The organism is Vogesella urethralis (genome assembly GCF_007644045.2).
In the GTDB taxonomy this organism is placed as follows: Bacteria; Pseudomonadota; Gammaproteobacteria; order Burkholderiales; family Chromobacteriaceae; genus Vogesella; species Vogesella urethralis.
This window is the reverse complement of sequence record NZ_VMDW02000068.1, coordinates 1-55,787: the sequence shown is the minus strand read 5'-3', so window position 1 is coordinate 55,787 and position 55,787 is coordinate 1. Positions and strand designations below refer to the sequence as shown.

The 55,787-nt window shown below is 62.5% G+C and carries 57 protein-coding genes (1 of these 57 running past the window's edge); 20 read left to right on the top strand and 37 right to left on the bottom strand.

Features of this window, described 5'->3' with window-relative positions; all coding sequences use genetic code 11:
* From FLQ03_RS06335 to FLQ03_RS06315, 5 genes are all read right to left on the bottom strand, one after another.
* Positions 1-410, bottom strand: partial view of a bifunctional riboflavin kinase/FAD synthetase gene (locus FLQ03_RS06335; RefSeq protein ID WP_144372531.1) — the start only. Its footprint begins 526 nt before the window's first position; the window shows 410 of its 936 coding nt (coding positions 1-410); the start codon lies at positions 408-410; the stop codon falls past the left edge of the window.
* A gap of 120 nt (positions 411-530) precedes the next feature.
* Positions 531-1,193: an OmpA family protein gene (locus FLQ03_RS06330; RefSeq protein ID WP_144372530.1), complete on the bottom strand. Its 663-nt coding sequence runs from the start codon at positions 1,191-1,193 to the stop codon at positions 531-533.
* A gap of 234 nt (positions 1,194-1,427) precedes the next feature.
* Entirely contained in the window at positions 1,428-1,928 is a 501-nt protein-coding gene (locus FLQ03_RS06325) for a DUF934 domain-containing protein (protein WP_144372529.1), read from the bottom strand.
* Positions 1,912-3,567 carry a nitrite/sulfite reductase gene (locus FLQ03_RS06320; RefSeq protein ID WP_144372528.1) on the bottom strand — a complete coding sequence of 552 codons (1,656 nt, stop codon included), beginning with the start codon at positions 3,565-3,567 and terminating at the stop codon, positions 1,912-1,914. Before FLQ03_RS06320 ends, FLQ03_RS06325 begins: the two co-directional genes overlap by 17 nt.
* A 52-nt stretch (positions 3,568-3,619) precedes the next feature.
* Positions 3,620-4,324, bottom strand: a complete 705-nt coding sequence (locus FLQ03_RS06315; protein WP_144372527.1) for a phosphoadenylyl-sulfate reductase — start codon at positions 4,322-4,324, stop codon at positions 3,620-3,622.
* Positions 4,325-4,435: 111 nt separating this feature from the next.
* On the opposite strand from FLQ03_RS06315, the gene cysB reads away from it, so the two are divergent.
* The gene (gene cysB / locus FLQ03_RS06310; protein WP_144372526.1) at positions 4,436-5,374 is read left to right on the top strand and encodes an HTH-type transcriptional regulator CysB; all 939 of its coding nucleotides are present in this window, start codon (positions 4,436-4,438) and stop codon (positions 5,372-5,374) included.
* A 92-nt stretch (positions 5,375-5,466) separates the two neighbouring features.
* On the opposite strand, the gene fabG is transcribed toward cysB, so the two are convergent.
* The gene (gene fabG, locus FLQ03_RS06305) at positions 5,467-6,207 is read right to left on the bottom strand and encodes a 3-oxoacyl-ACP reductase FabG (RefSeq protein ID WP_144372525.1); all 741 of its coding nucleotides are present in this window, start codon (positions 6,205-6,207) and stop codon (positions 5,467-5,469) included.
* Between the two features lie 318 nt (positions 6,208-6,525).
* Positions 6,526-8,157 carry an ABC-F family ATPase gene (locus tag FLQ03_RS06300; protein WP_144372524.1) on the bottom strand — a complete coding sequence of 544 codons (1,632 nt, stop codon included), beginning with the start codon at positions 8,155-8,157 and terminating at the stop codon, positions 6,526-6,528.
* Between the two features lie 170 nt (positions 8,158-8,327).
* Between FLQ03_RS06300 and dapA the strand changes: the two genes are divergently transcribed.
* On the top strand, positions 8,328-9,203 hold the full coding sequence (gene dapA, locus FLQ03_RS06295; protein WP_144372523.1) for a 4-hydroxy-tetrahydrodipicolinate synthase: 876 nt from the start codon (positions 8,328-8,330) through the stop codon (positions 9,201-9,203).
* Positions 9,204-9,218: 15 nt separating this feature from the next.
* On the top strand, positions 9,219-10,325 hold the full coding sequence (gene bamC, locus FLQ03_RS06290) for an outer membrane protein assembly factor BamC (RefSeq protein ID WP_144372522.1): 1,107 nt from the start codon (positions 9,219-9,221) through the stop codon (positions 10,323-10,325).
* A gap of 83 nt (positions 10,326-10,408) precedes the next feature.
* On the opposite strand, the gene hemN is transcribed toward bamC, so the two are convergent.
* Positions 10,409-11,815 carry an oxygen-independent coproporphyrinogen III oxidase gene (gene hemN / locus FLQ03_RS06285; protein ID WP_144372521.1) on the bottom strand — a complete coding sequence of 469 codons (1,407 nt, stop codon included), beginning with the start codon at positions 11,813-11,815 and terminating at the stop codon, positions 10,409-10,411.
* A gap of 109 nt (positions 11,816-11,924) precedes the next feature.
* Here hemN and fnr point away from each other — a divergent pair, with 109 nt between their 5' ends.
* The gene (gene fnr / locus FLQ03_RS06280; protein ID WP_144372520.1) at positions 11,925-12,665 is read left to right on the top strand and encodes a fumarate/nitrate reduction transcriptional regulator Fnr; all 741 of its coding nucleotides are present in this window, start codon (positions 11,925-11,927) and stop codon (positions 12,663-12,665) included.
* Between the two features lie 55 nt (positions 12,666-12,720).
* On the opposite strand, the gene FLQ03_RS06275 is transcribed toward fnr, so the two are convergent.
* From FLQ03_RS06275 to FLQ03_RS06265, 3 genes are read right to left on the bottom strand one after another with little or no spacing between them, the layout of a single operon-like run.
* Positions 12,721-13,176 (bottom strand): flavodoxin family protein, encoded by a 456-nt coding sequence (locus FLQ03_RS06275; RefSeq protein ID WP_144372519.1) that lies wholly within the window; start codon positions 13,174-13,176, stop codon positions 12,721-12,723.
* Entirely contained in the window at positions 13,173-14,072 is a 900-nt protein-coding gene (locus FLQ03_RS06270; protein WP_240802212.1) for a DUF1853 family protein, read from the bottom strand. Before FLQ03_RS06270 ends, FLQ03_RS06275 begins: the two co-directional genes overlap by 4 nt.
* A 4-nt stretch (positions 14,073-14,076) precedes the next feature.
* Positions 14,077-14,847: an RNA methyltransferase gene (locus tag FLQ03_RS06265; RefSeq protein ID WP_144372518.1), complete on the bottom strand. Its 771-nt coding sequence runs from the start codon at positions 14,845-14,847 to the stop codon at positions 14,077-14,079.
* Positions 14,848-14,988: 141 nt separating this feature from the next.
* On the opposite strand from FLQ03_RS06265, the gene FLQ03_RS06260 reads away from it, so the two are divergent.
* Both FLQ03_RS06260 and FLQ03_RS06255 read left to right on the top strand, forming a co-directional pair.
* On the top strand, positions 14,989-15,783 hold the full coding sequence (locus tag FLQ03_RS06260; RefSeq protein WP_144372517.1) for an inositol monophosphatase family protein: 795 nt from the start codon (positions 14,989-14,991) through the stop codon (positions 15,781-15,783).
* 104 nt (positions 15,784-15,887) lie between these two features.
* On the top strand, positions 15,888-16,106 hold the full coding sequence (locus FLQ03_RS06255; RefSeq protein ID WP_144372516.1) for a TIGR02450 family Trp-rich protein: 219 nt from the start codon (positions 15,888-15,890) through the stop codon (positions 16,104-16,106).
* Here FLQ03_RS06255 and FLQ03_RS06250 read toward each other — a convergent pair.
* From FLQ03_RS06250 to FLQ03_RS06240, 3 genes are all read right to left on the bottom strand, one after another.
* Complete coding sequence (locus FLQ03_RS06250; protein ID WP_144372515.1) at positions 16,101-17,156, bottom strand: HD-GYP domain-containing protein; 1,056 nt, start codon at positions 17,154-17,156, stop codon at positions 16,101-16,103. The genes FLQ03_RS06255 and FLQ03_RS06250 overlap by 6 nt on opposite strands.
* Positions 17,157-17,171: 15 nt before the next feature.
* Positions 17,172-17,393 (bottom strand): hypothetical protein, encoded by a 222-nt coding sequence (locus FLQ03_RS06245; protein ID WP_144372514.1) that lies wholly within the window; start codon positions 17,391-17,393, stop codon positions 17,172-17,174.
* Between the two features lie 134 nt (positions 17,394-17,527).
* A complete protein-coding gene (locus tag FLQ03_RS06240) occupies positions 17,528-18,559 on the bottom strand; it encodes a CDP-6-deoxy-delta-3,4-glucoseen reductase (protein WP_144372513.1) in 1,032 nt (343 codons plus the stop codon).
* A 33-nt stretch (positions 18,560-18,592) separates the two neighbouring features.
* Here FLQ03_RS06240 and FLQ03_RS06235 point away from each other — a divergent pair, with 33 nt between their 5' ends.
* Complete coding sequence (locus FLQ03_RS06235) at positions 18,593-19,465, top strand: SDR family oxidoreductase (RefSeq protein WP_144372512.1); 873 nt, start codon at positions 18,593-18,595, stop codon at positions 19,463-19,465.
* 71 nt (positions 19,466-19,536) lie between these two features.
* Positions 19,537-20,217 carry a tRNA (guanosine(46)-N7)-methyltransferase TrmB gene (gene trmB, locus FLQ03_RS06230; RefSeq protein WP_144372511.1) on the top strand — a complete coding sequence of 227 codons (681 nt, stop codon included), beginning with the start codon at positions 19,537-19,539 and terminating at the stop codon, positions 20,215-20,217.
* A gap of 76 nt (positions 20,218-20,293) precedes the next feature.
* On the opposite strand, the gene FLQ03_RS06225 is transcribed toward trmB, so the two are convergent.
* Positions 20,294-21,034: a substrate-binding periplasmic protein gene (locus FLQ03_RS06225; protein ID WP_170252324.1), complete on the bottom strand. Its 741-nt coding sequence runs from the start codon at positions 21,032-21,034 to the stop codon at positions 20,294-20,296.
* A gap of 119 nt (positions 21,035-21,153) precedes the next feature.
* On the bottom strand, positions 21,154-21,639 hold the full coding sequence (locus FLQ03_RS06220) for a glutathione peroxidase (RefSeq protein WP_144372509.1): 486 nt from the start codon (positions 21,637-21,639) through the stop codon (positions 21,154-21,156).
* Between the two features lie 53 nt (positions 21,640-21,692).
* Between FLQ03_RS06220 and FLQ03_RS06215 the strand changes: the two genes are divergently transcribed.
* Positions 21,693-22,169, top strand: coding sequence for a DUF1841 family protein (locus FLQ03_RS06215; RefSeq protein ID WP_144372508.1), 477 nt, complete (start codon positions 21,693-21,695; stop codon positions 22,167-22,169).
* 78 nt (positions 22,170-22,247) lie between these two features.
* Here FLQ03_RS06215 and FLQ03_RS06210 read toward each other — a convergent pair whose 3' ends face one another.
* From FLQ03_RS06210 to FLQ03_RS06160, 11 genes are all read right to left on the bottom strand, one after another.
* Positions 22,248-23,162 (bottom strand): MerR family transcriptional regulator, encoded by a 915-nt coding sequence (locus FLQ03_RS06210; protein ID WP_144372507.1) that lies wholly within the window; start codon positions 23,160-23,162, stop codon positions 22,248-22,250.
* 45 nt (positions 23,163-23,207) lie between these two features.
* A complete protein-coding gene (locus FLQ03_RS06205) occupies positions 23,208-23,621 on the bottom strand; it encodes a nuclear transport factor 2 family protein (protein WP_144372506.1) in 414 nt (137 codons plus the stop codon).
* The gene (locus FLQ03_RS06200; protein ID WP_144372505.1) at positions 23,618-24,391 is read right to left on the bottom strand and encodes an SDR family NAD(P)-dependent oxidoreductase; all 774 of its coding nucleotides are present in this window, start codon (positions 24,389-24,391) and stop codon (positions 23,618-23,620) included. The genes FLQ03_RS06205 and FLQ03_RS06200 overlap by 4 nt, the downstream gene beginning before the upstream one ends.
* Positions 24,388-24,933: a DUF3833 domain-containing protein gene (locus FLQ03_RS06195; protein ID WP_144372504.1), complete on the bottom strand. Its 546-nt coding sequence runs from the start codon at positions 24,931-24,933 to the stop codon at positions 24,388-24,390. The genes FLQ03_RS06200 and FLQ03_RS06195 overlap by 4 nt, the downstream gene beginning before the upstream one ends.
* Positions 24,930-26,174, bottom strand: a complete 1,245-nt coding sequence (locus FLQ03_RS06190) for an MFS transporter (protein WP_144372503.1) — start codon at positions 26,172-26,174, stop codon at positions 24,930-24,932. The genes FLQ03_RS06195 and FLQ03_RS06190 overlap by 4 nt, the downstream gene beginning before the upstream one ends.
* Positions 26,171-26,683, bottom strand: a complete 513-nt coding sequence (locus FLQ03_RS06185) for a chalcone isomerase family protein (protein WP_170252322.1) — start codon at positions 26,681-26,683, stop codon at positions 26,171-26,173. The genes FLQ03_RS06190 and FLQ03_RS06185 overlap by 4 nt, the downstream gene beginning before the upstream one ends.
* Positions 26,676-27,896, bottom strand: a complete 1,221-nt coding sequence (locus FLQ03_RS06180; protein ID WP_144372501.1) for an SAM-dependent methyltransferase — start codon at positions 27,894-27,896, stop codon at positions 26,676-26,678. The genes FLQ03_RS06185 and FLQ03_RS06180 overlap by 8 nt, the downstream gene beginning before the upstream one ends.
* Entirely contained in the window at positions 27,896-28,654 is a 759-nt protein-coding gene (locus FLQ03_RS06175) for a DUF1365 domain-containing protein (protein WP_170252321.1), read from the bottom strand. Before FLQ03_RS06175 ends, FLQ03_RS06180 begins: the two co-directional genes overlap by 1 nt.
* Positions 28,651-29,961, bottom strand: coding sequence for an NAD(P)/FAD-dependent oxidoreductase (locus FLQ03_RS06170; RefSeq protein ID WP_144372499.1), 1,311 nt, complete (start codon positions 29,959-29,961; stop codon positions 28,651-28,653). Before FLQ03_RS06170 ends, FLQ03_RS06175 begins: the two co-directional genes overlap by 4 nt.
* Before the next feature lie 156 nt (positions 29,962-30,117).
* Positions 30,118-31,074 carry a D-2-hydroxyacid dehydrogenase gene (locus FLQ03_RS06165; protein WP_144372498.1) on the bottom strand — a complete coding sequence of 319 codons (957 nt, stop codon included), beginning with the start codon at positions 31,072-31,074 and terminating at the stop codon, positions 30,118-30,120.
* 10 nt (positions 31,075-31,084) lie between these two features.
* On the bottom strand, positions 31,085-31,861 hold the full coding sequence (locus FLQ03_RS06160; RefSeq protein WP_144372497.1) for a DUF2189 domain-containing protein: 777 nt from the start codon (positions 31,859-31,861) through the stop codon (positions 31,085-31,087).
* A 152-nt stretch (positions 31,862-32,013) separates the two neighbouring features.
* On the opposite strand from FLQ03_RS06160, the gene FLQ03_RS06155 reads away from it, so the two are divergent.
* Positions 32,014-32,340: an FKBP-type peptidyl-prolyl cis-trans isomerase gene (locus FLQ03_RS06155; RefSeq protein ID WP_144372496.1), complete on the top strand. Its 327-nt coding sequence runs from the start codon at positions 32,014-32,016 to the stop codon at positions 32,338-32,340.
* A gap of 66 nt (positions 32,341-32,406) precedes the next feature.
* On the opposite strand, the gene FLQ03_RS06150 is transcribed toward FLQ03_RS06155, so the two are convergent.
* The 3 genes from FLQ03_RS06150 to FLQ03_RS06140 all read right to left on the bottom strand — a co-directional run bounded on the left by FLQ03_RS06150 (position 32,407) and on the right by FLQ03_RS06140 (position 34,856).
* On the bottom strand, positions 32,407-33,024 hold the full coding sequence (locus FLQ03_RS06150; protein ID WP_144372495.1) for a DedA family protein: 618 nt from the start codon (positions 33,022-33,024) through the stop codon (positions 32,407-32,409).
* A 42-nt stretch (positions 33,025-33,066) separates the two neighbouring features.
* Positions 33,067-33,378 (bottom strand): hypothetical protein, encoded by a 312-nt coding sequence (locus FLQ03_RS19255; protein ID WP_206210878.1) that lies wholly within the window; start codon positions 33,376-33,378, stop codon positions 33,067-33,069.
* A gap of 356 nt (positions 33,379-33,734) precedes the next feature.
* Entirely contained in the window at positions 33,735-34,856 is a 1,122-nt protein-coding gene (locus FLQ03_RS06140; RefSeq protein ID WP_144372494.1) for a ribosomal protein uL16 3-hydroxylase, read from the bottom strand.
* A gap of 140 nt (positions 34,857-34,996) precedes the next feature.
* Here FLQ03_RS06140 and FLQ03_RS06135 point away from each other — a divergent pair, with 140 nt between their 5' ends.
* Complete coding sequence (locus FLQ03_RS06135; RefSeq protein ID WP_144372493.1) at positions 34,997-35,476, top strand: FKBP-type peptidyl-prolyl cis-trans isomerase; 480 nt, start codon at positions 34,997-34,999, stop codon at positions 35,474-35,476.
* A 64-nt stretch (positions 35,477-35,540) separates the two neighbouring features.
* Here the strand turns inward: FLQ03_RS06135 and FLQ03_RS06130 are convergent, their stop codons facing one another.
* Genes FLQ03_RS06130 through mgtE form a run of 3 tightly spaced genes read right to left on the bottom strand, consistent with a single transcriptional unit; the run spans position 35,541 to position 38,518 of the window.
* The gene (locus tag FLQ03_RS06130; protein ID WP_144372492.1) at positions 35,541-36,260 is read right to left on the bottom strand and encodes a phosphatase PAP2 family protein; all 720 of its coding nucleotides are present in this window, start codon (positions 36,258-36,260) and stop codon (positions 35,541-35,543) included.
* Entirely contained in the window at positions 36,257-37,072 is an 816-nt protein-coding gene (gene prmC, locus FLQ03_RS06125) for a peptide chain release factor N(5)-glutamine methyltransferase (RefSeq protein WP_144372491.1), read from the bottom strand. The genes FLQ03_RS06130 and prmC overlap by 4 nt, the downstream gene beginning before the upstream one ends.
* Positions 37,073-37,075: 3 nt before the next feature.
* Positions 37,076-38,518, bottom strand: a complete 1,443-nt coding sequence (gene mgtE / locus FLQ03_RS06120; RefSeq protein WP_144372490.1) for a magnesium transporter — start codon at positions 38,516-38,518, stop codon at positions 37,076-37,078.
* A gap of 280 nt (positions 38,519-38,798) precedes the next feature.
* Between mgtE and FLQ03_RS06115 the strand changes: the two genes are divergently transcribed.
* A complete protein-coding gene (locus tag FLQ03_RS06115; protein WP_144372489.1) occupies positions 38,799-41,660 on the top strand; it encodes a methyl-accepting chemotaxis protein in 2,862 nt (953 codons plus the stop codon).
* Positions 41,657-43,165 (top strand): chemotaxis protein CheW, encoded by a 1,509-nt coding sequence (locus tag FLQ03_RS06110; RefSeq protein ID WP_144372488.1) that lies wholly within the window; start codon positions 41,657-41,659, stop codon positions 43,163-43,165. The genes FLQ03_RS06115 and FLQ03_RS06110 overlap by 4 nt, the downstream gene beginning before the upstream one ends.
* Here the strand turns inward: FLQ03_RS06110 and mtgA are convergent.
* The 3 genes from mtgA to FLQ03_RS06095 all read right to left on the bottom strand — a co-directional run bounded on the left by mtgA (position 43,162) and on the right by FLQ03_RS06095 (position 45,225).
* Positions 43,162-43,845: a monofunctional biosynthetic peptidoglycan transglycosylase gene (gene mtgA, locus FLQ03_RS06105; protein ID WP_144372586.1), complete on the bottom strand. Its 684-nt coding sequence runs from the start codon at positions 43,843-43,845 to the stop codon at positions 43,162-43,164. The genes FLQ03_RS06110 and mtgA overlap by 4 nt on opposite strands.
* Positions 43,846-43,848: 3 nt before the next feature.
* Positions 43,849-44,670, bottom strand: a complete 822-nt coding sequence (gene aroE / locus FLQ03_RS06100; protein ID WP_144372487.1) for a shikimate dehydrogenase — start codon at positions 44,668-44,670, stop codon at positions 43,849-43,851.
* A 105-nt stretch (positions 44,671-44,775) separates the two neighbouring features.
* Positions 44,776-45,225 carry a rhodanese-like domain-containing protein gene (locus FLQ03_RS06095; RefSeq protein ID WP_144372486.1) on the bottom strand — a complete coding sequence of 150 codons (450 nt, stop codon included), beginning with the start codon at positions 45,223-45,225 and terminating at the stop codon, positions 44,776-44,778.
* Positions 45,226-45,555: 330 nt separating this feature from the next.
* On the opposite strand from FLQ03_RS06095, the gene glnA reads away from it, so the two are divergent.
* From glnA to FLQ03_RS06070, 5 genes are all read left to right on the top strand, one after another.
* Positions 45,556-46,974, top strand: coding sequence for a type I glutamate--ammonia ligase (glnA, locus tag FLQ03_RS06090; RefSeq protein WP_144372485.1), 1,419 nt, complete (start codon positions 45,556-45,558; stop codon positions 46,972-46,974).
* 148 nt (positions 46,975-47,122) lie between these two features.
* On the top strand, positions 47,123-47,596 hold the full coding sequence (locus FLQ03_RS06085) for a DUF4124 domain-containing protein (protein ID WP_170252320.1): 474 nt from the start codon (positions 47,123-47,125) through the stop codon (positions 47,594-47,596).
* Between the two features lie 212 nt (positions 47,597-47,808).
* Complete coding sequence (gene glnL, locus FLQ03_RS06080) at positions 47,809-48,813, top strand: nitrogen regulation protein NR(II) (protein WP_240802211.1); 1,005 nt, start codon at positions 47,809-47,811, stop codon at positions 48,811-48,813.
* Between the two features lie 17 nt (positions 48,814-48,830).
* On the top strand, positions 48,831-50,303 hold the full coding sequence (ntrC, locus tag FLQ03_RS06075) for a nitrogen regulation protein NR(I) (protein ID WP_144372482.1): 1,473 nt from the start codon (positions 48,831-48,833) through the stop codon (positions 50,301-50,303).
* A complete protein-coding gene (locus tag FLQ03_RS06070; protein WP_240802210.1) occupies positions 50,300-50,818 on the top strand; it encodes a GNAT family N-acetyltransferase in 519 nt (172 codons plus the stop codon). The genes ntrC and FLQ03_RS06070 overlap by 4 nt, the downstream gene beginning before the upstream one ends.
* A 97-nt stretch (positions 50,819-50,915) precedes the next feature.
* Here FLQ03_RS06070 and FLQ03_RS06065 read toward each other — a convergent pair whose 3' ends face one another.
* On the bottom strand, positions 50,916-51,839 hold the full coding sequence (locus FLQ03_RS06065) for a LysR family transcriptional regulator (RefSeq protein ID WP_206210881.1): 924 nt from the start codon (positions 51,837-51,839) through the stop codon (positions 50,916-50,918).
* 101 nt (positions 51,840-51,940) lie between these two features.
* On the opposite strand from FLQ03_RS06065, the gene metE reads away from it, so the two are divergent.
* Together metE and FLQ03_RS06055 are read left to right on the top strand one after the other, a co-directional pair.
* Complete coding sequence (metE, locus tag FLQ03_RS06060) at positions 51,941-54,220, top strand: 5-methyltetrahydropteroyltriglutamate--homocysteine S-methyltransferase (RefSeq protein ID WP_144372480.1); 2,280 nt, start codon at positions 51,941-51,943, stop codon at positions 54,218-54,220.
* Positions 54,221-54,307: 87 nt separating this feature from the next.
* The gene (locus FLQ03_RS06055; protein WP_144372479.1) at positions 54,308-55,318 is read left to right on the top strand and encodes an AI-2E family transporter; all 1,011 of its coding nucleotides are present in this window, start codon (positions 54,308-54,310) and stop codon (positions 55,316-55,318) included.
* The last annotated feature ends 469 nt before the right edge of the window (positions 55,319-55,787 follow it).

Genomic DNA, 55,787 nt, shown 5'->3' with positions numbered 1-55,787 from the left:
GCAAAATCGCCTTTGCGGTCTGCGCCAAACTGGAAATCATCGCCGATCAGCAGGTAGCGGGTTTGCAGCTCCTGCAGCAGTACCTGGTCGATAAACTGGCCGGCTGCCATACGCGAAAACGCATGGTTAAAGCGGTAGATGAACACGTAGTCCACCTGCTCGCGCTCGGCCAGAAACAACAATTTGTCGCGCAGCACGGACAACCGGGCTGGCGGGGTACCGCGGGCAAAGAACTCGCGTGGATGCGGTTCAAAAGTCAGTAACGCGCTGGGCAGGCCGCGCGCAGCCGCTTCTTCCCGCAGGCGGGCCAGCATGCGCTGGTGCCCGAGATGGACTCCGTCAAAATTACCGATGGTTAGCGCACACGGCGGCAAGGCAAAGCGGCGGGGGTTCCCCAAAAACGCACGCATGGGCGGCTCGATGATCGATCAAAACATCCGATTTTAACCACCCTACCCCAACATTGCCAGCCATCGGGAAAAACAAAAAAGCCCCGGCAAAACCGGGGCTTTTGCAGAAGATGCAGCAGATTACTGCTGAACTTCCTTGGCGGTTTCCACGTTCACGTCGAAGCGACGGTCGCCAGCCAGGCAAGCGATCAGGTCAGCACGCTTCTTGAATTTCTTGGCGGTGCATTCTGCGGTCAGTTTGGCTTCGGATTCGCCTTTGCCAACAGCAGTCACTTTGTCGGCCGGAATGCCGGCAGCAACGAAGTAGTCTTTAACGGCGTTAGCACGTTTTTCGGACAGGGCCTGGTTGTACTTCTCGGAACCCAGGTAGTCGGTATGGCCTTCAACAGAAACCGACTTCAGCAGTTTATCGGCTTTCAGGCTGGAAACCAGTGCTTCCAGTTGCTGGTTGCCAGCAACGATCTGGGCGCTATTGAAACCGAACAGGCCTTCAGCGGACAGGCTAACGGTCTTGATAACGGTTTGCACTTTCGGTGCTACCACTACCGGAGCCGGTTTCGGCGCCGGTGCAACAACTACCGGCTTGGCCGGTTCACGGTCACCACACTCGACCAGGCCATCACGAGCCTTGTCGTAAGTGGTCGGCAGTTTCCAGCATTCGCCGTAGGCGTTTTTCACAACCGGGGAGCCGTCAGCCTGGGTGTAGCCCTGGTTAGCGGCAAAAGCGGTGCTGGTCAGCATCAGGGTAGCCAGCAGAGCGCTCAGCTTGATCGATTTTTTCATTCTTACTTCCTCTTTGTTGAAACGCGTTCAGCCATGATTTAAACAGACTGTGACAGCCCGCTTAACGCAGCACTACAGAACGTATGACGAAAATTATGGCAACAATCGGTAGATCATTTTCCGTGACTATAGGTAAGCCGCTTGCCGTATGTCAACGCCAAGCGCGCAAAGTTCACACAAAAACACAACACCTTTCAGCCATATTTTATCGAAACCTATAAGGCAAAGTTGCGATCAAACAACAGATGCAACACGTCGTTTCAATAAAGGAACAGGTTGCAACACGGTGGCCTGATACTGCTCGCTGAAGTCATCCAGGCCGGCCAGCGCCTGCGCCGCATCACGATCGGCACGTACGGCAAAGGCATCAAAACCGACTTGTGCCATGTACGACAGCTGATCGCGCAGCACATCGCCAACGGCCCGCAGCTCGCCTTCAAAGCCCAGCCGCTCGCGTAACAGGCGGGCGATGCTGTAGCCGCGGCCATCTGCAAAACCCGGAAACTCTACAGCGATCAGCGTCAGCGTTGACAACTTGTCGCCCAGTGCAGCGGGGTCCTGATCCGGTGCCAGCCACACCGCAGTGCGGCCGCTGCGCGCCGATGGGTTGCTTTCAAGATAGACCGCCAGCGGCAAAATGACATCTTCCTGAGCAGAAAATGCTTCCTCTGCATCGCGCACCAGGCGCCAGTTATCGTCGCTGACGACGGCGCGATTTTTAATGAGATTTTGCATACACGCGCTCCTTGAACGGCTCGATGCCGATACGGCGTACGGTTTCGATGAAGCGCTCTCCTTCTTGGCGCTGCTCGACGTACAGGGTCATGATCTTTTCAAACGCAGCGGGCACATCCGCCTGCGCGAACGACGGGCCGATCACCTTGCCGATGGCAGTGTAGTTGCCCTGGCTACCGCCCAGGGTGATCTGGTACCACTCCTGGCCGTTCTTATCGACGCCCAGAATGCCGATATTGCCGATGTGATGGTGACCACAGGCATTCATGCAGCCGGAAAAATTGCAGTCGATGTCGCCCAGATCGAACAGGTAATCAAGGTCGTCAAATTTGCGTTGGATGGCCTCGGCCACCGGGATGGAGCGTGCGTTGGCCAGGTCACAGAAGTCACCGCCGGGACAGCAGATGATGTCGGTCAGCAGGCCGATGTTCGGCGTGGCAAAGCCGTGCTCGCTCGCCAGTTGCCACACGGTGTACAGGTCGCTTTCCTTGACGTCCGGCAGAATCAGGTTCTGCTCGTGCGCAGAACGGATCTCGCCAAAACCGAAGCGGTCGGCCATGTCGGCCACCACGTCCATCTGGTCGGCGGTGATATCGCCCGGCGGCACGCCGGTTTTCTTCAGCGACAGCACCACCGAGCGGTAACCAGCACGTTTGTGAGCGCGGGTATTGCGCTCTACCCAGCGGGCAAAGGCGGGTTCGGCCAGTTTGTCGGTGAACTCGGCAGGGTTGGCCGCCAGTGTTTCATAGGCCGGGTCGGTAAAGAAGCTGGCATAGTAAGCCACATCGGCGTCTGTCAGCGTGGACGGGCCGTCTTTCAGATGCAGCCACTCGTCTTCCACCTTGGCAGCAAAGCCTTCCACGGTCATCGCTTGTACCAGGATCTTGATGCGGGCCTTGTACTTGTTGTCACGACGGCCGTAGCGGTTGTACACGCGCAGCACGGCGTCCAGGTAGGTGAGCAGATGCTGCGGCGGCAGGAACTCGCGCACCACTTTGCCGACAATCGGGGTACGGCCGAGGCCACCACCCACCAACACGCGGAAGCCGACTTCACCGGCGTCGTTGCGTACTACGTGCAGGCCGATGTCGTGCACCTGGGTGGCGGCACGGTCGTCGGCGCTACCGGACACGGCGATCTTGAACTTGCGCGGCAGGTAGGCGAACTCAGGGTGCAGCGTGCTCCACTGGCGGATGATCTCGCAGTAGGCGCGGCCATCGATCAGCTCGTCGGCAGCCACACCGGCAAAGGCGTCGGTGGTGGTATTGCGCACACAATTACCAGAGGTCTGGATGGCATGCATTTCCACGTCGGCCAGCTCGGCCAGGATGTCCGGCACGCGGCCCAGTTCCGGCCAGTTGAACTGGATATTCTGGCGCGTGGTGAAGTGGCCGTAGCCACGGTCGTACGTGCGGGCAATGTGGGCCAGCTTGCGCATCTGGCTGCTGGACAGGTGGCCGTAGGGAATGGCGACGCGCAACATGGGCGCGTGACGCTGGATATACAGGCCGTTCATCAGGCGTAGCGGGCGGAATTCTTCTTCCGACAACTCGCCGGCCAGATAACGCTGGGTCTGGCTGCGGAACTGCTCTACCCGCTCGCGCACCAGGCGGAAATCGACTTCATCGTACTTGTACATGCAAAGCTCTCTCGGTGGGGGTTGGCCGCATACCGCGGCCAACGTATGCCTGTCAGGCCGGGCGCTTGAGCGGGCTGGCTTTTACGTGCAAACCACACTCTTTGGATTCGGGGTTTTCCCACCACCAGCGGCCGGCGCGAACGTCTTCACCGATGGCGATGGGGCGGGTACAGGGAGCACAGCCGATGGACGGCACGTGCTTGTCGTGCAGGGCGTTGTACGGCACGTTGTGCTCGCGAATGAAGGCCCAGATGTCTTTTTCGGTCCACTCGATCAGCGGGTTGTATTTCATCAGGCCGTTGTCTGCGTCGTGCTCGCGGTCACCCAGGTCTTGCCGTGTCGGCGACTGCTGACGGCGCAAGCCGGTAATCCAGGCATCCAGACCGGACAGTGCCCGCTTGAGCGGCTCGATCTTGCGGATGTGACAACAGGACTTGCGCAGCTCGACACTGTTGTAGAAGGCGTTGATACCGTTGGCGTTGACGTAAGCTTCCAGCGCGCTGGCGTCCGGGTAGTAAACGCGGATCGGGTAGGCCGGGTAGGCTTCACCCACCTTCTGCATCAGCTCGTAGGTTTCCACCGGCAGACGGCCGGTATCGAGGCTGAAGATACGGATGGGCAGGGACAGTTTGGCAATCAGGTGGGTCAGCACCATATCTTCGGCGCCAAAGCTGTTAGCCAGGGCCACGCTGCCGTGCGTGCGGGCAATTTCCTGCAGCAGGGCTTCGGTCTGGGCAAGCTTGTCGGCAAGGCTCATCGGGTGCCTCCTGGGCATACGGACAGAGTGTGCCATGGTAGCCAAAGGCTTTAAATCGGAAAAGAATATTGTGTTAGTATTTAATTACTTTCGGTTTTAAAGGGACGCGCGATGAAATTGCAGCAATTACGCTATCTGGTGGAAGTGGCCAAGCAGGGGCTGAACGTGTCGGAAGCCGCCGAAAAACTGCACACCTCCCAACCCGGCATTTCCAAGCAGATCCGTCTGCTGGAGGACGAGCTGGGCATCCAGGTATTCATCCGCAACGGCAAACGCGTGGTCGCCGTATCCGAGCCGGGCAAAGAGGTGCTGCGCATCTCGGAACGCATCCTGCGCGAAGCACAAAACCTGAAGCGCGTCGGCGACGAGTTTTCCAAGGAAGCCGAAGGCGCGCTGACCATCGCCACCACGCACACCCAGGCCCGCTACGCGCTGCCATCCGTGATCGCCGAATTCGTGCGCCGCTATCCCAAGGTACGCCTGTCGATCAAGCAGGGCAGCCCGACCCAGATCTGCGACATGGTGGTATCGGGCGAAGCCGACCTGGCCATCGCCACCGAAGGCATTGCGCTGTACAAGGAACTGGCAATGCTGCCCTGCTACGAGTGGAACCGCAGCATCGTGGCGCCTGCCGGCCACCCGCTGCTGGCGCTGGGCCGCCCGCTGACACTCGAAGACATCGCCAGCTACCCGATCATTACTTACGATTTTGCCTTTGCCGGGCGCTCGCGCATCAACCAGGCCTTCACCGACGCGGGAAAAGCGCCGAACGTGGTGCTGACCGCCATCGATACCGACGTCATCAAGACCTACGTCAAGCTGGGCCTGGGCGTCGGCATCATCGCCAGCATGGCGTTTGAGCCGGAGCGTGATATCGGCTTGCAAGCGCTGGACGCCAGCCACCTGTTCGAGCCGTCCACCACCAAGATCGGCATCCGCAAGGATGCTTACCTGCGCGGCTACGCTTACACCTTCATCGAACTGTTTGCGCCGCACCTGCACCGCAAGGAAGTCGACAGCGCACTGCATCACGGCGACGACGAGGAATAAAGCACGCCGTGTCGGGCGCGCCTTACCGGCAAGCGCCCATGAAAAAACCCGCCACCAGGCGGGTTTTTTTGCAGCTAGCCTTGCGGCCAACCTTACAGCGTCAGACCACCCGTCACTTCGATGGCAGCACCGTTAATGTAGCTGGCTTCGTCGGAGGCCAGCCAAGCGTACACGTTGGCGATCTCTTCCGGCTGCGCCATGCGCTTCATCGGTACCTTGTCTTCCATGGCCTGGATCACTTTTTCCGGCATGGATTTCAGGATCGGGGTAGCCACAAAGCCCGGACATACCGCGTTGGCACGAATGCCCTTCTTGCCCAGTTCCTTGGCCCAGGTTTTCACAAAGCCGATCACGCCGAACTTGGACGCAGCGTAGTTAGTCTGGCCAAAGTTGCCGTACACACCCACTACCGACGACGCGTTCAGGATCACGCCGGCGCCTTGCTCGATCATGGTGTCCACTACTGCTTTGGTGCAGTTGTAAACGCCCTTCAGGTTGATGTCGATCACCTTGTCGAACTGGTCTTCGGTCATCTTGATCAGCTGGGCATCCATCACGATACCGGCGTTGTTAACCAGCACGTCAATGCGACCGAACTGGGTTTTCAGCGCGCCAACCATGTCGGCGATCTGGGCCTTGTCGGTCACGTCAACCTTGTAGCCTACTGCTTCGCCGCCGGCAGCTTTCAGCTCTTCCACCACGGCGTTGACGGCGTCCAGATTGATGTCGCACACGGCAACGATGGCGCCTTCCTTGATGAATTTCTCGGCAGTGGCCTTACCGATGCCGCTGGCACCGCCGGTAATGATGGAGACTTTCCCTTTCAAGCGCATAATTCTTCCTTTGCATTCAGTTGCAGGCGACCCGATTGTCGACCGGACTTCCTCCACCATCGACCTTCCTTGGGCCGAGTCCCTGTTTTTATTGTCTGTCTTCTCATGTTATGTGTGGCGCGTCGCTGCCGGTTTTGCAGCGCACAACCATCTTGCGCTGCAATATAGCGCATGGCTACGCGGACGGTAAAGCAAACGCTCTACCAAGTTCCGTAAACGGCAAGCCAGCTGTGGCGCCTTTATCGCAGCGCAAAAAAAAGGCAGCTGACGCTGCCTTTTTGCTGCCCCTGCACATGCCGTGCAGATGATGCAATATGATTACTCCAGACCTTTGCTGGCCAGGTAGTCTTCGTAGTTGCCGGTGTAGTAGTCGTAGCCGCCGTTGCCATCCAGTTCCAGGATATGGGTGGCCAGCGAGCTGACGAACTGACGGTCATGCGAAACAAAGATCAGGGTGCCCTTGTACTTTTCCAGCGCCATGTTTAGGGCTTCGATGGATTCCATGTCCATGTGGTTAGTCGGTTCATCCATGATCATCACGTTCGGCTTCTGCAGCAGCAGCTTGCCGTACAGCATGCGGCCTTTCTCGCCACCGGACAGTACGCGTACGGCTTTGTCCACGTCGTTGCTGCCAAACAGCAGACGGCCCAGCGTACCGCGAATCACTTGCTCGTCGTCGCCTTCCTGGCCCCACTCGCGCATCCATTCGGTCAGCGTACGGTCGGAATCGAACTCGGCTTCGTGATCCTGCGCGAAGTAGCCGATCTGAGCCTTTTCTGCCCACTTGATCATGCCGGCATCGGCGGCAATGCCTTCGGCCAGCGACGCCTCGAAAGCGCCGGCCAGCAGTTTCACCAGCGTGGACTTACCGGCACCGTTCGGGCCGATGATGGCCAGGCGTGCGCCGGCTTCCAGAATGAAGCTCAGGTCTTTCAGCAGTACCTTCTTGTCGTAAGCCTTGCACAGTGCATCCACTTCCACTGCCTGACGGTGCAGCTTGAACTTGTCGTCCATCTCGAAACGGATGAACGGGCTCTGGCGGCTGGACGGCTTCACTTCCACCATGTCTGCCTTCAGCTTGTCCACTTGCTTCAGACGGCTGGTGGCCTGACGTGCCTTGGATTTGTTGGCCGAGAAGCGGGCCACGAATTCCTGCAGTTCCTGGATACGTTCCTTGGCCTTGCTGTTGGACGCCAGCTGGCGCTCGCGGGCCTGGGTGGACGCGATCATGTAATCGTCGTAGTTACCCGGGTAGATGCGGATGGTGTTGTAGTCCAGGTCGGCCATGTGGGTGCACACCGAGTTCAGGAAGTGTCGGTCATGCGAAATGATGATCATGGTGGAGTTGCGCTCGTTCAGCACGTGCTCCAGCCAACGGATGGTGTTGATGTCCAGGTTGTTGGTCGGTTCGTCCAGCAGCAGGATGTCCGGGTTGGAGAACAGTGCCTGGGCCAGCAGCACGCGCAGTTTCCAGCCAGGCGCCACTTCGCTCATCGGGCCGAAATGCTGCTCGACCGGAATGCCGACACCCATCAGCAGCTCGCCAGCGCGGGCTTCGGCGGTGTAGCCGTCGTACTCGGCAAACTTGGCCTCCAGTTCGGCGGCATGCATGTAGTCGTCTTCGGTCGCTTCCGGGTTGGCGTAGATGGCATCACGCTCGCTCATCGCTGCCCACATTTCGATATGACCTTGCAGTACCACGTCGATAACGCGCTGGTCTTCGTAGGCAAACTGGTCCTGACGCAGTTTACCCAGACGCAGGCCGCTTTCGATGGCGACTTCACCGCTGCTCTGCTCCAGGTCGCCGCCCAGGATCTTCATGAAAGTGGATTTGCCGGAGCCGTTGGCACCGATCAGGCCATAGCGGTTACCTTCGCCGAATTTGACCGAAACTTTCTCGAAAAGCGGCTTGGCGCCGAACTGCATGGTAATGTTGCTTGTCGTAATCACGCGGATAATTCCTCTGCCAGTCTCTGAATGTGAACCGGAAAACCGTGCATTTTAGCACAAAATCCCTTGCAATCAGCGTGTTGCGGCCAACGTGCATTGCTTGCGCCGCAATAGCGGAATTCCGCTACAATCAGTCATCCCATTCAATCCACTTCATATAGGCAGAAGCTATGCTTACCGGCAGCCTTGTTGCTCTGGTCACCCCGATGTTCGAGGACGGCCAGGTCGATTTCGAATCGCTCAAACGTCTCGTAGATTTCCACATCGATAACGGTACCGACGGCATTGTGGCCGTGGGCACAACCGGCGAATCCGCCACGCTGGGCGTGGAAGAACACATCAAAGTAGTCGAGGCCGTGGCCAAGCATGCCGCCGGCCGCGTGACCGTGGTAGCCGGTACCGGCGCCAACTCCACCGCCGAAGCCATCGAACTGGCACGCTTGGCCAAATCTGCCGGCGCCAGCCAAACCCTGTCCGTGGTGCCGTACTACAACAAGCCCACCCAGGAAGGCATCTACCAGCACTTCCGTACCATCGCCGAAGCGGTGGATATTCCGGTGATCCTGTACAACGTGCCGGGCCGTACCGTCGCCGACATGAGCAACGACACCGCGCTGCGCCTGGCCCAGATCGACAACATCGTTGGCCTGAAAGACGCCACCGGCGATATCGGCCGCGCTTGCGACCTGGTGCTGCGCGCACCGGCAGACTTTGCACTGTACTCCGGCGACGACGCCACCGGCATGGCTTTCATGCTGTGCGGCGGCCATGGCGTGATTTCTGTCACCGCCAACGTGGCGCCCAAGCTGATGAGCCAGCTGTGTGTAGCGGCGCGCGGTGGTGATACCGCAGCCGCCCGCGCCATCAACGACCAGCTGCAAGGCCTGCACAAGCAGCTGTTCTGCGAGCCAAACCCGATTCCAGCCAAATGGGCGCTGCACCGCCTGGGCCTGATGCCGGCCGGCCTGCGCCTGCCGCTGACCCCGCTGAGCCAGGGTGCCATCGCCACGGTGGAAGCCGCCATGAAACAGGCCAACGTCCTGTAAACCATGAAGCCCGCAATGAACAAAACCCTGATTTCCGGCCTGCTGTGCGCAGGCCTGCTGAGCGCTTGTGCCAGCAGCTCTTCCGACCTCAAATACGAGTTCAAGTCGGATACGCCCAAAACCAAGACCTCGCTGGAAGTACCGCCGGACCTGTCGGCGCCCACACAGCAGGACCGCTACCCCATTCCGCAGGTCAGCACCAAGACCACGCCAGGCGCCACTGCACCAGCTGCGACCAACACCACGACGGTTGCCAAAGGTGCCACGGTAGAACGCGCAGGCACCCAACGCTGGCTGAGCGTACCAGGCAAGAGCCCGGCCGAGGTATGGCCGCTGCTGAAAGCCTTCTGGCAAGACAATGGCTTTGTTATCCAGAACGAAAACCCGGATATCGGTTACATGGAAACCGACTGGGCGGAAAACCGTGCCAAGCTGGGCAGTACCGTGGTACGCGGCCTGCTGGAAACCGTCGGTTTGGGTAGCGTGATGTCCACACCTGAACGGGACCGCTTCCGCATCCGTATCGAGAAAACCGAAACCGGCACCGATGTGTTCTTCAGCCACCAGGGCATGTACGAGATTTACATCAACGAAGCCAAGGAAGATACCCGCTGGCAGCCGCGCCCGACCGATCCGGAAATGGAAGCCGTCTTCCTGAGCCGCTTCTTGGTCCGTCTGGGCGTCGATGAAGCTGACGCCAGCAAAGCGGTTGCTCAGTCGCAAGCAGCCACCGAGGTACGCGCTCGTCTGGACAATGGTGCCATTGTGCTGAACGACGGTTTCGACCGCGCTTGGCGCCGTGTCGGCCTGGCACTGGAACACAACGGCCTGGCCATTACCGACCGCGACCGTACCCTGGGCGCTTACTTTGTGCAGCCGGCAACGGACGAAGTCCAGAAAGCCAACGCTGACAAGAAAGACAGTAGTAGCGTCATGTCCAAGCTAGCGTTCTGGAAAGGCAAAGAGCAACCGGCCACCCCGGTCAGCAGCAACCTGCGTGTACAGCTGACCCGTGTGGGCGACAGCCAGGTACGCGTGGAAGTGCGCACCGCCGACAACCAGCCCGCTACCGACAAAGGCCTGCAGACCCTGCTGCAGCAAATGGTCAACGAGCTGAAGTAAGTTTCCGGCCCGCTTGCCGGGCCTGACAAAACAAAGCCCGCTGTCGCAAGACAGCGGGCTTTTCTTATGCGGCCAACCCTGGCTCAGATGGTTTTCGAATACCGCGCCGTGGTGCTGCGCTCGCGCAGGTGGCGGTCGAACACCATGGCGATATTGCGGATCAGGAAACGGCCTTTCGGCGCCACCATCAGGAAGTCGCCATCGAAGGTCAACAGCCCTTCTTGCTGGAAAGCACGAATCTTCGGTAACTCGTCGGCAAAGTAGTCGGCAAAATTGATGGCGAAGGTCTGCTCGATGGCCTCTACCGACAGCGAGAAACGGCACATCAGCGCCTGGATCACGCTGCGGCGCAGGATGTCATCCTGGGTCAGCGTCATGCCACGCAGTACCGGCAGGTGGCCGGCATCCAGCGCTGCATAGTAGGCGTCCAGTTCTTTCTCGTTCTGCGTGTAACAGGGGCCGATCTTGCCGATGGACGACACACCCAGGCCGATCATGTCGCAATCGGCGTGCGTGGAGTAACCCTGGAAGTTACGCTGCAGCCGGCCTTGCTGCAGCGCACGGGTCAGCTCGTCGTCCGGCTTGGCAAAATGGTCCATGCCGATGAACACATAGCCGGCTTCGGCCAGTTGCTGTACCGAGTTCTGCAGGATGTCCAGTTTGGTGGCGGCCGACGGCAGCTCGTCCTCATTGATGCGGCGTTGCGGCATGAACACCGACGGCAAGTGCGCGTAGTTGTACAGCGCAATCCGGTCTGGCGACATCGCAATCACCCGGCTGACGGTGTTTTCCAGCGAGTGCGCCGTCTGCTTGGGCAGGCCGTAGATCAGGTCCACGCTGATGGACTTGAAACCCGCTTCGCGCGCCGCGTCCATCACCACCCGGGTTTCCTCTTCACTCTGGATGCGGTTCACCGCCTGCTGTACAGCCGGGTCGAAGTCCTGGATACCGATGCTCATGCGGTTGAAGCCCAGCCGCGCCAGGTGCAGTACGGTGTCGCGGCCAACCTTGCGCGGGTCGATCTCGATCGAGAACTCGCCCTCCGGCAGCAGTTCGAAATGCTGGCGGATGATACCCATTACCCGGTCAAGCTGCGCGTCGGACAAGAACGTAGGCGTACCGCCGCCAAAATGCAGCTGGATAACCTTCTCGCGACCACCCAGCTTCTGCGCCACCAGGCGGATTTCCTTTTCCAGATAGTCCAGGTAGGCATCGGCGCGGCTTTTGTCTTTGGTAATGATCTTGTTACAGCCGCAGTAGTAGCAGATGGTGTTGCAGAATGGCACATGCACGTACAACGAGATCGGGCGATGGTTGGCACCGATGGCGCGCTGTTCCAGCCAGTGTTCGTATTCGCCAACACCGAAACCGCCGTGAAAGCGGTCTGCCGTCGGGTAGGACGTGTAGCGCGGGCCGGAGCCTTCCAGCCTTTCGATGAGTTCTCTATCGAATACACACTGCGTCGGCGTGAAATTTATGGTGGGTGTCATAATTAATCTGGTTGGAAAACCGGTGGTGGGCTGGTAAATTTGCGGCATTGACACTTTTTTGGCTTTGACGCGCATCAAGCGAGGCCACTTGCTTGGCGAAAACCACGCTATGACCGACCACAATCACTCTTTGCACACACTCAAGGTGTCGTGCTCCAACTGCAGCCTGCGCGAGCTGTGCCTGCCGGTAGGCTTGAACCGCGATGAGATGGCGCAACTGGACGCCGTGATCCGTCAAAGCCGCCGCCTGAAACGCGGCGAATACCTGTTCCGCTCCGGCGAGGGGTTCCGTTCGCTATATGCGGTACGCACCGGCTATTTCAAGACCTGTGTTTCCAGCCAGGACGGCCGCGAACAGGTTACCGGCTTCCACATGTCCGGCGAGCTGATGGGCCTGGACGGCATCTCGTCCAACCTGCACGGCTGCGATGCCATCGCGCTGGAAGACAGCGAAGTGTGCGAACTGCCGTTCAACCGCATGGAGACCCTGGGCCGCGACATCCCCAGCCTGCAGCACCACTTCTTCCGCCTGATGAGCCGCGAGATCGTGCGCGACCAGTCGGTGATGCTGCTGCTGGGCAATATGAAAGCCGAAGAGCGCCTGGCGGCCTTCCTGCTGAACCTGTCGCAACGCCTGTCGGCGCGCGGCTTTGCCGCCAACGACTTCATTCTGCGCATGAGCCGCGAAGAAATCGGCAGCTTCCTGGGCCTGAAGCTGGAAACCGTCAGCCGCACGCTGTCCAAGTTCCAGCAGCAAGGCTGGCTAGCCGTGGACCACAAGCACATCCAGCTGCTGAAGCCGGAAGAGCTGAAGCAACTGGTGGCAGGCTGCTCGCAAGCCCAGCACTAAGCCCGCCAGTCTGCCAAGACCACGCCCCGCCTAGCGCGGGGCGTTTTGCTGGGTGTTACAACACACCAATGGCCAGCGCTGCGGCCAAGGTAGCGCCCAGTTCGGCGGCAGCGGCCAGATCCTCAGCGCCGGGTTGGCCGCGCACACACAAGGTGGGCAGTGCCTGACGCCAGCCGTAGCCGGTGGCAATACGGCTGATGGCACGCTCGGCGCCGCCACCATCGTTACCGGCACTGATCAGCAAGGCCCAAGGCAGGCCCTCGGTGCGACCTTGCGCGGGGTAATAGGTGCGATCGAGAAAATCCTTCAGCGCACCCGACATGTAGCCAAAGTTTTCCGGCGTGGCGAGCAATAGCGCCTGGCAGCCCAGCAAGTCGTCGATGCCGGCCTGCAGCGCCGGCAGCATGCGTACCGTCACGCCGTCTTCGGCACGGGCAGCGTTGGCCGCCGCCTCGGCCAGCGCCAGCGTATTGCCGCTCTGGCTACTCCACACCAGCAGCAAGGTCTTCATGGCCCCAGCCTCGCCAGCAACGGTGTCAGCAGCGTGGGTTGCGGCCAACTATCGGGCACCACGAAGCCGCGCGCCACCTCGTACCAGTCGCCGTCGGCGCCCGCTTGCAGCTCGGCCAGCAGCCACGGCGTGTCACTGCCGGCCAGGCTGGCACGCATGGCCGTTTCGTCCAGCGTCATGTCGACCTCGCAACGGGCCGGCGCCAGCCATTGCAGCCGCGGCAAGGCCCGCCAGCGGCTACCGGGCTGCGCGGGCCAGGTGTCGCCCTGCCGGCGCCACCAACCACGGCAGGCGGCCTCGGAAAGCGCAGCATCGAGTGGAGCGGGATGATCGGGAAAGAACAGCCAGCCGGTGAGCAGACTATAGGCCGGCGCCTCGTCAAACCCCGGTGGCAGCACGGCGGCAGGGTGACGCGATAGCGCCAGCTGCTGGCCCAGTTTGCGGTATTTCAGCCACCAGGCGTCGCGCAGGCCAGGCCCCACCAGCGCGTGGGGCGGCGCGGCCAACTGCAGGTAGAACTTGCTGGCGGTTTCCAGGTGGCAAGGTTGGCCGTTGATACGCAGCAGGAAATCGAACTCGCCGACGGTACGGCCATCAACGCGCACCGGCAGGTTGGCCGCCACCAGTTCGATATGCGGCGCCAGCCGGCACCAGAACGCCAGCAACGCCTCGGCGTACAAGCCCAGCCGGCGGGTGGGATGCGCCGCCAGCCAGGCCAGCAGCGGCGCCGGGTTGGCGTCCAGTGCCTGTAGCTGCGGCCAACCCGCCGGCCCCAGCAGGCTACCTGCCGGCAGCGCTGCCCCGCTATGCCACGGCGGTGGCGCGGTCAGCAAATAGGCCAGGTCGCGCACCGGCTGCTGGCGCAGGGTCAGACACGCCGCCAGCGCCGGTGACACGGTGTTACTCCTGTTCCGGCCGACGCAGCGGTTTGCCGTCGGCGGCACGTTGCACCTGCTTGAAGAAGCCGCGCAGGATGTCGATTTCCTCGCGCAGCACGCCGGCGCGGTTGAACAGGGCGCGCATGCGGCGCATCAGACGCTCACTGTTGCGACGCTCGAAGTAGCCGATCTGTGCCATGGTCTGGTCGAGGTGGCCGCACATGCCTTCCACCTCCGCCATGGTGGCGGCCTCGCCTTCCGGCTTCAGGTAATTGACGTCGAAGCCGGTGTGGCTGAACAGCTCGTAGGTCATCACCTGAACCGCCATCGCCAGGTTCAGCGAGAAGTAATCGGGGTTGCCCGGCACCGTGATCAGGCGGTTGCACAGTTCCACTTCCTCGATCGACAGGCCGAAGGTCTCGTTGCCGAACACCAGCGCCACCTGCTCGCCGTCGCGTGCCCGGGCAATCAGCTCCGGCGCGGTCTCGCGCGGGGTGGACAGCGGGGTGGTGAGTTCGCGGCGGCGGCTGGTCAGCGCGCAGGCCACGGTAACGTCGGCCAGCGCTTCCACCAGCGTCGGCACCACGGTAGCGTGCTGCAGCACATCTACCGCGCCGGAGGCCAACACGTTGGCCTCTTCGCTGGGAAACACTTTCGGTTCAACCAGATACAGGCGGGTGAGGCCCATGGTTTTCATCGCCCGCGCCGCCGAGCCGATGTTGCCCGGGTGATTGGGCCGCGCCAGCACGACGCGAATGTTCTTTAAAAAATCAGGTACTTGGGGTTTATTCATCGGGTAATTTTGAGTAGAATCGCGGGCTATTCAAAAACACTGCGGCCAACGCGGTGTTTTTCGTTCCTTAACCCAGACAGTTTACGACCAGCGCGCAACCCGCAAGGGCGGCGCTTGTCGTCATGATTTTAGAGGCCGTCAATGCATCCAATGCTCAATGTCGCGGTAAAAGCCGCTCGCCGTGCAGCCAACGTTATCCAGCGTGCATCGCTGAACCTGGATACCGTGCGTGTTGAAAAGAAAAAACACAACGACTTCGTGACCGAGGTCGACAAGGCTGCCGAACAAGCCATCATTGAGGTCATCCTGGATGCTTATCCGAAACACGCTATCTTAGCAGAAGAGACCGGCGGCCGCGGTCTGGGTAGCTCCGAGTACGAGTGGATCATCGACCCGCTGGATGGCACCACCAACTTCATCCACGGCCATCCGCAGTACTGCATTTCCATCGCGCTGGCACACCGCGGCCAGATCCAGCAAGCCGTAGTCTACGACCCGAACCGTAACGACATGTTCACCGCCAGCCGTGGCGTGGGCGCGTTCCTGAACGACCGCCGCATCCGTGCGTCCAAGCGCGTCAACATGAATGAATGCTTGATCGCTACCGGCTTCCCGGTAGTTGACCAGAGCATGCTGGATACCCACCTGGCCATCCTGAAAGACGTGATCGGCAAAACCGCCGGCGCCCGTCGCGAAGGCTCCGCCGCGCTGGACCTGTGCAACGTGGCCTGCGGTCGCGTAGACGGTTTCTTCGAATTCAACCTGAAGCCGTGGGACATCGCCGCCGGCAGCCTGATCGTGCAAGAAGCCGGTGGTATCGTCACCGACATGCACGGCGAGCAAACTTGGTTTGAAAGCGGCGACATCGTGGCCGCGCCGCCGAAAGTCCTGGGCCAGCTGCTGCCGCTGATCGCCCCGCACGTGAAGAGCGCCTAAGTCGCCCTTCCCCGCTAACGCCCCCGCGCTGCTTGCAGCCGGGGGCGTTGTCGTTACGGGAACCGCTGCGCCACTGTTTTATCGAAAGCAGCAAGGAGATGCCCATGCCGGTCAATCACAAAAAACTGCACGGCAGCAAATGGACTGCCGTAACCCCGCGCGAGCGCGAGAAGCACTTTCTGGTGGTGAAGGTGGAATACGACGCCGACGACGCGCAGAAACCGCTACGCGTCACGCTGGAAGCCGTGTTGTCGCGCCGCCACTTCACACTACCCTGGCGCGAGCTCGGCGATACCGACGAATGGCAGCCTGGCTGGCTATAGGCCCGCAGGCACGGTCTTGCTGGTAAGGCCGAGGAACAACACCACCAAGGGTTCGAACAGTTCGGATTCGGCGGCGGCCAACTTCAGCCGCTGCCGGGTCAGGTCGCGCGATAAATGGCGCGACAACCAGTTGGTTTCGTTGATCACCCACGTCAGCTCCTGCCACAGCGGCTCATTGCCCTCGCCTTCCAGCGCGTGCTTGGTCAGCATATCCAGCCCCACGCTGTTGAACGCCCGCTGGATAGTGTTAAGCCGCATGGCCAGATGGCCGAACAGTTGCCAGCCGGCCTCCCCCATCGTCTGCGCCTCGATGTGCTGCATCACCTCGTGTACGCGCGCAAAACGCAACAACAGCTGGTGCAGTGACGACTGCAGCGCGTCCACCGGCTGCAACAAGCCACTTTCGCGCGGCAGGCGCGCCGCCCGCAGCTGCGCCGGCACCCGCACTGCCGCCGAAAACTGGCCCGGCAGCAACTTCAGCGCCACTTGCAGCTGGCCGACCGGCTGGCGGGCGTGCTCGAAAATGCCGGCCGCCATTTCGGCCAGCGCCAGTACCTCGGCATTATGGCCCACCGCCTCGCCGCGCAACTGGCGCGGGTAGCCGCTGCCGTCCACCCGTTCGTGGTGCTGCAGGATCAGGTTGGCCACCTCCGGCGGCACGGCGCGCAGCTCGCTGGCCCAGACGTAACCGATCAGCGGGTGGGCATCGAACTGGCGCCAGGCATCAGCCGACAACGGCCCGCCCTGCTGCCAGATGGCAGGGTCCAGGTACAGATAGCCCACATCGTGCAGCAGGCCGGCCAGCAATAGCTGCTGGGCATCGCGTGGCGAGGGAGCCAGGCTCCACGCCAGCGCCGCCACGCGCAGGCTGTGGCGAAAGACGTCAGGGAAACGGTTGCCGATCAGTTGCAGCGCCTGCGCGGCCAACGGCGGCAGCGACAGCACGGCAAGCTCGCGTTGCAGCGTGCGTTGGCCCTGCTCCAGCCAGGCTGCCAGCAAAGGATCGTCGGCCAGCAATTGCTGCATGCCCTCGCGCAGGCGGGCCAGCAAGCTGGACGTATCAACCTACAGCTGGGTTTCCAGCGGCTGACGCAGGCGATGGTTGGCCAGCAGCTCGCTGCTGCGGCTATCCAGACGGGCGCCACGCGCCAGCAATTTGGTGCCGTTGGCCGCCAGGATGTCCTGGCTGGCCTGCACCGCGACCTGGCCTTCTGCCGCTTGCAGGTTGGCCAGAAAATGCTGATTGACGCTTTCCAGCGTCAGCAATGACTCCGACTCGCGATGCATGTCATTCGCTCAGTTTTTCGCAATTATTCAATAAAGCAAACTTTTAGACAGTCGCCCAGCGAAATGTCGATTCCATGACAAAGCCCCGGTGGGCACAGGGCCGACCGGGGCTGGAAAACCGCAAGACTACATACTTACTTGCTGGCGCTGCCCATGTCTTTGGACAGGAAGAAGGCGTCGGAGAAGAACTCGTCTGCCGGCAAGCCGCGCTCGTTGGTAAAGCTGTTATGGGCGGCTTCCACCATCACCGGTGCGCCGCAGGCGTAGACCTGGTAGCCGGCCAGGCTGGCGAAGTCGTCCAGCACCGCCTGGTGCACAAAGCCGGTACGGCCTGGCCAGTTGTGTTCCGGCAGCGCGTCGGACACCACCGGGATGAAGGTGATGTTGGCGTGCTGTGCCTGCCACTGGCCGGCCATCTCGGCCATGTACAAGTCGGCCGGAGTACGGGCGCCCCAGTAGAACACGATGGGGCGGGTAATGCCCTGGTGAATGGCGTGCTCGATGATGCCCTTGATCGGGGCAAAGCCGGTACCGCTGGCCACCATGATGATGGGTTTGTCGGAATCTTCGCGCAGGAAGAACGAGCCCAGCGGGCCCTTGAAGCGCATGATTTCCTTCTCCTTCATGGTGTTGAACACGTAGTCGGAGAACGAACCGCCCGGCTGATGGCGGATGTGCAGCTCGATGAACGCATCGTCGTGCGGCGCGTTGGCGATGGAGAAGCTGCGCTTCTTGCCGTCCTTCATCAGGATATCGATGTACTGGCCGGCCTTGAACTGCAGGCGTTCCGACACCGGCAGTTTCAGCTTCAGTACCGCCACATCGTGGATTTTCTCGATTTTTTCCACGCGGCACGGCAGCGTCTTGATCTGGATGTCGCCCACCCCGGCCACTTCGCGCGCCTCGATGGTGATGTCACCCTTGGGTTTGGCACAGCAGAACAGCGCCATGCCCTGGGCGCGCTCGCTGGCGGACAGCGCCTTGTCCTGCGCACCACCGTGCTCTACCTCGCCCTCGACCACTTTGCCCTTGCAGGCGCCACAGGCACCGTCGCGGCAACCGTAAGGCAGGCCTACAGACTGGCGCAGGGCCGCTTCCAGAATGGTTTCATGGGCTTCCACGGCGAAAGCATGGCCGCTCGGCAGCACCTTTACCTGACACGTCATCTTCTTCCCTTAAACTTCGATAGAATGGCCAGCATGCCTACCTTGCTGATACTGGGCAGCGGCGATATCGCCCGGCGCGCCCTTCCCGAGCTTACCCGCCAGTGGCGGGTGATTACCGTCATCCGCCGGCCGGAACAGGCCGCCGCACTGCGGGCGCTGGGCGCCCTGCCGCTGCTGGCCGATCTGGACGACAAACGCAGCCTGTCGCGTCTGGCCGGCCTGGCCGACGCCGTGCTGTATACCGCCCCGCCGCCGGAACGCGGCGTGATCGACCCCAGAATGCGCAAGGTCTTGTCGCAACTGGCAAAAACGGGGAGTCTACCACAGCGTTTCGTCTATATCAGCACCAGCGGCGTGTACGGCAATGCCGATGGCAAGTGGCTGCACGAGACCGCGCCGCTGCGGCCAACGTCAGACCGCGCCCGCCGCCGCGTGGACGCCGAACGCTGCCTGCGCGCCTTTGCCGTGGCGCACGGCACCACGCTTACCATCCTGCGCGCCCCCGGCATCTACGCCGCCGAGCGCCTGCCGCTAACCCGCCTGCAGCAAGGGCTGCCGCTGATCGACGCACACGAGGACAGCTACAGCAACCACATCCACGCCGACGACCTGGCGCGCCTGTGCGTAGCCGCCCTGCGCCGCCGCCACGGCGTGCGCGTCTACAACGCCTGCGACAGCCAGCCGCAACCGGTGGGCGAGTGGTACGACCAGCTAGCCGACACACTGGGCTACCCGCGGGCACCACGCCTGCCACGGGCCCAGGTGCAGCAGCAGGTGTCGCCAGGGCTGTGGTCGTTCCTGGCCGACTCGCGCCGCCTCAGCAATGCCCGCCTGTTGCGCGAGCTGCCGGGCTGCCTGCGCTACCCGACCACCGCCCACTTGTTGCGCGAGCTGAAGCCGGCCTGACGCTGCGGCGCTATGCCGGCGCCGCAAGTTTCGGTAACATCGCGATCTTTTTGCAGTTTTTGAGTTTGCACATGGAAAACCCAGGCTTCAAGCGCGCCATCCGCAGCTTCGTGCTGCGCCAGGGCCACCTTACCGCGTCCCAGCAGCGCGCCATCGACAAAGGCATGCCGAAATGGGGCATCGAATACCGCCCCGAACCGCTGGACCTGAACCAGGCTTTTGGCCGTGATGCGCCCAAGATCCTGGAGATCGGCTTCGGCATGGGCGGCGCTACCGCCGAGATTGCGGCCAACCTGCCGCAAAACGACTACCTAGGCGTGGAAGTACACAGCCCGGGCGTGGGCAACCTATTCAAGCTGATCGAAGAAAAGCAGCTGACCAACCTGCGCCTGCTGCGCCACGACGCGGTGGAAGTCATCGACAACATGCTGGCAGACGGCAGCCTGGACGGCGTGCACATCTTCTTCCCCGACCCGTGGCACAAGAAACGCCACAACAAGCGCCGCCTGATCCAGGCGCCGCTGATCGAAAAGCTGGTGAAGAAACTGAAGCCGGGCGGCTACCTGCACGCCGCTACCGACTGGGAAGACTACGCCATCCAGATTCTGGAAGTGTTCAACGGCAACGCCAAGCTGCAGAACACCGCCGCGGACTACGCGCCGCGCCCGGCCTACCGCCCGCTGACCAAGTTCGAAGCCCGCGGCATCCGCCTGGGCCACGGCGTGTGGGACATCGTGTTCACTCGCAAGTAAACACCCGTCACTGCCTGCGTGCAGCACCGCCAAAGCACCCCGCCTGCCCTGCACGCGGGGTGTTTGTTTAGGGCGGCTACGGTACTGTGCTGCGGTAGCGGGCCACGATGCGGGCCGTGGCGCCGTTGCGCTGCAGCCGGTTGATGGCGTCGGCGAGCACGCGGGCTTGCGGATCGGCATACCCCGGCGACGCCGCCAGGTAAATGGCCATCGGTTCCCCCACGCCCGGGCCGCTGCGCAAGCGGCTGACGTCGCCGCCCGCCTCGCGGTAGATGGCCATGGCGGCAATATCGGCCGCTACCCAAGCGTCCACCCGGCCGGCGGCCAGCATGCGCGCATTGGTATCTTCCGAGGTGTTGGCCTCTAGCCGGGTAAAGCCCTGCTGGCGCAGCAGCGCTTCGGCCGGATTGCTGCGCAGCACGGCAATGCGCAGCTTGCGTGCCTCGCCCAGCGTAGCCGGCGGCGGCTTGCCGGCGCTGAACAGCACAAAGCGGTAATCGCACAGTTTGGCGAGCCAGGTGTACTGTGCCTCGCGTTCCGGGGTTCGGGTCAGCGGAATGATCAGCCGGTCGCGGCCGGTACGGGTTTCGGCTTGTGCGCGCAGCCAGGGCAGAAAGCGGAACTGCAAGCCGACACCGCTGGCGGCAGCGGCCTCGCGCAGGATGTCCAGCGCAATGCCGCGATCGCCGGTCATGGTCTGGTAGCTGAACGGTGGGATGTCGGCTGCGTCCACCAGTAAAGGCGTACTTTGTGCGACGGCGGTACTGAGCAGGCCGCTGCCGGCCATTACCAGCCAGCAGCGCAGTTTGACAGACATCCGCATACCACTTTACCCCGTCAGCTCACCGCTGCCTGCGCACTGGCATGGTGCATGTTTCGATAAAGTGAGTATGCCAGAAGAAAATACCTCGCGGAAATAGGTACTTACTTAATCCCTCAGCCACGCGACCCCAGCAAGGCCTGGATATCCGGCAGCAGCTCGTGTGGCTCGGCCGCCGGCTCGTAGCGCTTCACTAGCCGGCCTTTGCGATCGATCAAGAACTTGGTGAAGTTCCACTTCACCGGGTGCGGGTGGCCGCTTTCCACCCCGGTCAACCACTGCCACAGCAGGCTGGCGCCGGGGCCGTTGACGTCGCCCTTGGCAAATAGCGGGAAGTCCACGCCAAAGCGTGTCTGGCAAAAGGTCACGATGTCGTCCGCGCTACCCGGCTCCTGGCCGCCAAACTGGTTGCAGGGGAAGGCCAATACGGTGAAGCCCTGCCCGGCCAGCTCGGCCTGCAGCTGCTGCAGGCCGGCGTACTGGCGGGTATAGCCGCATTCGCTGGCGGTATTGACGATCAGTACCACCTGGCCCAGATACTGGTCCAGAGGCTGCAGGCGGCCGTCTGCCAGGTTGGCCGCAAAGCTGGCGAGCGTGGTCATGGTGGCAGTGTCTCCGTATAATGCTGATTTCCCGAACAAATCAGTCAACAATCATGTTTGCACCCAGCCGGCAGGACGCCCGCCGCTTCTTCTTCGATACCTGGAAAAAACAGCAGGCCGGCGTTGCGCTGAGCGACCTGGAAAAACTGCTGGCCAGCGTGATCGCGGCCCATCCCGAATACCATGCCATCCTCGACCGCCCCGAGCAGTACGGCGAGCGCGAGTGGCTGCCGGAGCAAGGCGAAACCAACCCCTTCATGCACATGAGCATGCACCTGGCGGTGGAAGAACAACTGTCCATCGACCAGCCGTTCGGCATTCGTGCGCTGTACCAGCAACTGCTGGCCAAAACCGGTAACGAGCACGACGCCCAGCACGAGGTGATCGACTGCCTGGGCGAAATGATCTGGCAAGCCCAGCGCTACGGCGGCGGGCCGGACGTCAACGTGTACCTTTCCTGTATCCGCGGCAAGCTGGGGCTGGACCCGGAGCACGAGCGCCGCCTGAACCTGAAAGACATGGACGACTAAGCAACGTTCAATCGATAAAAAAAGGGGCCGCTACACCGGTCCCTTTTTTATGGTCGAGTCATCCCGCTTTTGCAAACCTCATACCGTGGCGCGCTGCTGGCGCCAGCGGTTGACCATATCGTCCAGCTGGGCCAGCTGCTGCAAATGGCGTACCTGCGGCGGCAGTTGCTTCAGGCCACGGCAACCACCGCCGCCGACCCACAACTCCACCTGCGGCGGCAGGCTGGCGGCCAACTGTTCGATCACCGCGTGCGGGTTGTCTTCGTACGACGCCGAGAACGATAGCACCACGATGTCCACACGGTGCTTGTCGGCGGCAAAGGCAATGTCCTGCAACGGCATCTGCGCGCCGAACGCGATGGCTTCGCAGCCGGCCAGGCGCAAGACCGACTCGGCCATCAGCAGCCCCAGTATGTGCATTTCGCCCGGCGGCGTGGTCAGCATCACGCGCGGCGTCATGGCACCGCCGGGGATGGCAGACAGCGTTTCGCGCATCACGCGGCTGACCGCCTCGGAATACAGGTGCTCCTCGGCCACCTGCACTTCGCCGCGTATCCAGGCCTCACCCACCAGCTGGTTGGCCTCCGGCAGGAATTCCACGGCAAAGCGGCGCAAGCCCAGCTCCAGCATGCGGTGGCGCAAATAGGCACGGGTGGCCTGCGCGTCCTGGCTGTGCAGCGCCGCCACCAGCCCCTGACACAAATCGGTCGGTTCACGCTGCGGCGTGTGCTCGGTAGACAGCGCCTGCAGCTGGGCGTCGCTCATCGCCATAAGCTTGCCGGGGCGAAAGCCCATGTCCAGCAGACGGCGGATCAGCTTCAGCCGCGCCAAGTCTGCCTGTGAATACAGGCGGTCGCCGGCGGCGTCGCGCGCCGGCTGCGGAAAGCCGTAGCGGCGCTCCCACATGCGCAGCAGGTCTTTGGGGATGCCGGTTTCGCGTTCCACAGCGGCAATCGGCAGGCCATTGGCGGCGTTTTCGGGCAGTTCGTTCATGATTTGTACAGGGCCGCAGGCAACAACACATTAACAGGGCGGCTATTATGCCATGCGCCGTTTCAGACAGCGCAGTACCCCGCCCAACAGCGGCAGCTTCTCGTACAAGCCTTCCGCCGCATCCCAGTAATCGCGATGGTCGATAATGCGGCCATCGCTGCCCAGCACGAACAAGGTGCCGCCGTGGATGCACTGCGGCTTGCCCATCATGGCAAAAGTGAAATCCCAGGTGACAAACGCCTTGTCGCCGTCGCTGATCACCTCGCCAATCACGAAGCGCGGCTCGGCCAGGCTGCGGAACATGCGGGCGTACAGCGCCTTGATCTGGCTACGGCCCTTGATGGCGTTGAACGGGTCGCGAAAACTGGCGCCGTCGGCGTAAACGCCGTCGATATCGTCCAGCGTGGCCGGCGACAGCGTAGTGAACCAATCAAGATGGCGGGCAAGTGCAGGGTTCATAGTCCGGTTACCTTGTGTGCAAGCCAGAAATACAGCCGGTAAGGCAGGTGGGCGGCCAACTTCAGCGCCAGCGTGAAGCGCCGCGGAAAGTGAATATCGAAACGGCCACGGGCCAGGCCGTGCAGGATGGCGTCGGCTGCCTGCTGCGGCGTCAGCAGCGCCGGCATGGCAAACTCGTTCTGCGCGGTGAGGCGGGTGGCTACAAAGCCGGGGTTCACCAGATAGACGCCAATGCCGTGACGGTGCAAGTCCAGGTACAGCGTCTGGGCAAAGTGATTGACCGCCGCCTTGGTAGCGCCATAAACCAGCCCGTTGCTCATGCCGGACCAACCCGCCACGCTGGCCACCAGCACCAGGCCACCACCCTGCTGCGCCATCAGTTGCGGCACACAGGCAGCAGCGGCGTACATCGGCGCCAACAGGTTGATGTCCACCATGCGGCGCGCCGTCTCGGGCGTCAGCTCCCAGGCACGCAGCGGGGTGTAATCGCCAGCCATCACGATCACCAGATCGATGCCGCCCCACTCAGCCAGCAGCGCGTCGCGTACGCGCGCCCAGTCGTCGGGCTGTGTGGCGTCCATTACGTGTACCGGCATGTCGGGCCGCTGCTGCGCCACCGCCTGCAACGCGGCCTCGGTACGGCCGGACAGCGCCACCCGGGCGCCCTGCTGCTGCAGCGTCTCGGCCAGCGCCGCACCGATGCCGTGACCGGCGCCCACCAGCCATACACGCTGACCGGGCCAGTGCTGCAGACGCGGGTTCAGGCTCACGGTGCCTCCCCCTTGCGGAAGAACAGCGTCACTTCGCCCAGCTTCACGCCCCATTTGCTCATCACCGAGCGGTTGAGCAGCGTGCGCTCGTCCAGCTGGTACATCCAGTCGTCGAAGCGTACTTCGTAGACCTCCCCGTCTACCGGCAGGCGCAAGGTGTAATCCCAGAACAGCGCAAAGCCTTCGGTGCGGCCGCTGGCTTCGCCCACCACATCATCGGCGGTACCGGTGTAACGGCCGTCCGGCTGCTTCTTCAGCGTCCACACCCGGCGCTGTTTCTCGCCGTCGTCGTAGGTGAAGTGCTCGTCCAGCACGCCGGTATCGCCCTGCCAGCTAGCCGTCATCTGCACAGTAAAGCGGCGTACCACCTTGCCGCTACGGTCCTGAAACACGCCTTGCGCCGTCACCGGCCCGTTGAAGTAGGTTTGCAGATCCAGCGCCGGCTTGGTACCACGGTAATCGTCCAGCGACGCCGTACTGCACCCTGCCAGCGCCACGCTGGCGCACAGCAGCAGCGCCTTTAGCCAATGCCTTGCCATCATTCGGTTCCTTCTATGGCGGGCTGACGGTGGCCCAGCCACCACCCAGCCCAAAGCTTGAACAAAGCCGGCAAGCCGGCGTACAGCCACAACAGTGCCGGGCTGGCTTGCCCGGGGGTATAGCCGGCCCACTGCGCCAGCGGCAGCGTGATGCCGGCGGCCAAAGCCAGCGCCAATTTGTTCAGCATCGACACGGTGCCGAACACCGCACCGCCGTCGCGGCCAACCCTGTCACCCAGCGCATCGGCCACCAGGGCGCTGGCAAAGGCCAGATCGGCACCCAGCGCGGCGCCAGTCAGCACGCACACCAACACAAAGCCGGCGCTATCGCCCGCCCCCAGCCACGCCACCGGCGCAAACCCCGCCAACGCCAGCGCCATGCCGGCCTGCCAGGCCCGCACCTTGCCGATGCGATCGGCCAGGGCCACCCAACCCGGCAGCGACACGCCTGCGGCGACGAAGTAGGCCAACAAGAACACCCCGGTCTGCGCGGGTGCCTGCAGCACGTCGGCTACGTAAAAATTGAGCAGCGTGGCGGGGATCGCCATCGCCACCGCATTCAGCAGCAACACCACACCGGCACGGCGCAGTGTCGGCTGCTGCCACCAGCGCGGCCCGTCCGTTCCGGCCAGCGCAACGGGGTTGGCCGCAACCGGCAGCGCAGGGGGTGGCGCCAAGGCGGCGGCCAACAAGCCCAGCCCTGCCAGCGGCAACAACACCCAGACAAAGCGTTGTAGCGCCGCGGCTTCGCCTTCACTGGCCGCCCACCACGCCGGCAAGGCGGCGGCCAACATCACACCGGCCAGTCCCCAGCCTTCACGCCAGGCCGCCACCCTTGCCCGCCCGGGCGGCGTCGGCCATAGCGCGGCGCCGTAGCGCAGCAAAGCGATGGTGAGCCAGCCATGCGCCACGTACACCAGCAGCAAGGACGCCGCCATCTGCACTGCCAGCGGCCACTGCGGCAGCGGCGCCACCAGCCAGGCAAAACCGGCGCAGCCGGCCACCACGGCCAGCAGATGGCCGCCGCGCTGCGCCGCCGGCGACAGCCGGTCTTGCCACAGCCCCAGCAGCGGGTCGAGCGCGGTATCCAGCAGCCGCGTCACAAACAGCAAGGCGCCCAACAGCCCCAGCGCCATGCCGTAATCGCGGGCGTACAAGGCCGGGGTATGCAGGTACACCGGTAGCGCCAGCATCGCCAGCGGCATGCCGGCAAAACCGGCCAGCGCCAGTTGCTGCGGGCTCATGACGCGCTTTTCAGCAACTGCTCGCGCAAGGCCGGCGCCCGTGACGCCGGGTCCAGCCAGATGCGGAAGAAGGTGCGGCCAAATAGCGGGTCGTCCAGCGTGCGGGTGGGCTTGTCGTTGTGCCAGAAGCGCACGCGGTTACCGTCAAACGCCCCCACGATTTCATCGCCCTGCTTCACGTCGGGAAACGCCGCTTGCATGGTGCTGCGCCAGGCGTCGCGCCGGTTATCGGGCATGCCGTAGCGCTGCATTTCTTCCAGGCTGACGTCCACGATCTTGGCCGAAGGGATATCGCGCGCATAACGCAGCGACAGCGCAAACGGCCGGTTCCAGTCAAACGGCTGGCCTTGCTGGGTGTAGAGCGTGGCGTCGTACAGCCGGAAACCGAACCAGCGCAGACTCCCCTCCCCCAACGGGCGCAAGCCGCCAAGCTCGGCAGGCAGGGCCATGGTTACCTCCGCAATCATCAGGCCGGCGATGGCAGCGCCGGTGGCCAACCATCTAGACACGGCGCTCGATCTCCAGCTGGCACACATCGGTACGCCCGGCGTCGAAACCGGCGATGCAGTAGTAGAAGTAGAACTGCCACACGCGCACGAACGCCTCGTCAAAGCCCTGGGCGCGCACGCGCAGCTGCACGGCGTCAAAGTCGGCCAGCCAGCGGCGCAGGGTTTCGGCGTAGTCGGCGCCGAAGGTGTAGCGGTCGTTCAGCGTCAGGCCAGCGGCGGCGATCTGGCGGTCCAGTTCGCCCGGTGACGGCAGCATGCCGCCGGGGAAGATGAACTGCTGGATGAAGTCGGTGCTGCTGCGATAGCGCTCGAACCAGGCGTCGCCGATGGTGATCACCTGCACCATCGCCTTGCCACCGGGCTTCAGCCGTTGCTTGAGGGTGGCGAAATAGCTGGGCCACCAGCGCTCGCCCACCGCCTCCAGCATCTCGATGGAAACGATGTGGTCGTACTGGCCGTCCACGTCGCGGTAGTCCTGCAGCCGCAGGTCGGCCTGCGCCGCCAGCCCGGCGGCGGCCAACCTTTGCTGCGCCCAGGCCAGCTGCTCGGTAGACAGCGTCAGGCCGGTAACGTGTACGCCACGGGTGCGGATGGCGTACTCGGCAAAGCCGCCCCAGCCACAGCCGATTTCCAGGATGCGCTGCCCCGGTTGCGGGTTCAGCCGCTGCAGGATGCGCTCGTACTTGGCCCACTGCGCGGCTTCCAGGCTTTGCTGGCGGTTGCCGTCAAACACGGCAGCCGAGTAGCTCATGCTCGGGTCCAGCCACAGCTTGTAGAAGTCGTTGCCCAGGTCGTAATGGGCGTGGATATTGCGGCGACTGCCCTTGCGGGTATTGGCGCGGCCCAAGTGGCGCAGCAGGTAGCCGATCTTGCCCAGCCAGCTGCCGTGAATGGCCTGCTCGACGGCCGGTTCGTTCTGCAGCGCCAGCCGCATCAGCGCCACCCAGTCGGGCGAGCTGGCCTGGCCGTCGCGCCAGGCCTCGGCCAGGCCAATGTCACCGGCCAGTGCAATACGGCGCAGTGCGCGCCAATCGTGGATATGCAGCGCGGCGTCGGGGCCGGCGTGACGGCCGCTGAACAGGCGCTGGCTGCCATCCGGCGCCACCAGCAGCAGCTGGCCGTACAGCAAGCGTTCCAGGCCTGCCAGCAGCGGACGGGCGTACCACGGTGCGCGCAGCGGCTGCTTGTTGAGGGAAGGGTTCAAGGTGGTCATCACACACTCCGGCGATCGGGTTGCGGCGCGACGGGCACGCCTTGTTTGCCATGAAACGGGACGCCCTTGCGCCACAGGCGCAGGGCTTGCCAATGGATTCGCGCCCACACCGCAAAGGTGAGCGAGGCGCAGGCCAGCACCAGGCGCCAGGTGGCGCCGGCGCCGGCCGGCTGCGGCCAACCTTGCTGGGTGGCCACGAAATCGGTAGCGCCAGCCTGACGGCCGTAGGCAATGCGCACGGCAAAGCGGCCATCGGCGCCACGCTGGAAGCGGAAGCGGTACTCGCCTTCCACCTGGAAAAACGGCGACACGTGCAGTGCCTTGGGCGCAATGAAGCTGTCGCGGGCGGCAATCGGCGCCCAATCCTGGTGGTGCACGCAGTAGTCGTGGTGGTCGCCAAAGGTGTTACTCACTTCCACCCACACCGCGCGCAGGCGCTCGGCGGCATCCAGCACCAGGTAAAAACTGACCGGGTTAAAGGCATAGCCCAGTACGCCCGGCAGCGTATGCAGCTCGATGCGCGCCGCGCCATGAAAGCCGGCGGCGGCCAGCTTTTGCGTCAGCCACGGCCACAGCGGGCTGCCGTCGCGCGGGCCGTGCCGGCGACGCAGCCAGCGCACACCGGGCGCCAGGCGGATGGCCGGCTGATCGGCCTGCGGCAGGCTCAGCGCCACCCAGGCGTGACGGTAGGCAAACTGGTGCCGCGCCGGCTGGCGCCGGCCGTGCCACACCTGGCCGGCGTACAGCTGCGCGCTCACGCGCCGGCCCCCGCCAGTTGGGGCAGCGGGCGATGCTCGGCCAGCGGCACGCTGCAGTCCCACGGAATGCGGGCCCCCAGCTGCTGCGCCACCAGCATGCCGGCCTTGAGGCCGTCCTCATGAAAGCCATAACCCGCCCAGGCACCGGCGAACCAGGTACGCTGCCGCCCCTGGATGGCATGTAGCGCATGCTGGGCGGCAATGGCGTCGCTATCGAATACCGGGTGTGCGTAGTCGAACTCGGCCAGTACGCCGGCCGGCTCGCGGTAAGGGTTGAGAGTCACAATCACCGGCTGGCGGAACGGCAGCTGCTGCAGCGTATTGAGCAGGTAGCTCACCATCACCGGCGCGTCGCTGACGCCAGCGCGGCCAACCCGGTAGTTCCACGCTGCCCAGGCGCTCTCGCGTTGCGGCAGGAAGCTGGCATCGGTGTGCAGCACGGCGCGGTTGGGCTGGTAGCGCAGCCGCGACAGCACATCCACCTCGGCCGGGCTGGCGTCGGCCAGCAGCGCCAGCGCCTGGTCACTATGGCAACCCAGCACCAGCTGGTCGAAGCGCTCGGCACCGTAGCGGCTATGCACGGTGACGCCGCTGTCGTCGCGCGTCACGCGCTGCACCGGCGTGGAGAGTCGCACATCCTGCATGCTCTGCAGCAAACGCTGCACGTACACGCGGGAGCCACCCTGGATGGTTTTCCACTGCGGCCGGTCCAGTACCTGCATCAAGCCGTGGTTGAGGCAGAAATCAAAGAAAGTGGCCGCCGGGAACGCCGCCATGTCGCGGGTGGAGCTGGACCAGATGGCCGCCCCCATCGGCAGCAGGTACCAGTCGCGCAGCGGCTGGCCGTAACCGTGGCGGTCCAGCAAGGCACCCAGCGTGTCGCCGCTGGCGTGGGCCTCGTCGCGCAGCTGCGGCGCCTCGCGGTGCAGGCGCAGGATGTCGCGCAGCATGTGCCAGAACGCCGGGCGCAGCAGGTTGCGCTTTTGGGCAAACAAGGTGGCCAGATTACTGCCGGCCCACTCCAGTTTTTCCTGCTCCAGCAGCACCGAGAACGTCATCTCGGTGTGGTACACCGGCACGTCCAGCAAGGCCAGCAGGCGGGTAAGGTTGGGGTAGGTGCGGTCGTTGTGCACCAGAAAGCCGGTATCCACCGGTGCCGTCACGCCATCCAGCGTCACGTCTACGGTATTACTGTGGCCACCGGCGTAATCGGCGGCCTCGAACAGCGTTACCTGGTGGCCGCTGCGCGCCAGCAGCCAGGCTGCCGACAAGCCGGCAATACCGGCCCCTGCTACTGCGATATGCATGTCTTGTGTCCTCGTGTTGGCCGCATGGGGCCGGACAAATCAATCTTGTTTATGCTTTGTACTGTACAAAATTGATTAGTTCAACAAAAAACCCGCCAAGCGGGTAATTTGTTCAAGACATACTGTCGCGCATGGCAAGCCAGGCAGCCGGCTGGGTCAGCCGTCCAGGCGGTTTTGCCGACGGCCCTGCTGCCAGGCGGTGATGTTGTCCACCAGCTGTGCGGCCAACCTGTCCATCGCCTCGCGGCTGGCCCAGCCGACGTGCGGGGTGACGATCAGGTGCGGCAGCCGGGCTTTCAACAGCGGGTTGCCATCGCGTGGCGGCTCCACCGACAACACATCGAAACCGGCGCCGCCGATCTGGCCGTATTTCAGCGCGGCGACCAGAGCCTCCTCATCCACCAGGCCGCCGCGAGCGGTGTTGATCAGGATGGCGCCGGGCTTCATCGCCATCAGCTCGGGCTGGGCAATCAGGTTGCGCGTGCTGTCGTTCAGCGGGCAATGCAACGAGATGACGTCCGAGGTAGCCAGCAGCGTATCGAACGACACATAGCCGTCGCGGACGTCGCTGGCACCTTTGCGCTCCCCAAACTGCACCCGCATGCCGAAGGCGCGAGCGCGGGCGGCCATGGCCTGACCGATGCCGCCACTGCCGAAAATGCCCAGCGTCGCACCCTGCAGGTCGCGGATGGGTGCACCGAAGTGGCAGAACTGCGGCGCGTTCTGCCACACGCCCGCGGCCACGTCGCGCTGATAGGCCGGCAGGTTGCGCATCAGCGCCATCATCAGCATGAAGGCGTGCTCGGCTACGGTGTCATCGCCGTAATGGCGGATGTTGGCCACCGCCACACCCTGGCGACGGCAGGCCTCGATATCGATATGGTTGTAGCCGGTGGCGGCAATGGCCAGCATCTTCAGCTGCGGTAATGCCGCCAGCGTAGCGGCATCGAACGGTACTTTATTGGTAATGACCACGTCGGCGTCGGCACAGCGGGCGACGATGTCGTCATGGTTACTGGCGGCATGCGCAGTAAAACGGTGGGCAAAGCCGAACGCCGGCAAGGCGGCAGGCAGGCTGTCGCGGTCCAGGAAAACTATGTGTAACGGGTTCATGTGGGCAGGTCTAGCACTCGTAGGCGATCAGGGCACGGTAGGCATGCCAGCTGGACAAGCCCAGCCAGGGGGCCACCAGCAGCAAGCCGACAAACTGGCTGGCCAAACCGACCGCCAGCAGCCCGACGATCATAACGGCCCACACCAGCATCGTCACCCCGTTGCGGCCAACCACCGCCAGGCTGGCCTGCATGGCGGTAATGGCGTCGATCTCTTTGTCCAGCAACATGGCAGCGCTACAAATGCTCAGCGCCAGCCCCAGCAGCAGGAACAGCAGCGTCAACGCCGCCCAGGCCAGCAGGAACGCCAGATTATCCTGCTGCAGCAATTGTGCCAGCAAGGCGTCGGCAGCCGGCAGGCTGCCCTGGTAAAACAGCGCCAGCAGCATCAGCGATGCCGCTACCCACAGGCATAGCAGCAGCGCCAGCACCATGCCGAACAGCGCCAAGCCGCCGGCGTTGGCGCGCCAAGCCAGCGCGCTGTGCTGCAGCATCACCCGCCCCCCGTTAAACGCCTGCTGCTGGCGGGCGATGTCGTACAGGCCACTGGCAAGAAAGGGCAGCAACAGCAAGCTGGCCGCGCCTTCCAGCATGGCCAGTTCCGGCGCGGCCTGCAGCAGGAAGGCCAAGCCATAGGCCAGCAGCACGAAGCCGGCGCCGTACAGCAAGGCGTCATTCGCGGTGCGCTGCAGATCGCGCCAACCCAGCTTTAGCCACTGTAGCGGCGCGCGATGCGGCACCCGCTGGATCACGATGTGTTGCCGGCTGGCGAGACAGCTGAGTTCCATGGTGGCGCCCTCCCCTTTGCAAGCGATTATGCGTTTGTATCGTCCTTATTTTATAAGACACTGATTGTCATAAAAAAACGCTGCCGCCACAGCAAGGGGCGAGACTGGTAGAATGAGCGCCCCGATCAATGCGGTAACGTAAGGACAATACAATGGCAGAACTGATCATCGAAGATCTGGTGACCGGCGAGGGCAAAGAAGCGGTAGCCGGTGAAGAAGTCACCGTGCACTACACCGGCTGGCTGACCGACGGCACCAAATTCGACTCCAGCAAAGACCGTTTCCAGCCGTTCAGCTTTCCGCTGGGCGCCGGCTACGTGATCAAAGGCTGGGATCAGGGCGTACAGGGCATGAAAGTCGGCGGCAAACGCAAGCTGACCATCCCGTCCGAACTGGGCTACGGCGCACGCGGCGCCGGTGGCGTCATTCCGCCGAATGCCACGCTGGTATTCGAAGTGGAGCTGCTGCAGGTAGGCTAAGCCGGCCGGCCAAACAAAAACGCCCCGCGGCCAAGCCCGGGGCGTTTTTCTTTCTATCCAGACCGCTCAGGCCTGGGCGCGTGCCGCACGCTTGCGGCGCCAGTACACAATGCCGATCACGATACCCGCCAGCGCCAGCGTGATCAGAATCCCAGCTTGACCACGGTGCACCATGTGCATCAGCCACTCGCGGTTGCGGGCGCCGAAGTAACCCAGATACACCCACACCGGCACCGAGATCAGCGCGGCAAAACCGTCCATCATCAGGAAACGCCAGTACGGGATGCGCCGGGTCATGCCGGCCGTCAGGAAGATGGGAGAACGCAGGCCAGGCAAAAAGCGCGCAACAAACAATACCCAGTTACCGTAACGGGCAAATTTTTCCTGGGTAGCGGCAAAGCGCTCGGGGGTCATCACCCGCGCCACAGGACGAAAGCGCAGCACACGCTCGCCATAAAGACGGCCAGCACCAAACATGATGCCATCACCGACCAGCACGCCAGCCATCCCAACCGCAAACATCCAGTGAACGTTGGTATAACCAAGCCCGGAGATGATGCCGCCGGCCACCAGGGTAATGTCTTCCGGAATGGGCACACCAAAACCACAGACCAGCAGTACGATGAATACGGCGAAGTAGCCGTATCCGGTAAAGAAATCGAGAAGGAGTTGCAGGATATCCATGTGCGCCTGACAAGCTAGGAGGGTTCAGCGTGTCGCTTCGACCTACCGGGAGATAGACGGTTCAAACCGGCAAGCATCATAGCACAGGCACGCCATCAGGCTGCTGCACGCTGCACGCAGGCGCTTGATTGAAATCATCGCATCAGCATGAACGGCATGAAAAATACCAAAATGACAGGCAACAAAAAACCGGCCAGAGGCCGGTTTTTTGGGGTAACCACGTAAAACGTGATTACTGAGCAGCGGAAGCAGCCGGAGCGGAAGCGTCAGCAGCCGGAGCGGAAGCGTCAGCAGCCGGGGCGGAAGCTTCAACGGCCGGAGCGGAAGCTTCAACTGCCGGAGCGGAAGCTTCAACCGGAGCTTCTTCTTTCTTACCGCAAGCGGACAGAGCAACGGCCAGCAGGGCAGCAACGAGGAGCGACTGTTTCATTTGTTTATTACCTTTGAAAGTAAGTGTTGAACAAGACGTCTGGTTCACTACTCTCTCTCAAAAAAAGTTCGGACAGAGAAAGCAGTGTAGATACTGTCAGTGCGCAAATTCTAGCACGAATAAAAATGTTGGGAAGGGGGTAAACGTTAATTTATTGCGGATATTTGCATTGCCCATGCTGCAATGCAACATTCCACTAATGACCCGCCCCACCATTTCGATAAAAAATCTTCGTTTCTGATCAGCCAAAGTGGCGTACTGACACCACAGTCTGCCGCTGTCAGCCGGCAATATGCCACCAACCGGCAAGGTAACCCTCGAACAGTAAAGGCATCATATTGTCGGACAATCGATCGGCAGGCAATTGTCGGCCATTGGCCAGTGCTTGCCACGCCGCCAGGTCCACCGGTTCGCTTTCCAACAGCTGTCCGTTGCAGTACAGCATGTCATTGGAATAAAGAATCTGGCTCTTTAAATCAAGCACAATGCCGCTTTGGCGCGCAGCTTCAGCAAATTCATCCTCATCCAGCTCTGCTTCCGGGCCCTCGTAAAATACATGCGGTTTGGGTTCGGTCAGGTAATGTCCCAGGAAATCGGCGACCACCGATTTATCCCAGCGGATCTGCTGCAGCATGGCACTCACCTGCTCGACCATGTCATCGCTGATACGTGCCGGCTCGGCCTGCTGCTTGAGGTCGGGGTCAGCGTAACGGCCTTCCACGCACACCCGGTCTTGCAGGTACACCAGAAACTCGGTGGCCAGCTCTTGTGCCGACGGGGCACGGAAGCCGATGGAATACGTCATGCCCGGCTCCAACGCCACGCCGTAGTGCGCACACTTGGGCGGCAGGTACAGCATGTCACCGTGCTCCAGGACGAACTCTTCTTCTACCTGGAAATCCTTCAGCACCTTGATCGGCGCATCTTCGATGAAGGCCTCGTCTTTCTGCGACGAAATCTGCCAGCGCTTGTGCCCGCCCACCTGCAGCAGGAACACATCATAAGAATCGAAATGCGGGCCGACAGTACCGCCAGGTGGCGCATAGCTGATCATCAGGTCGTCCAGACGGGCATACGGCATGAAGTCGAAGCGCCACAGGATATCGGCAATATGCGGCAGATGATGGTTGACGTTCTGCACCAGGATGGTCCAGTCGGTTTCCGGCAGGCGGCGCAGGCGGCCAGCGCGGAACGGGCCGCGCTCCAGGTGCCACTTGCCCTGCTTGTACTCGATCAGACGCGACTCCACGTCTTCATCGGCGGCCAACTTGGCCAACCAGGCGTAATCGACGTGCTCGCCCACGTCCTTCAGCGCGCCACGGATCAGCAGCGGCTTCTTGTGCCAGTATTCTTTCAGGAAAGTGTCGGCAGTCATGCCGCCCAGTAGATCAATCGGTTTCATGGCAGATTCTCGTGACGCACTCGGTCAATGGTTTACAATAGGGGGATATCTGTTTGCGCCGGATTGTGCTGCATCCGAGTACCGGCCGGCCTGCGATGTATCAAGATTCCCTTTCATTCTCTCTACGACGGTACCGCCTCATGCAAATCGTTAAAAACTCGGTCGTAACCATTCACTACGAAATGTACGACGCCGACAACACCCTGCTCGACAAGACTGAAGAGCCCATCGCTTACCTGCATGGCGGTTACGACGGCATTTTCCCGCTGGTGGAAGAAGCCCTGCACGGCAAAGCCGTGGGCGAGTCCATCAACGTGACCCTGACCCCGGACGATGCTTTCGGCGAGCCGGAAGAAGAGCTGGTGCGCGTAGAGCCGCTGGACGTACTGCCGGAAGAAGTCGAAGTCGGCATGATGTTCGAAGCTGACGATCCGGAAACCGGCGACGTGATCCTGTTCCGTGTCACCGACGTTGCCGATGGCAAAGCCGTACTGGACGGCAACCACCCGCTGGCCGGCCTGACCATCCGCTTCCAGGCTACCGTGGCTGAAATCCGCCCGGCTACCGAAGACGAAATCGCCCACGGCCACGCCCACGGCGAACACGGTCACCACCACTAAGCCTTACCCCTCGGGTAATGGCAACACAAAACGGGGCTTCGCCCCGTTTTTTCATGCCTGCTGTTTACAAGGCTGCACGGCGCAGCACGGCAGCACACAAGCCCAGCGTGATCAGGTTGTACAGCACATAGGCTTCGTTGGGCCGGGCATGCCACAGTTTCACCAGCGTCACGGCCAGCAACACCAGCGCCAGCGCCTTGCATACCTGCAATAGCAAGGCAGGCGGAAAGCTGCTTTTGCCCACCCGCTCGGCCAGCGACACCAGCACAAAACCGGCAGCCGCCCCCGCCAGCACGTCCAGCGGCCAGTGCACACCGATGGCGATGCGCGACAGGCACACCATCACCGCCAGCAAAGCCAGGCCAAGTTGGCCGCGCAACGACCGTTTCCACATCAGCACCCCGGCCAACACCGCCACCGCGATGGCATGGCCGGACGGGAAAGACTGGTTGGTCGGCAACACATCCAGCAAGGTAACGGTGCCTACCGGCAGCAACAGTGGCGGTCGCAGCACATCAAAACCGGCTTTCAGCCAGATACTGGCCAACACGCCCCCCAACCCCAGCATCACCATGCGCGGCAACAGTAGCGGCTGGCGAGCCGCAAGCCACAGCAGCACGCCGATCACCAGCGTCCACTCGCCGACCATGCTCAGCAGGCGCCACACCAGCCCCGGCACCACGGCCAGCGCATGATGCAGGCTGACAAACAGGCTCTGGTTCAGGTCCAGTTGCCACACCAGCAGCGCCAGTACGCCCAACACTACCGCCATCACCTTGATCATGGCTTGCACCCCAGCGTCACGCGATCGAGGCCAGCCAGATCAGGCAACGTCGCCACCTGCTGCAGCCCGGCCTGCTCGAACAGCTGGCGACACGCCGGCCCCTGATCGTAACCGTGCTCTACCATCAGCCAGCCGCCGGCGGCCAACCTGGCCGGCGCACCGGCGGCGATGGCACGCAGGCAATCCAGCCCGTCGTGGCCGTCGGTCAGCGCCATGCGCGGCTCGAAACGCACGTCCCCCTCGCCCAGGTGGTGATCGGCAGCATCGATATACGGTGGGTTGCTGACAATCAGCTCGAACACGGCATCGCACGGCAAAGGATCAAACCAGCTGCCATGGTGGAACGCCACCGTGGCACCCAGCGACGCGGCGTTGGCCGCAGCCGTCGCCAGCGCGTCCGGCAACAGGTCTACCGCCGTCACCTGCCAGGCCGGCGCTTCCAGCGCCAGCGTTACCGCTATGGCCCCACTGCCGGTACCCAGATCCACAACCCGGGCAGGCTGCATGCGGCCAACCTTGTCCAGCGCAGCCTCCACCAGGTGCTCCGTTTCCGGGCGCGGAATCAATACCGCCGGCGATACCGCAAAGCGGCGGCCATAAAACTCACGCTCGCCCAGCAAATAGGCCACCGGCTCGCCAGCCAGACGACGCTCGGCCAGTTGGCAAAATGCCTGCCACTGCGCATCGGGCAATGGCTCCGGGCCAGCCGACACCATGGCGCTATGGCTCAGGCCGCTGACGTGGGCCAGCAGCAGCCGCGACTCCAGCCGCGGCAGCGTAAAGTGGCGTAGGGCTTCGTTGATGCTAGGCATGATCTACAACAGGAACAGGCTGGCGAGGCCCAGGAAAATAAAGAAACCACCCGAGTCGGTACACGCCGTGATCAGCACGCTGCTGCCCACCGCCGGGTCTTTACCGAAACGCTCCATCATGGTGGGAATCAGCACCCCCATGGTGGCGGCCAACATCAGGTTCAGCGTGGTGGCCGCCAGCATCACCAGCCCCAGCGAGAAGCTGCCGTACAGCATCCAGGCCAGCACGCCCAGCGCGCCCCCCCACACCACGCCATTGATCACCGACACGCCCAGCTCTTTGCGCCACAAGCGGTTGGCCTGCCCCGGCTGCAACTGGCCCATGGCCAGCGCGCGCACGATCATGGTGATGGTCTGGTTGCCGGAGTTGCCGCCAATACCGGCCACGATGGGCATCAGCGCCGCCAGCGCCACCAGCTTTTCGATGCTGCCCTCAAAAGCGCCAATCACCCGGCTGGCCACAAACGCGGTGCACAGGTTGATGGCCAGCCAAGCCCAGCGGTTTTTCACCGAATCGATCACCGGCGCAAACAGGTCTTCCTCTTCCTTCAGGCCCGCCAGGTTCAGCGCTTCGGTTTCCGATTCTTCGCGGATCACGTCCACCATCTCGTCCACCGTCAGGCGGCCGATCAGCACGCCGTGCTCGTCCAGCACCGGCGCGGTCACCAGATCGTAACGCTCGAACGCCAGCGCCGCGTCGGCGGCGTCTTCTTCCGGGCGAAAGCTCACCACTTCGGTGGCCATCACCTCTTCCACCAGCGCGTCGGGGTCTGACACCAGCAGCTTGCGCACCGGCAGCACGCCCTTCAGCACGCCGGCCTCGTCGGTCACGAAAATCTTGTCGGTCTGGCTGGGCAGTTCATCGAAGCGGCGCAAGTAGCGCAGCACCACTTCACAGCTGACATCGGCGCGGATCTTCACCAGGTCGAAGTCCATCAGCGCACCGACCTGGTCTTCTTCGTACGACAACACCGACTGCAGCTGCTGGCGCTCTTCTTCGTCCAGGCCGCCCATCACCTCGTACACCACCTGGCGCGGCAGGTCCGGCGCCAGGTCGGCCAGCTCGTCGGCGTCCAGCTGCTCGGCCGCCGCCACCAGCTCGTGCTGCTCCATCGCCTCGATCAGCGATTCGCGCACCGCGTCGGACACTTCCAGCAGGATGTCGCCTTCGTCGTCGCTGTCGACCAGGTCCCACACCAGCAGGCGGTCTTCCAGCGGCAACGCTTCCAGGATGTAGGCGATATCGGCCGGGTGCAGCGCCTCCAGCTTGTGTTCCAGCTCGGCCAGGTTCTGCTTGTGGACGAGCGACTCCACCAAGTCATGCCGCGGCATGTCCTGACGATGCACCAAGTCCTCGACCAGACGGTGGCGCTCGATAAGGCGCTGAACCTGGACGAGGTTGTCCTGCAGACGATCGGTAGGTTGTTTCTTGTCGACAACCGTCATGCACGTCTCCTTCCGCCCGTGGCGGAAATGACCATGCATCCGGCAAAGGGCGGGGTTTAGTTTTGAGCCGTAAGGGCTAGATCAGAAAGGAAATAACTGGGTAAGTCCATGAGTTACACCGCGCTCCTGCGCAGCTATCACGAAAGAGGCCGGATTGTAACACGATGCCCCCGTCAACAACCAGCACCCGCCAGCGGCAGTACCGCCCGGATTGCAATCAAATACTTAATAAAATATCAGCTCATTTGCTATACCTCCTGATGAAACGGGAGGGACCATCATGGACGAGCTGACATTGCAGAAATTGCGTACCGCCTTGCAGCACTCACCGCAAGGTGCAGACAGTGCTACCAGAGACATCATCGGCTTGCTGGAGGCCATGCAGCACAATCTGGCGATGGCCGAGTTCTTGCCGGATGGCACCTTCGTCGATGCCAACGACCGCTTCCTTGCACTGTTTGGCTACCAGAAACAAGAGCTGGTCGGCAAACACCATCACCAGATCTGGGTACCGGAAGAAGTCGCAGCCGGGCAGTACGATGCGCTCTGGCAACGGCTGTGCCAAGGCGAAGCCGTGGAAGGGGAATATCGCCGTGTCCGCCGCGACGGCAGCAGCATTTACATCCAGGCACATTACAACCCGCTACTGGATGGCGATGGCCGTCCTTACAAGCTGGTGAAATTTGCTACCGACATCAGCGATACAAAACTGCGACTGCACGAAGACTTTGGCAAGTTGGCCGCACTCAATCGCACCCAAGCCGTGATCGAGTTTGCACCGGATGGCAGCATCCTGTGGGCCAACGACAATTTCCTGCAACTGATGGGCTACACACTGGAAAGCCTGCGCGGCAAGCACCATCGTATCTTCTGCCGCGATAGCGAAAGCAACGGTCCGGAATACACTGAATTCTGGCAACGCCTGCACCAGGGCGAGCAGCATCACGGCGAGTTCCTGCGGCTGAACAGCAAAGGGCAACCGGTATGGTTACAAGCCATCTATAGCCCGCTCTATGCGCCGGATGGTCGTCTCAACAAGATCGTGAAATTTGCCAGCGACATTACGGCAGTCAAACGCAAATCGCAGGAGGACGACGGCAAGGTCGCCGCCATTGCCCGCTCGCAAGGGGTGATCGAGTTCGACATGGCGGGCAACATCCTGTGGGCTAACGACAACTTCCTGCAACTCACCGGCTACACGCTGGCAGAAATCATCGGCGCCCATCACCGCATTTTTGTCGAACGCGACGAAGCAGAAAGTGCCGCCTACCGCAGCTTCTGGCAAAAACTGGGCCGCGGCGAATTTGATCGCGGCGAATACCTGCGGGTGGGCAAGCAGGGGCATCGCATCTGGATCCAGGCGACGTACAACCCGATTCTTGACCTCGATGGCCAGCCCGTCAAAGTGGTGAAATTCTGCACCGACATCACCGACAGCAAGCGGCAGAGCCTGGAAAACGCAGCCCGCATGCAAGCCGTCAGCAACAGTAGCTGTCTGATGGAGCTGGACCGGCACGGTGTCATCCTCGACCTTAACCCCCTGATGCTGCAAGCACTGGGCTACAGCCTGGACGAACTACGAGGCAAACCGGACAGCTTGCTGCGCTTTGAAGAAGATGCCGAGCATCCGGCCCTGCAACAGCAGTGGCGGCAGCTACGCGAGGGGCAACCTGTCAGCGGCGAAACACGGCTGCGCACCCGCGATGGCAAGGAGGCCTGGTTTGGCAGCATGGCCAGCCCGGTAATGGGCCTGGACGGTCTGCTGAGCAAGGTGGTGGTCATCGCCCGTGACATCACCGCCAACAAATTGTCGCAACTGGATGCCAACGGCAAGCTTGTTGCCATTGACCGGGCACAGGCTGTTATCGAGTTCGATCTGCATGGCAAGGTGCTGGATGCCAACCAGAATTTCCTGGACCTGATGGGCTATCGGCTGGAGCAAATCCAGGGCGTCCACCACCGCGTTTTTGTCGACCCGGTGTTTGCCAGCAGCGCCGAATACCTGACCTTCTGGGAACGGCTGGCGCGCGGGGAATACTTTGCAGGGGAGTACAAACGTATTGGCTGCGGCGGCAAGGAGGTGTGGATACAAGCCACGTACAACCCGGTATTCGACCCTCGCGGCCAACCCGTGAAAGTGGTGAAGTTTGCCTCCGATGTCACCGCCAGCAAACTGCGCACCGCCGAGTACGAAGCCAAGGTTGCCGCTATCGAACTGGGGCAGGCCGTGATCGAATTCGACCTCAACGGCAATGTGCTGCGTGCCAACCGTAACTTCCTGGCGGCAATGGGTTACACCCAACGCGAAATACAGGGCCAGCACCACAGTATTTTCTGTACCGCCGAGTATACCCACAGCAAAGAATACCGCGACTTCTGGCTACGCCTGGGCGAAGGACAATTCGTTAGCGGACGCTTCCACCGCGTAGGCAAATTCGGGCGCGACGTCTGGATACAAGCCACCTATAACCCGATCCTCGACCTCAACGGCAAGGTTTGCAAAATCATCAAATACGCCTACGACGTCACCAACGAAGTCAAACTGGAACAAAGCATCCTGAGCAAGTCGCAGCAAATGGCTGACAACCTGCACCAACTGCTCGGCAGTATCGATACGATCGCCACGCATGCCGCCCTGGCTTCGGACCTGGCGCAGTCGTCGAGCGGCGCTGCCGCCCAGGGAGAGGCCGCGCTGCGGCAGGCGATCGATGCGATTAGCCAGAGCCAGCACAGTGCACAGAAAGTCTCTGAAGTGGTGCGGGTGATTAGCGATATTGCCAGCCAGACCAACCTGCTGGCGTTCAACGCCGCCATCGAAGCTGCTAGGGCCGGGCATCATGGGGTGGGTTTTTCGGTGGTGGCCGCCGAAGTACGCAAGCTGGCAGAACGTTGCGGCCACGCCGCCAAGGAGATCACCCAGCTGATTGACGAGTCGGTCCGTCACGTCAGCAGCGGTGCAGAGACCAGCCGCCAGGCCGCGGCCAACTTTGACACCATCCTGGCGGCGGTATCGCGAACGGCAGGCAGCGTGGACAAAATCGTTATCGGTACCGAAACCCAGAACGGCGTCACCCAGCAAGTGCAGACCCTGCTGGATTCGTTGGCCAATGCCGCCCGCAACAACGAAAGTGATCTGCAATGAGCCAGCGCTTCGGCCTGTTCCGCCTGGACGGCAACCACCTCGCCTTACCCATCGAGGCACTGCGCGAGGTGGTGCCTGCCGGCGAACTGGCCATATTGCCCGGCAGCCCGCCCTTCGTACTGGGCAGCCTGGCGCTGCGTGGCCAGCGCATACCGGTGATCGACCTGCGCCGCCTGGGAGATAGCCCGGGCCCGCCAGCCCATACCGATAGCAGCAGCTGCATTGTTATCGTGCGGCACGAAAACCGCCTGCTGGGGATACTGGCCGAGGACGTGGAAGGCGTCGCCAGCGGCGACGTACAAATGCTGGACAGTGGCCAGCACGGCATTCTTTCCGGCAGCTTAGACACCGGACAAAGCATGGGCAGCGCCACCTTGCTGGACCCTGCCCGCTTACTGCACTACCCCGGCATGCCGGCAGCACTGCAGGGCGACACCCTGCTGGCTAATAATCAGGAGCAAGCCGAAGGTGATGACGGATTTGATCATGTCATGCTGATGCACTGTGGCAGTGTGCCGCTTGCCATCCCTTGCCTGGCCATTCATACCATCATCCTGAATCCGCGGGTAACCAAGCATGCCATCAGTAGCGGGTACTGCCTGGGTACCATCGATTATGCAGGCCAGCACGTGCCGGCAGTCAGCCTGGTTGCTGCCTGCAGCATCCCGCTGACGCCGCGCCCCAGCCTGACTCAGGCATTCATCGTGCGCTATCCGGCGGGCTTCGTCGCCTTCATGGTGGAACACATCATTGATGTGGTGCAGCGCACCGGCCATAGCCTGCACCCGTTGCCGGCACAATCGCTCGCCAGGCCCGATCACTTCATTGGCGCCATTCCGGCCGATGAAACCCCCCAGGACAGCGAGGCGTATCAGGCGTCACCCAGCGGCCACTATCTGCTGGTGAACGCCGACGCCTTGCTGGCACGCAGCGATCTGCAAAGCCTGGCCGCCATGAACACGCCGAGCACCGCCAACCCCACCACAGGCAGCCAACCCGACCGGGAAAAACGCCGGCAGCAAGGCGAGCGCTGCCAGCTACTGACCTACGATCTGGGATTTGAAGTCGGCACGCCAGTCAGCCAGATTGTGGACATTGTTCCCTGGCAGCCGGAGCGAGCCATCTTCGGGCTGGATTGCGAGCACGCCGGCTTGCTGCTGTGCCGGGGACGCAGCATCCCCTTGTATTGTCTGAGCAGCACGCTGGGAATTCCGTTGGCCACCATCAAGGACACCGCCAGTGTGCTGGTGGTAGAAACCGAACTTGGCGTTGCCGGCTTTGCCGTGCCGGGCCTGATTACCATAGAAGAAACCTGGCTGGAAAAACTGCAGCACGCGGAAACCGGGGCGCCACCACCACAGATCCGCCACAGTCGCAGCGACGTAGCGTGGCGCCATCTGCTCATTGGACAGGGGCGCCAGGAGCGCCTGCTCAGTTTGCTCGACTTACAGGCGCTGGCACGCGACCGGCTGAGTACGCTACCGGTGCGGGATGGGCATCATTAAGGCGTATCGGCCAGCGGCATGCGCCGCAGGATGATGCGGGTCTTGCGCGCCAAACCCGGCGCGTTGCGGTGCTCATCATAAAAACGCGGGTTGGGTACCATCGCGGCCAACTTGGCCGCCTGCCCGGCCGACAGCCGCGCTGCCGACGTACGGTAGTAATGCCGGGCCGCAGCCTCGGCGCCAAATACGCCGTTCCCCCACTCGATCACATTGAGGTAGATCTCGAAGATGCGGCGCTTGTCCATCACCGCTTCCAGCATCACCGTGATCATCGCCTCTTCCAGCTTGCGCCACGGTGTTTTCTTGCCAGACAAAAACAGGTTTTTGGCCAGCTGCTGGCTGATGGTGGAGCCACCTGCCACGATGCGGCCCTGCTTCAGGTTCTTTTCGAACGCAGCCTCGATACCGTCCCAGTCAAAGCCCTCGTGATCGACGAACTTGGCGTCTTCGGACGCGATCAGCGCGCGCTTGAGGTTGGGCGAGATGCGCTCGTAGGGCACCCATTTGTGGCGCAGCTCGGCCTCGGGGTCTTCTTCCTGCAGGCGCGCCAGTTGCTCGGTCATGAACGCGCTGGCCGACGGGTTGAAACTGCGCCAGTACACGATGTGGCCGAAGATCCACAGGTTGTACAGAAAAAGGGCGGCCAACAGGGCCGCCCCGATGCGTAAGGACCAGCGCAACACTTAGGCCAGTACCTCGCGCAGCATATTGGTGACTTTGCGCGTTTCCGGCTGTACGCCACGCCAGATGCGGAAGGACTCCGCCGCCTGCTCTACCAGCATGCCCAGGCCATCGGCCAGCATGCCGGCCTGCTCGCTCTGGGCGCGGCGCAGGAACGGGGTCAGGCCACGGCTGTACACCATGTCGTAAGCCAGCGCGCCCGGGGCAAATACACCGGCCGGCAGCGGCGGCAGTTCGCCCTGCAGGCTGGTGGAGGTGCCGTTGATGATGATGTCGAACTGGCGACCGGCAAGCGCGTCGTAGCCGGCAGCTTCGATCTGGCCCAGGCTGGCAAACTGAGCGGCCAGCGCCTCGGCTTTGGCCACGGTACGGTTGGCGATGGTCAGGCTGGACGGCTGCTCCGCCAGCAAGCTGGGCAGGACACCGCGCACGGCGCCACCAGCACCCAGCAGCAGCACGCGCTTGCCGGCCATCGGCACGTCCATGTTTTCCACGATATCGCGCACCAGGCCGACGCCGTCGGTGTTGTCGCCGTAAACCTTGCCGTCACGGAAGGTCAGCGTGTTCACCGCCTCTGACAGGCGAGCACATTCGGTCACTTCATCGGCAAAGCGGAAAGCATCGCCCTTGAACGGCAGGGTCACGTTCAGGCCGCGGCCACCCGCCGCAACAAAAGCGGAGACCACCTCGTCAAACTTGCCGATGTCGGCAAACAGCTTTTCGTACTGCAAGTGCTGGCCGGTAGCGGTGGCAAACTCGGTATGGATGAACGGCGACTGGCTATGGGAAATCGGGTTGCCAATAACAGCGTAACGATCAGTCATGATTCACTATCTCTGATAAGGGTAAGTCAGCAAGCCGGTGGCAGCCGCTTGGCCGACGAAGGCACACTTTGCCTTGTCGGACACGAAACTGCAACCGCCTGCGCCTTAGCCCTGCATCCACGGCAGCCCGGCGGCTTTCCAGCCATTGACGCTGCCACGGTGCTGGGCCGCGTCACGATCGCCTTCAAAGCCTTCCAGCACGTTGTAAACCTGGCTGTAGCCGGCCTCGGCGGCCAACCTGGCGGCCTCGTCGGAACGGGCGCCACTGCGGCAGATGAACAGCACGGTCGCCGACTTGTCCACCTGCTGTTGCAGCTGGGTCACAAAGCCGGGGTTGGGCACCATGCCCGGATAGGTACGCAATTCGATACGGACGGCATCGGGCACCACACCGACAAACTGCCATTCGGCCGCGCTGCGCACATCCACAATCACGCTACCGGGCAGCTGCTGGCGCAAGGCCCAGGCCTCGGCCGGGCTCACGGCACCACTGTAGGCCAGCCCCAGTTGCGCGCCACGGGCCGCCGCAGCGGCCAGAATGTTCTCCACGGTCATGCTGAACTCCTGAAAGACAGAAAAAAGAAAGGCGGGGCAACTTGTGCGTGCGGTTGATTGTCATCACGACATCACGTCACACTTTGCATAATAATGCTCGACATCATGCAGTCTGGTGTCGCCACAGGCAAGCCTGCCTGCGCACCAAGAGTGTGCACCAAACTGGCGCATGCACCAAAGATGGGCCAAGCAACAACCCGCCCACGCCGATGCACGCACCAAGCAGTACCCAAACCGCACCAAATCGCTGGCACGGTTCATGCTTTAAGCCCGACACACCTGTTTTGTGTCATCCCGTTTGATGCACTTAGCTTTCTCTAGGAGATATCCATGGCGGTTGCAGACGTAGTCAAGCTCATCACCGAAAACGACGTTAAATTTGTCGATTTGCGCTTTACCGACACGATGGGTAAAGAACAACACGTGACCATCCCGGCTCACGTCCTGCTGGAAGATGCCGACGAGTGGTTCGAACGCGGCCACGCCTTCGACGGCTCCTCCATTGCCGGCTGGAAAGGCATTCAAGCCTCCGACATGCTGCTGATGGCCGACCCGGCCACCGCCAAGATCGACCCGTTCTTCGACGAGCCGACCGTATTCATGAGCTGCGACGTGATCGACCCGGCCGACGGCAAGGGTTATGACCGCTGCCCGCGTTCGGTAGCCAAGCGCGCCGAAGCCTACCTGAAGGCCTCCGGTATTGGTGACACCGCCTTCTTCGGCCCGGAACCGGAATTCTTCATTTTCGACAGCATCACCTGGGGCACCGACATGTCCGGCTGCTTCGTGAAGATCAAGGCAGAAGAAGCTGCCTGGGCTTCCGCTGAAGAATTCGAAGGCGGCAACACCGGCCACCGTCCGGGCGTCAAAGGCGGCTACTTCCCGGTACCGCCGGTTGACTCCTCGCAAGACATCCGCTCGGCCATGGTGCTGCTGCTGGAAGAGCTGGGCGTACCGGTAGAAGTACACCACCACGAAGTGGCGACTGCCGGCCAGAACGAAATCGGCACCAAGTTCAGCACCCTGACCCAGCGTGCCGACTGGACCCAGATCCTGAAGTACGTGGTGCACAACGTTGCCCACAGCTACGGCAAAACCGCTACCTTCATGCCGAAACCGATCGTTGGCGACAACGGCTCCGGCATGCACGTGCACCAGTCCATCTGGAAAGACGGCAAGAACCTGTTTGCCGGTGACGGCTACGCCGGCCTGTCCGACACCGCCCTGTACTACATCGGCGGTATCATCAAGCACGCCAAGGCACTGAATGCCATTACCAACCCGGGTACCAACTCGTACAAGCGTCTGGTTCCGCACTACGAAGCACCGGTAAAACTGGCCTACTCCGCCAAAAACCGCTCCGCTTCCATCCGCATCCCGCACGTGGCCAACCCGAAAGGCCGTCGTATCGAGGCGCGCTTCCCGGACCCGCTGGCTAACCCGTACCTGGCCTTCTCCGCACTGCTGATGGCCGGTCTGGATGGCATCCAGAACAAGATCCACCCGGGCGACGCTGCAGACAAGAACCTGTACGACCTGCCGCCGGAAGAAGACAAACTGATCCCGACCGTGTGCGCCTCGCTGGACGAAGCCCTGGCAGCCCTGGACGCAGACCGCGAGTTCCTGACCCGTGGCGGCGTGTTCTCCAATGAATGGATCGACGCCTACATCGAACTGAAGATGAAGGAAGTGAACCTGACCCGCATGACTACCCACCCGGTAGAATTTGCGATGTACTACAGCCTGTAAGCGATTCGACCCGCGTAACGCTGCAAACCCGCACCCACCGTGGTGCGGGTTTTTTCATGCCATTTGCCCTGCATGCATGACGGCAGTCACTGACGTTTACCCGGCTTTGCTCTATCATGCGTCTGCGATGATTCACAGCTTACCCAACATGCGCCGTCTACTGCTTCCCCTGTTTCTGGCCAGCAGCCTGCTGCCGGCTACCGCCAGCACCATCTACCGCTACGTAGACAAGGACGGTCACGTCACCTTCACCAATATGCCGCAACCGGGCGCCCAGGCCATCATCGTTACGCCGGCCAACCCCGATACCGGTAGCCGGGGTAGCGTCACGCCCCGCCCAGGCAGCACCCGGGCACGCGCACCGGCGGCCAACGTCAGCGTTCCGTCGGTCGATGCCGGCACCCAACGCAACCGCGACGAAGGTCGCCGCCGCATCCTGCAGACCGAACTGGACAACGAACAGAAAGCCCTGGCAGAGGCACGCGCAGCACTGGCAGACGCCAAACGCAAGCCGGGTAGCGCGCCGGCACTGCTGCAACGCCTGCAAGATGCGGTGACCGACCGCGAGCGCAATATCAGCGCACTGAATCAGGAACTGGGCGGGCAAAGTGCACTAAAATAGTGCAACCACTACCCTTATCCTCACCTGTTGCCCTTTTCCGGGCATGCCGGGTGAATCCAGTCACCGTCTCGGGTCGCTACGCCGGGCGCGGCAATTGCTAAGGGCAGTGGTAAGCACCGTCCGATTCCGCACGGTGGCAAGACAGGCACAACGGACGCCCAACCATGCCCCTACACCCGTATTCCGGCCTTGAGCTGCTCGACACTCCCGTCATGATCGTAGAACGCAGCGGCCAACTGCACTACGCCAACCCCGCCAGCGAAAACCTGCTGGGCATCAGCCATAAAGGCCTGCGCAAGCTGTCGCTGTACGAGCACTTCCACGACGCCAAAGCGCTGCGTAACGCTGTGCAGATGGCGCTGGATCACGCCGGCAGCTTTATCGAACACGATCTGGAGCTCACGCCGGAAGGCGACCAGGCGCTGCATATCGGCCTGACCGTTACCCCCATCGACGGCCCGGTACGCCTGGCGCTGGTGGAAATGCGCCCGATCGAACAGCAACTGCGCATCGTCAATGAAGAACGGCTATTGCTGCAGCAGCAAGCCAATCGCGAGCTGATCCGCAACCTGGCGCATGAAATCAAGAACCCGCTGGGTGGCATCCGGGGCGCGGCACAGTTGCTGGAGCACGAAATTGCCGACCGCCCCGAGCTGCTGGAGTACACCGGCGTCATCCGCGAAGAGGCGCTGCGCTTGCAGTCGCTGGTAGACCGCCTGCTGGCCCCGCACCGGCGCCATATCGCCAGCGACGTCAATATCCACGAAGTGCTGGAGCGGGTGCGCAGCATCCTGCTGGCCGAGTACCCGCAAGGGCTGCTGGTGAAACGGGATTACGACATCAGCCTGCCGATGTTGGCCGCCGACAAAGAGCAGCTGATCCAGGTGGTGCTGAACATCGGCAAGAACGCGGTACAGGCCATGCAAGGCCACGGCGAGCTGGTTTTCCGTACCCGCGTCGCGCGCCAGGTCACCCTGGCACGGAAGCGTCATAACCTGGCACTAAAATTGCAGATCATCGACAACGGCCCCGGCATCCCGGAGGAAATCCGCAACCATGTGTTCTACCCGCTGGTAACCGGACGCGCCGAGGGGACCGGCCTGGGGCTGACCCTGGCGCAAACTTTCGTGCATCAGCACGGTGGCACCATCGAATTCGAATCGCGGCCCGGCCATACCTGCTTCACGGTACTGATGCCGTTCGGCCCCGATCAATAACCACAAGGCGAGGCAATATGACGCAAACGGTCTGGATCATCGACGACGACAAGGCAATCCGCTGGGTGCTGGAAAAGTCGCTGTCGCGCAGCAACATCGCCTACCAGAGTTTTGCCAGCGCCGACGACGCGCTCAACGCCCTGTACGACACCATCCCCAGTGTCATCATCAGCGACATCCGCATGCCCGGTACCGACGGGCTGAAGTTTCTGGGCAAGGTCAAAGCCGAACATCCGGCACTGCCGGTCATCATCATGACCGCCCACTCCGACCTGGACTCCGCCGTATCGGCGTTCCAGGGCGGGGCTTTCGAATACCTGCCCAAGCCGTTCGACGTGGACCAAGCGGTAGCCTTGATCGAGCGCGCGCTGGCCGAAAGCCGCAGCAGCAGCGGCGGCGCCGACAGCCCGGAGGCCATGCCGGCACTGCTGGGCCAGGCCCCGGCCATGCAGGACGTGTTCCGTGCCATCGGCCGTCTGTCGCAATCCAGCGTTACCGTGCTGATTACCGGTGAATCCGGTACCGGCAAGGAGCGGGTAGCCGAGGCACTGCACCGTCATTCGGTGCGCGCCAGCAAACCGTTCATCGCACTGAACACCGCCGCCATTCCGAAAGACCTGCTGGAGTCCGAGCTGTTCGGCCACGAAAAAGGTGCCTTCACCGGCGCCGTCGGCAGCCGTCGCGGCCGCTTTGAAGAAGCCGAAGGCGGCACGCTGTTCCTGGACGAAATCGGCGACATGCCCACCGAGCTGCAGACCCGTCTGCTGCGTGTGCTGTCCGACGGCCACTTCTACCGCGTCGGCGGCCATACCCCGATCAAGGCCAATGTGCGCGTGATCGCCGCGACGCACCAGCATCTGGAAGAGCGCGTCAAACAGGGCCAGTTCCGCGAAGACTTGTTCCACCGCCTCAACGTCATCCGCCTGCGGCTGCCGCCGCTGCGCGAGCGCAGCGAAGACATCCCGCTGCTGGTACGCCACTTCCTGGCGCGCAGTGCGGCCAACCTGGGCGTCGAGCCTAAGCGCTTGTCCGAGCCTGCCATGCTGCTGGTGCGGCATTACGCCTTCCCCGGCAACGTGCGGCAGCTGGAAAACCTGTGTCAGTGGATTACGGTGATGGCGCCGGGGCAAACGGTGGAAAGCGCTGACCTGCCGCCGGAATTCCGCCAAGCAGCCGAAGCGGCGCCACACGACGCAGCCTACGCCACCAGCGAAGCAAACACGGCGGCCCCCAGCCTCGGCGCCGTGGCGGCCCACCCCACCCTGGTGGAAGGCGACTGGCTGCAGCTGCTGGCGCGCGAAGTCAGTCAACGGCTGGCCGCGGGTGAAACCGGCATCATCGACGACCTCACCGCCCGCTTTGAAAGCACCTGCATCAAGAGCGGTCTGGCCCACACCGGTGGTCGCAAAGTGGAAGCGGCGCAGCTACTGGGCTGGGGCCGCAACACCCTTACCCGCAAGATTCAGGAACTGGGATTGGAACACGATTGATTACCCTGACGCATTGCACCCGACTCGATAACGGCCAACTGGACGCGCTGACGCTACTGCTGCAAGACGTGGTGCACGGCGGCGCATCGGTGGGCTTTCTGGCACCACTATCGCATCAGGACGCCATGGCCTACTGGCAAGGCGTGGCTGGGGAACTGGGCCCGCTACTGCACTGCTGGCTGGCCGAACGCGACGGCCAGATGCTGGGCACCGTGCAGCTATCGCGCTGCGGCAAGGCCAACGGCCGGCACCGTGGCGAAATCCAGAAGCTGATGGTACATAGCCGCGCACGGGGCCAGGGCATCGCCCGCCTGCTGATGCAGGAAGCCGAAACGACGGCGTGGGCAGCCGGCTGCAGCACGCTGGTGCTGGATACCGATAGCGAATCGGTTGCGGCCAAGCTGTACCCGAAGCTGGGCTGGGTACACGCCGGCGACATTCCCGACTTTGCCGCCAGCCCGGATGGCCGGCTGCACACCACCCGCTATTTCTACAAGCTGCTGGCGCCGCGGTAAGCACATCCTCGCGCACAGCCAACGGCACGCGGCACCTTGCAGGCGTGCCGTTTTCATTTTCCAGCCAAGACTCAAACCAAGACATCAGGCCAAACCATCAAGCCAGCACGCTCAAACCCGGCAAGGTGGCAAAGCTCTGTTCACGCACGGTGTGCAGAAAATCGGTCATATACGCCAGCGTTGCATCGTCCTGGCGTAGCGCCGCGTACAGCTCGCTTTGCAAGCCAGCATCGCCGATGCGGGCACTGGCAATATAGCCACGGTCCAGATACGGCTTCACCGCCCAAAAAGGCATCGCCGCCACGCCGCGACGGCTGGCCACCAGCTGGATGATGGCTACCGTCAGCTCCGACGTGCGCCGCGCCGGCTGCACACCTGCCGGGCGCAACACCTTGCGCACCAGGTCCAGCATGCTGTCCGGCACCGGGTAATGGATCAGCGTTTCGTCGGCAAAATCCTCGGCCTGCCACACCGCCTTGCCGGCAGCAGCATGGTCGCGCGCCATGATCACCACCATCTCGTAGGCAAACAGCGGCTGGTATACCACGCCCTCCTGCGGCTCCGCTTCGGAGGTAATCGCCAGGTCGGCACGCCGCGTCAGCAACAAGCCCACCGGGTCGGCATGGAAGCCGGACACGATATCCAGCTCCACCGCCGGCCAGTGCTGGCGAAAGGCGTCCATCGCCGGCATCAGCCAGTCAAAACAGGTATGGCACTCCACCGCGATGCGCAGCTCTCCCGCCTCGCCCTCGCGCAGCCTCGCCAGGTCGCGCTCGGCCTGGGCCACGTTGGCCGCCACCTGCCGCGCCAGTGCCAGCAAGCGCTCGCCGGCTGGCGTAAAGCGCAAAGGCTGACTTTTGCGCTCAAACAAAGCCAGGCCGTAGGCCTCTTCCAGCGACTTCAGCTGGTGCGACAGCGCCGACTGGGTCAGAAACACACGCTTGGCCGCCTGCGACACGCTGCCGCACTCGGCCAGCGCCAGCAGGGTTCGCAGATGGCGGAGTTCGAGCTGGCTTTGCATCATGAATCACCTTAATGATCATCGTTAAAATAATGAAATTGCCTCATGATTGTAGATACCGCATGCTGAATGCACAACATTCATCATGAAAGGCATTCCACATGAGCCAAGTTCATCTTCTGGGTTTCCCCCGCATCGGTGCCAAGCGCGAACTCAAATTCCTACTGGAGCAATACTGGCGTGGTGACATCAACGAGCTGGCGCTGCAGCATGGCGCCCGTGATCTGCGCCAGCGCCACTGGCTGCTGCAAAAAGGCGCCGGCGTCGACCTGAGCCCGGTCGGCGATTTCTCGCTGTACGACCACGTACTGGATGCGCAGATTCTGGTTGGCGCCATCCCGCCGCGCTTCGGTTTCGACGCCGCCAACCTCAGCCAGGCGCAGTATTTTGAACTGGCACGCGGCAATGCCAGCCAGCCAGCGCTGGAAATGACCAAATGGTTCGATACCAACTACCACTACCTGGTACCCGAATGGCACGCCAACACCGCCTTTGCGGCCAACCCCGCCCCGTTGCTGGCACAAGTAGCCGAGGCGCAAGCGCTGGGGCTGAAAGCCAAGCCGGTACTGGTCGGCCCGCTTACCCTGCTGTGGCTGGGCAAGTGCAAAGGCGCCGACTTCGATCGCCTCAGCCTGCTGCCGGCCCTGCTGCGCAGCTACCAGGCGTTGCTGACTGCGCTGAACGACGCCAAAGTGGACTGGGTACAGCTGGATGAGCCCATCCTGGCGCTGGACCTGCCGGCCGAATGGCTCGCAGCCTTCCGCATCACCTATCAAACGCTGGCGGCGACGCCGCTCAAGCTGCTGCTGGCCACCTACTTCGGCAGCGTGGCCGAGCATGCCGACCTGCTGCACAGCCTGCCGCTAGCCGGCGTGCATCTGGACCTGGTGCGCGTGCCGGAACAGCTGGCCACCTTACTGCAAGGTTGGCCGCAAGGCCGTGTGCTGTCCGCCGGCCTGATCGACGGACGCAATATCTGGCGCAATGACCTGTCCGCCACGCTGGCCCGCGCCGACCAGCTACGGCAGCTACTGGGCGAGCAGCTGTGGCTGGCACCCAGTTGCAACCTGCTGCACACCCCGGTCGATCTGGCGCAGGAAGTGCAACTGGATGTCGATCTGAAGAGCTGGCTGGCCTTCTCGGTACAGAAGCTCAACGAACTCAAATTGCTTAAACGTGGCCTGGTACAAGGGCGCGACAGCATCAGCAACGAACTGGCCGCCAGCGACTTTACCCGACAGCAACGGCGCCAGCATCCGCGCATCCACCGTGCCGATGTCAGCGCGCGCCTGGCCACGCTGCCGCCAGACAGCGACCGTCGCCACAGTCCCTACCCGGTACGGGCGGCGGCCCAGGCCGCGTGGCTGAAACTGCCGCTACTGCCCACCACGACAATCGGTTCGTTCCCGCAAACCGCCGAGATCCGCAGCGCCCGTGCCGCGTTCAAACGCGGCGAACTGGACGCTGCCGGCTACAAGCAAGCGATGAAAGCCGAAATCGAACTGGTAATCCGCAAGCAGGAAGCACTGGGGCTCGATGTACTGGTGCACGGTGAAGCAGAACGCAACGACATGGTGGAATACTTTGGCGAACAGCTGGCAGGCTTTGCCTTTACCGAATACGGCTGGGTACAAAGCTACGGCAGCCGCTGCGTGAAACCGCCGCTGATTTTCGGTGACGTCGCCCGCCCGCAAGCGATGACCGTCGCCTGGTCGGTATACGCCCAAAGCCTGACCCCGCGCCCGGTAAAAGGCATGCTTACCGGCCCGGTCACCATCCTGCAGTGGAGCTTTGTACGTGATGACCTGCCACGCAGCGAGGTCTGCCGCCAGATTGCGCTCGCCATCAACGACGAAGTACTGGACCTGGAAAACGCCGGCATCAAGGTGATCCAGATCGACGAGCCAGCCGTGCGTGAAGGGCTGCCACTGAAACGGGCAGACTGGGACGCCTACCTGGCCTGGGCTGGCGAAGCGTTCCGCCTCGCCTGCGCCCGCGTCGATGACAACACCCAGATCCACACCCATATGTGCTACTCGGAGTTCGGCGACATTCTGCCGGCCATCGCGGCGCTGGACGCCGACGTGATTACCATCGAAACCTCGCGCTCGGACATGGCTCTGCTGCGTGACTTTGCCAGCTTTGCCTACCCCAACGAAATCGGCCCCGGCGTATACGACATCCACAGCCCGCGCATTCCGGCGGAGCACGAGCTGGAAAAACTGCTGCACAAGGCACTGGAGGTGATTCCGGCACAACGACTGTGGGTGAACCCGGACTGCGGCCTGAAAACCCGCGGCTGGCCGGAAGCCGAAGCCGCCTTGCAACGCATGGTGAACGTTACCCAACGCCTGCGCCGCAAGCTGGCCACCACGGTATAAGGCAGCCCCGCTGCCGCTACACGCTGCGACATGGCGGCAACGCCGCATCGGCTACACTGCATGACAGCTCATTGCCGGTAGCCCGCCATGTCTCCTTCCCTCCTGCAACAACGCTGCGATCTGGCCTCGTTGCTCCTGGCCTGCATTCTGATGTTGGCCGCACTGTGGCTGCATCTGCTGTCGGCGCTGTTTGCCGGCATGATCGCCTTCCTGCTGATCCACAGCCTGGCCAAGGGCCTATCCCGTTTCGTTACGACGCAGCAGGGCAAGTGGATTGCCGTCAGCCTGATCAGCACACTCGTCATCGCCAGCCTCAGCGGGGTTACCGTACTTGGCTTGTCCTTACTGAAATCGGAACATGGCCTGTCGGCGCTGTTTGAACAACTTGCGCACATCATCGAGCAAGCTGGTAGCCAGCTACCCGCCAGTATCAGCCAGGCGCTACCGTCCGGTAGTGAAGCACTCCGCCAATGGCTAGTAGACTGGCTTCATGCGCATGCTGCCGATATGCAGAATCTGGGCAAGGAAGCCGGTACCTTTCTGGCCCACGTGCTGGTGGGGATGATCATCGGCTCGCTACTGGCATTCCAGGAGACGGCCACCGACACACCGCAGCCACCGCTAGCCGCAGCGTTATACCAGCGCAGCCGACACTTTCAGCAAGCCTTCCGCAAAGTGGTGGTCGCCCAGGTTCAGATCTCTCTGCTCAACACCACCTTTACCGCCCTCTACCTGCTACTGGCTTTGCCACTGGCCGGCGTCCACCTGCCATTCAGCAAGACCATGCTGTTACTCACCTTCCTGCTGGGCCTGATTCCGGTACTGGGCAACCTGCTATCCAACGCCATCATCATCACCGTCAGTACCACCCACTCCAGCATGACAGCCCTGGCATCTCTGGCATTCCTGGTACTCATCCACAAGGGCGAATACTTCCTCAACGCCCGCATCGTCGGGCAGCAAATCCAGGCCAGGGCCTGGGAGCTGCTGCTCGCCATGCTGGTCATGGAAAGCCTGTTCGGGATTGGCGGCGTCGTCGCGGCACCGGTCTACTACGCAGTGCTGAAAGGCGAGTTGAAACAGCGTGGTCTGATCTGACGCATAACGATTTGATTCAGCAATGCCATCGCTTTACATCCCAAGCCCGCGCAAGTGGGCTTTTTCATGACAGCATTGCCAACCGCCAGCTGCCAGATCGATAGCCGTAGCCCGGCATAAGCCGCAGGCGCATCCGGGGGCCGGCCGCAGGCCGGCATGGGGTGGGGGCGAGGTGGCCGAGGCTGGTCGGTAGGTGTCTGTTTAGACGGATCGGCTGGGTATGGCGGCCAACGTTGGCCGCAGGATCAACGTGGCGAGGGTGCTACTGAGCTTTTTTGGGGGACGTCGGCTCCGGCGTTGCCCAGATGGGGTGCAGGTTGGCCGCAAAGGGAACATCGGGGGGACGTCGGGGACGTCGCACGCGTCGGTGGGGCACGGTCGCGGTTTTCGCCGTGCCAATGCACAAAGCCCAGCTCGTTTGAGCTGGGCTTTGTCTTAAGGGAGTCTGGCGGTGTCCTACTTTCACACG

Bases quoted from the DNA above. Each gene is read 5' to 3' on its own strand.
- FLQ03_RS06330 (WP_144372530.1), bottom strand. From the start codon at position 1,193: ATGAAAAAATCGATCAAGCTGAGCGCTCTGCTGGCTACCCTGATGCTG.
- FLQ03_RS06325 (WP_144372529.1), bottom strand. From the start codon at position 1,928: ATGCAAAATCTCATTAAAAATCGCGCCGTCGTCAGCGACGATAACTGG.
- FLQ03_RS06320 (WP_144372528.1), bottom strand. From the start codon at position 3,567: ATGTACAAGTACGATGAAGTCGATTTCCGCCTGGTGCGCGAGCGGGTA.
- FLQ03_RS06315 (WP_144372527.1), bottom strand. From the start codon at position 4,324: ATGAGCCTTGCCGACAAGCTTGCCCAGACCGAAGCCCTGCTGCAGGAA.
- cysB (WP_144372526.1), top strand. From the start codon at position 4,436: ATGAAATTGCAGCAATTACGCTATCTGGTGGAAGTGGCCAAGCAGGGG.
- fabG (WP_144372525.1), bottom strand. From the start codon at position 6,207: ATGCGCTTGAAAGGGAAAGTCTCCATCATTACCGGCGGTGCCAGCGGC.
- dapA (WP_144372523.1), top strand. From the start codon at position 8,328: ATGCTTACCGGCAGCCTTGTTGCTCTGGTCACCCCGATGTTCGAGGAC.
- bamC (WP_144372522.1), top strand. From the start codon at position 9,219: ATGAACAAAACCCTGATTTCCGGCCTGCTGTGCGCAGGCCTGCTGAGC.
- hemN (WP_144372521.1), bottom strand. From the start codon at position 11,815: ATGACACCCACCATAAATTTCACGCCGACGCAGTGTGTATTCGATAGA.
- fnr (WP_144372520.1), top strand. From the start codon at position 11,925: ATGACCGACCACAATCACTCTTTGCACACACTCAAGGTGTCGTGCTCC.
- FLQ03_RS06275 (WP_144372519.1), bottom strand. From the start codon at position 13,176: ATGAAGACCTTGCTGCTGGTGTGGAGTAGCCAGAGCGGCAATACGCTG.
- FLQ03_RS06265 (WP_144372518.1), bottom strand. From the start codon at position 14,847: ATGAATAAACCCCAAGTACCTGATTTTTTAAAGAACATTCGCGTCGTG.
- FLQ03_RS06260 (WP_144372517.1), top strand. From the start codon at position 14,989: ATGCATCCAATGCTCAATGTCGCGGTAAAAGCCGCTCGCCGTGCAGCC.
- FLQ03_RS06255 (WP_144372516.1), top strand. From the start codon at position 15,888: ATGCCGGTCAATCACAAAAAACTGCACGGCAGCAAATGGACTGCCGTA.
- FLQ03_RS06245 (WP_144372514.1), bottom strand. From the start codon at position 17,393: ATGCATCGCGAGTCGGAGTCATTGCTGACGCTGGAAAGCGTCAATCAG.
- FLQ03_RS06240 (WP_144372513.1), bottom strand. From the start codon at position 18,559: ATGACGTGTCAGGTAAAGGTGCTGCCGAGCGGCCATGCTTTCGCCGTG.
- FLQ03_RS06235 (WP_144372512.1), top strand. From the start codon at position 18,593: ATGCCTACCTTGCTGATACTGGGCAGCGGCGATATCGCCCGGCGCGCC.
- trmB (WP_144372511.1), top strand. From the start codon at position 19,537: ATGGAAAACCCAGGCTTCAAGCGCGCCATCCGCAGCTTCGTGCTGCGC.
- FLQ03_RS06225 (WP_170252324.1), bottom strand. From the start codon at position 21,034: ATGTCTGTCAAACTGCGCTGCTGGCTGGTAATGGCCGGCAGCGGCCTG.
- FLQ03_RS06220 (WP_144372509.1), bottom strand. From the start codon at position 21,639: ATGACCACGCTCGCCAGCTTTGCGGCCAACCTGGCAGACGGCCGCCTG.
- FLQ03_RS06215 (WP_144372508.1), top strand. From the start codon at position 21,693: ATGTTTGCACCCAGCCGGCAGGACGCCCGCCGCTTCTTCTTCGATACC.
- FLQ03_RS06210 (WP_144372507.1), bottom strand. From the start codon at position 23,162: ATGAACGAACTGCCCGAAAACGCCGCCAATGGCCTGCCGATTGCCGCT.
- FLQ03_RS06205 (WP_144372506.1), bottom strand. From the start codon at position 23,621: ATGAACCCTGCACTTGCCCGCCATCTTGATTGGTTCACTACGCTGTCG.
- FLQ03_RS06195 (WP_144372504.1), bottom strand. From the start codon at position 24,933: ATGATGGCAAGGCATTGGCTAAAGGCGCTGCTGCTGTGCGCCAGCGTG.
- FLQ03_RS06190 (WP_144372503.1), bottom strand. From the start codon at position 26,174: ATGAGCCCGCAGCAACTGGCGCTGGCCGGTTTTGCCGGCATGCCGCTG.
- FLQ03_RS06180 (WP_144372501.1), bottom strand. From the start codon at position 27,896: ATGACCACCTTGAACCCTTCCCTCAACAAGCAGCCGCTGCGCGCACCG.
- FLQ03_RS06170 (WP_144372499.1), bottom strand. From the start codon at position 29,961: ATGCATATCGCAGTAGCAGGGGCCGGTATTGCCGGCTTGTCGGCAGCC.
- FLQ03_RS06165 (WP_144372498.1), bottom strand. From the start codon at position 31,074: ATGAACCCGTTACACATAGTTTTCCTGGACCGCGACAGCCTGCCTGCC.
- FLQ03_RS06160 (WP_144372497.1), bottom strand. From the start codon at position 31,861: ATGGAACTCAGCTGTCTCGCCAGCCGGCAACACATCGTGATCCAGCGG.
- FLQ03_RS06155 (WP_144372496.1), top strand. From the start codon at position 32,014: ATGGCAGAACTGATCATCGAAGATCTGGTGACCGGCGAGGGCAAAGAA.
- FLQ03_RS06150 (WP_144372495.1), bottom strand. From the start codon at position 33,024: ATGGATATCCTGCAACTCCTTCTCGATTTCTTTACCGGATACGGCTAC.
- FLQ03_RS06140 (WP_144372494.1), bottom strand. From the start codon at position 34,856: ATGAAACCGATTGATCTACTGGGCGGCATGACTGCCGACACTTTCCTG.
- FLQ03_RS06135 (WP_144372493.1), top strand. From the start codon at position 34,997: ATGCAAATCGTTAAAAACTCGGTCGTAACCATTCACTACGAAATGTAC.
- FLQ03_RS06130 (WP_144372492.1), bottom strand. From the start codon at position 36,260: ATGATCAAGGTGATGGCGGTAGTGTTGGGCGTACTGGCGCTGCTGGTG.
- prmC (WP_144372491.1), bottom strand. From the start codon at position 37,072: ATGCCTAGCATCAACGAAGCCCTACGCCACTTTACGCTGCCGCGGCTG.
- mgtE (WP_144372490.1), bottom strand. From the start codon at position 38,518: ATGACGGTTGTCGACAAGAAACAACCTACCGATCGTCTGCAGGACAAC.
- FLQ03_RS06115 (WP_144372489.1), top strand. From the start codon at position 38,799: ATGGACGAGCTGACATTGCAGAAATTGCGTACCGCCTTGCAGCACTCA.
- FLQ03_RS06110 (WP_144372488.1), top strand. From the start codon at position 41,657: ATGAGCCAGCGCTTCGGCCTGTTCCGCCTGGACGGCAACCACCTCGCC.
- aroE (WP_144372487.1), bottom strand. From the start codon at position 44,670: ATGACTGATCGTTACGCTGTTATTGGCAACCCGATTTCCCATAGCCAG.
- FLQ03_RS06095 (WP_144372486.1), bottom strand. From the start codon at position 45,225: ATGACCGTGGAGAACATTCTGGCCGCTGCGGCGGCCCGTGGCGCGCAA.
- glnA (WP_144372485.1), top strand. From the start codon at position 45,556: ATGGCGGTTGCAGACGTAGTCAAGCTCATCACCGAAAACGACGTTAAA.
- FLQ03_RS06085 (WP_170252320.1), top strand. From the start codon at position 47,123: ATGCGCCGTCTACTGCTTCCCCTGTTTCTGGCCAGCAGCCTGCTGCCG.
- glnL (WP_240802211.1), top strand. From the start codon at position 47,809: ATGATCGTAGAACGCAGCGGCCAACTGCACTACGCCAACCCCGCCAGC.
- ntrC (WP_144372482.1), top strand. From the start codon at position 48,831: ATGACGCAAACGGTCTGGATCATCGACGACGACAAGGCAATCCGCTGG.
- FLQ03_RS06065 (WP_206210881.1), bottom strand. From the start codon at position 51,839: ATGCAAAGCCAGCTCGAACTCCGCCATCTGCGAACCCTGCTGGCGCTG.
- metE (WP_144372480.1), top strand. From the start codon at position 51,941: ATGAGCCAAGTTCATCTTCTGGGTTTCCCCCGCATCGGTGCCAAGCGC.
- FLQ03_RS06055 (WP_144372479.1), top strand. From the start codon at position 54,308: ATGTCTCCTTCCCTCCTGCAACAACGCTGCGATCTGGCCTCGTTGCTC.